The organism is Bradyrhizobium sp. 61 (genome assembly GCF_023073075.1).
GTDB classification, from domain to species: Bacteria; Pseudomonadota; Alphaproteobacteria; order Rhizobiales; family Xanthobacteraceae; genus Bradyrhizobium; species Bradyrhizobium barranii.
This window is the reverse complement of the sequence record NZ_JADPIU010000105.1, coordinates 1-56222: the sequence shown is the minus strand read 5'-3', so window position 1 is coordinate 56222 and position 56222 is coordinate 1. Positions and strand designations below refer to the sequence as shown.

The 56222-nt window shown below is 64.1% G+C and carries 53 protein-coding genes (1 of these 53 running past the window's edge); 12 read left to right on the top strand and 41 right to left on the bottom strand.

Annotated features, from left to right (window positions below; all coding sequences use genetic code 11):
- From IVB46_RS40820 to IVB46_RS40780, 9 genes are all read right to left on the bottom strand, one after another.
- Positions 1–1114: the 5' portion of a Gfo/Idh/MocA family oxidoreductase gene (locus IVB46_RS40820; protein ID WP_247303840.1), read on the bottom strand. It extends 56 nt beyond the left edge of the window; only the first 1114 of its 1170 coding nucleotides appear in the window; it begins with the start codon at positions 1112–1114; its stop codon lies beyond the left edge, outside the window.
- Positions 1115–1164: 50 nt separating this feature from the next.
- Entirely contained in the window at positions 1165–1479 is a 315-nt protein-coding gene (locus IVB46_RS40815; RefSeq protein ID WP_071910599.1) for a septal ring lytic transglycosylase RlpA family protein, read from the bottom strand.
- A gap of 102 nt (positions 1480–1581) precedes the next feature.
- Positions 1582–2427: a CmcJ/NvfI family oxidoreductase gene (locus IVB46_RS40810; protein WP_247303841.1), complete on the bottom strand. Its 846-nt coding sequence runs from the start codon at positions 2425–2427 to the stop codon at positions 1582–1584.
- A 225-nt stretch (positions 2428–2652) separates the two neighbouring features.
- The gene (locus IVB46_RS40805) at positions 2653–3591 is read right to left on the bottom strand and encodes an ABC transporter substrate-binding protein (protein WP_247303843.1); all 939 of its coding nucleotides are present in this window, start codon (positions 3589–3591) and stop codon (positions 2653–2655) included.
- Entirely contained in the window at positions 3588–4688 is a 1101-nt protein-coding gene (locus IVB46_RS40800) for an LLM class flavin-dependent oxidoreductase (protein WP_247303845.1), read from the bottom strand. Before IVB46_RS40800 ends, IVB46_RS40805 begins: the two co-directional genes overlap by 4 nt.
- Positions 4689–4717: 29 nt before the next feature.
- Positions 4718–5890: an acyl-CoA dehydrogenase family protein gene (locus IVB46_RS40795; protein WP_247303847.1), complete on the bottom strand. Its 1173-nt coding sequence runs from the start codon at positions 5888–5890 to the stop codon at positions 4718–4720.
- On the bottom strand, positions 5884–6684 hold the full coding sequence (locus IVB46_RS40790; protein WP_247303848.1) for an ABC transporter ATP-binding protein: 801 nt from the start codon (positions 6682–6684) through the stop codon (positions 5884–5886). The genes IVB46_RS40795 and IVB46_RS40790 overlap by 7 nt, the downstream gene beginning before the upstream one ends.
- On the bottom strand, positions 6678–7700 hold the full coding sequence (locus IVB46_RS40785) for an ABC transporter permease subunit (protein ID WP_063981662.1): 1023 nt from the start codon (positions 7698–7700) through the stop codon (positions 6678–6680). The genes IVB46_RS40790 and IVB46_RS40785 overlap by 7 nt, the downstream gene beginning before the upstream one ends.
- On the bottom strand, positions 7678–8781 hold the full coding sequence (locus IVB46_RS40780; RefSeq protein ID WP_247303850.1) for an ABC transporter substrate-binding protein: 1104 nt from the start codon (positions 8779–8781) through the stop codon (positions 7678–7680). The genes IVB46_RS40785 and IVB46_RS40780 overlap by 23 nt, the downstream gene beginning before the upstream one ends.
- A 475-nt stretch (positions 8782–9256) precedes the next feature.
- On the opposite strand from IVB46_RS40780, the gene IVB46_RS40775 reads away from it, so the two are divergent.
- The gene (locus tag IVB46_RS40775) at positions 9257–10237 is read left to right on the top strand and encodes an ABC transporter substrate-binding protein (RefSeq protein WP_247303851.1); all 981 of its coding nucleotides are present in this window, start codon (positions 9257–9259) and stop codon (positions 10235–10237) included.
- 128 nt (positions 10238–10365) lie between these two features.
- Here the strand turns inward: IVB46_RS40775 and IVB46_RS40770 are convergent, their stop codons facing one another.
- A complete protein-coding gene (locus IVB46_RS40770; protein ID WP_247303852.1) occupies positions 10366–10839 on the bottom strand; it encodes a hypothetical protein in 474 nt (157 codons plus the stop codon).
- A 338-nt stretch (positions 10840–11177) separates the two neighbouring features.
- Here IVB46_RS40770 and glgC point away from each other — a divergent pair, with 338 nt between their 5' ends.
- The 4 genes from glgC to IVB46_RS40750 all read left to right on the top strand — a co-directional run bounded on the left by glgC (position 11178) and on the right by IVB46_RS40750 (position 15188).
- Complete coding sequence (glgC, locus tag IVB46_RS40765; RefSeq protein WP_063981659.1) at positions 11178–12440, top strand: glucose-1-phosphate adenylyltransferase; 1263 nt, start codon at positions 11178–11180, stop codon at positions 12438–12440.
- Positions 12437–13900 (top strand): glycogen synthase GlgA, encoded by a 1464-nt coding sequence (glgA, locus tag IVB46_RS40760; RefSeq protein ID WP_247303853.1) that lies wholly within the window; start codon positions 12437–12439, stop codon positions 13898–13900. Before glgC ends, glgA begins: the two co-directional genes overlap by 4 nt.
- A gap of 30 nt (positions 13901–13930) precedes the next feature.
- Positions 13931–14191, top strand: coding sequence for a SemiSWEET transporter (locus IVB46_RS40755; RefSeq protein ID WP_028150382.1), 261 nt, complete (start codon positions 13931–13933; stop codon positions 14189–14191).
- Positions 14192–14504: 313 nt separating this feature from the next.
- On the top strand, positions 14505–15188 hold the full coding sequence (locus IVB46_RS40750; protein WP_208088093.1) for a nucleoside deaminase: 684 nt from the start codon (positions 14505–14507) through the stop codon (positions 15186–15188).
- 24 nt (positions 15189–15212) lie between these two features.
- Here IVB46_RS40750 and IVB46_RS40745 read toward each other — a convergent pair whose 3' ends face one another.
- Together IVB46_RS40745 and IVB46_RS40740 are read right to left on the bottom strand one after the other, a co-directional pair.
- Positions 15213–15983, bottom strand: a complete 771-nt coding sequence (locus IVB46_RS40745) for a phosphorylase (RefSeq protein WP_247303855.1) — start codon at positions 15981–15983, stop codon at positions 15213–15215.
- A 516-nt stretch (positions 15984–16499) separates the two neighbouring features.
- The gene (locus IVB46_RS40740; protein ID WP_247303859.1) at positions 16500–17294 is read right to left on the bottom strand and encodes a class III extradiol ring-cleavage dioxygenase; all 795 of its coding nucleotides are present in this window, start codon (positions 17292–17294) and stop codon (positions 16500–16502) included.
- A 160-nt stretch (positions 17295–17454) separates the two neighbouring features.
- Here IVB46_RS40740 and IVB46_RS40735 point away from each other — a divergent pair, with 160 nt between their 5' ends.
- The gene (locus tag IVB46_RS40735; protein WP_014493109.1) at positions 17455–17634 is read left to right on the top strand and encodes a hypothetical protein; all 180 of its coding nucleotides are present in this window, start codon (positions 17455–17457) and stop codon (positions 17632–17634) included.
- Between the two features lie 7 nt (positions 17635–17641).
- On the opposite strand, the gene IVB46_RS40730 is transcribed toward IVB46_RS40735, so the two are convergent.
- Positions 17642–19114, bottom strand: a complete 1473-nt coding sequence (locus IVB46_RS40730) for a carboxylesterase family protein (RefSeq protein WP_247303861.1) — start codon at positions 19112–19114, stop codon at positions 17642–17644.
- Between the two features lie 81 nt (positions 19115–19195).
- Positions 19196–19444, bottom strand: a complete 249-nt coding sequence (locus IVB46_RS40725; RefSeq protein WP_014493107.1) for a hypothetical protein — start codon at positions 19442–19444, stop codon at positions 19196–19198.
- Positions 19445–19634: 190 nt separating this feature from the next.
- Here IVB46_RS40725 and IVB46_RS40720 point away from each other — a divergent pair, with 190 nt between their 5' ends.
- From IVB46_RS40720 to IVB46_RS40710, 3 genes are all read left to right on the top strand, one after another.
- The gene (locus IVB46_RS40720) at positions 19635–22325 is read left to right on the top strand and encodes an alpha/beta hydrolase fold domain-containing protein (RefSeq protein WP_247303870.1); all 2691 of its coding nucleotides are present in this window, start codon (positions 19635–19637) and stop codon (positions 22323–22325) included.
- A gap of 130 nt (positions 22326–22455) precedes the next feature.
- Positions 22456–22728 (top strand): hypothetical protein, encoded by a 273-nt coding sequence (locus tag IVB46_RS45165; protein WP_063979744.1) that lies wholly within the window; start codon positions 22456–22458, stop codon positions 22726–22728.
- Between the two features lie 111 nt (positions 22729–22839).
- The gene (locus tag IVB46_RS40710; protein ID WP_063979745.1) at positions 22840–23145 is read left to right on the top strand and encodes a hypothetical protein; all 306 of its coding nucleotides are present in this window, start codon (positions 22840–22842) and stop codon (positions 23143–23145) included.
- Between the two features lie 322 nt (positions 23146–23467).
- On the opposite strand, the gene IVB46_RS40705 is transcribed toward IVB46_RS40710, so the two are convergent.
- From IVB46_RS40705 to IVB46_RS40670, 8 genes are all read right to left on the bottom strand, one after another.
- Complete coding sequence (locus tag IVB46_RS40705) at positions 23468–23623, bottom strand: hypothetical protein (protein WP_166343542.1); 156 nt, start codon at positions 23621–23623, stop codon at positions 23468–23470.
- A gap of 115 nt (positions 23624–23738) precedes the next feature.
- A complete protein-coding gene (locus IVB46_RS40700; protein WP_247303872.1) occupies positions 23739–24254 on the bottom strand; it encodes a septal ring lytic transglycosylase RlpA family protein in 516 nt (171 codons plus the stop codon).
- Positions 24255–24406: 152 nt separating this feature from the next.
- Complete coding sequence (locus IVB46_RS40695) at positions 24407–24574, bottom strand: hypothetical protein (RefSeq protein WP_166101541.1); 168 nt, start codon at positions 24572–24574, stop codon at positions 24407–24409.
- Between the two features lie 30 nt (positions 24575–24604).
- Entirely contained in the window at positions 24605–25855 is a 1251-nt protein-coding gene (locus IVB46_RS40690) for a DUF1501 domain-containing protein (protein ID WP_247345428.1), read from the bottom strand.
- Between the two features lie 2 nt (positions 25856–25857).
- Positions 25858–27345, bottom strand: a complete 1488-nt coding sequence (locus IVB46_RS40685) for a DUF1800 family protein (protein ID WP_247303875.1) — start codon at positions 27343–27345, stop codon at positions 25858–25860.
- 185 nt (positions 27346–27530) lie between these two features.
- Entirely contained in the window at positions 27531–29543 is a 2013-nt protein-coding gene (locus IVB46_RS40680) for a serine hydrolase domain-containing protein (protein WP_247303877.1), read from the bottom strand.
- 68 nt (positions 29544–29611) lie between these two features.
- Entirely contained in the window at positions 29612–32131 is a 2520-nt protein-coding gene (locus IVB46_RS40675) for a M56 family metallopeptidase (protein WP_247303879.1), read from the bottom strand.
- On the bottom strand, positions 32128–32520 hold the full coding sequence (locus tag IVB46_RS40670; RefSeq protein WP_014493096.1) for a BlaI/MecI/CopY family transcriptional regulator: 393 nt from the start codon (positions 32518–32520) through the stop codon (positions 32128–32130). Before IVB46_RS40670 ends, IVB46_RS40675 begins: the two co-directional genes overlap by 4 nt.
- Before the next feature lie 381 nt (positions 32521–32901).
- Between IVB46_RS40670 and IVB46_RS40665 the strand changes: the two genes are divergently transcribed.
- The gene (locus IVB46_RS40665) at positions 32902–34305 is read left to right on the top strand and encodes a hypothetical protein (protein WP_247303881.1); all 1404 of its coding nucleotides are present in this window, start codon (positions 32902–32904) and stop codon (positions 34303–34305) included.
- A gap of 235 nt (positions 34306–34540) precedes the next feature.
- Here IVB46_RS40665 and IVB46_RS40660 read toward each other — a convergent pair whose 3' ends face one another.
- The 3 genes from IVB46_RS40660 to IVB46_RS40650 all read right to left on the bottom strand — a co-directional run bounded on the left by IVB46_RS40660 (position 34541) and on the right by IVB46_RS40650 (position 39788).
- Positions 34541–36193: an NAD-dependent malic enzyme gene (locus IVB46_RS40660; protein WP_346016163.1), complete on the bottom strand. Its 1653-nt coding sequence runs from the start codon at positions 36191–36193 to the stop codon at positions 34541–34543.
- A 162-nt stretch (positions 36194–36355) separates the two neighbouring features.
- A complete protein-coding gene (locus tag IVB46_RS40655) occupies positions 36356–37354 on the bottom strand; it encodes a tripartite tricarboxylate transporter substrate-binding protein (protein ID WP_247303883.1) in 999 nt (332 codons plus the stop codon).
- A gap of 100 nt (positions 37355–37454) precedes the next feature.
- Positions 37455–39788 carry a mechanosensitive ion channel domain-containing protein gene (locus tag IVB46_RS40650; protein ID WP_135214130.1) on the bottom strand — a complete coding sequence of 778 codons (2334 nt, stop codon included), beginning with the start codon at positions 39786–39788 and terminating at the stop codon, positions 37455–37457.
- Between the two features lie 722 nt (positions 39789–40510).
- On the opposite strand from IVB46_RS40650, the gene IVB46_RS40645 reads away from it, so the two are divergent.
- Positions 40511–41395 carry an MBL fold metallo-hydrolase gene (locus IVB46_RS40645; protein ID WP_247345425.1) on the top strand — a complete coding sequence of 295 codons (885 nt, stop codon included), beginning with the start codon at positions 40511–40513 and terminating at the stop codon, positions 41393–41395.
- A gap of 143 nt (positions 41396–41538) precedes the next feature.
- On the opposite strand, the gene IVB46_RS40640 is transcribed toward IVB46_RS40645, so the two are convergent.
- The 10 genes from IVB46_RS40640 to IVB46_RS40595 form a co-directional block, all read right to left on the bottom strand.
- On the bottom strand, positions 41539–41793 hold the full coding sequence (locus IVB46_RS40640; protein WP_071910559.1) for a DUF3551 domain-containing protein: 255 nt from the start codon (positions 41791–41793) through the stop codon (positions 41539–41541).
- 13 nt (positions 41794–41806) lie between these two features.
- Positions 41807–42844 carry a patatin-like phospholipase family protein gene (locus tag IVB46_RS40635; RefSeq protein WP_247303886.1) on the bottom strand — a complete coding sequence of 346 codons (1038 nt, stop codon included), beginning with the start codon at positions 42842–42844 and terminating at the stop codon, positions 41807–41809.
- Complete coding sequence (locus IVB46_RS40630; protein WP_247303888.1) at positions 42841–43770, bottom strand: polyphosphate kinase 2 family protein; 930 nt, start codon at positions 43768–43770, stop codon at positions 42841–42843. The genes IVB46_RS40635 and IVB46_RS40630 overlap by 4 nt, the downstream gene beginning before the upstream one ends.
- Positions 43730–44749 carry a branched-chain amino acid ABC transporter permease gene (locus IVB46_RS40625; RefSeq protein WP_247303890.1) on the bottom strand — a complete coding sequence of 340 codons (1020 nt, stop codon included), beginning with the start codon at positions 44747–44749 and terminating at the stop codon, positions 43730–43732. The genes IVB46_RS40630 and IVB46_RS40625 overlap by 41 nt, the downstream gene beginning before the upstream one ends.
- Complete coding sequence (locus tag IVB46_RS40620) at positions 44746–45627, bottom strand: branched-chain amino acid ABC transporter permease (RefSeq protein ID WP_247303892.1); 882 nt, start codon at positions 45625–45627, stop codon at positions 44746–44748. Before IVB46_RS40620 ends, IVB46_RS40625 begins: the two co-directional genes overlap by 4 nt.
- A gap of 13 nt (positions 45628–45640) precedes the next feature.
- A complete protein-coding gene (locus tag IVB46_RS40615) occupies positions 45641–46345 on the bottom strand; it encodes an ABC transporter ATP-binding protein (protein WP_028150400.1) in 705 nt (234 codons plus the stop codon).
- 3 nt (positions 46346–46348) lie between these two features.
- On the bottom strand, positions 46349–47116 hold the full coding sequence (locus IVB46_RS40610; protein WP_028150401.1) for an ABC transporter ATP-binding protein: 768 nt from the start codon (positions 47114–47116) through the stop codon (positions 46349–46351).
- A gap of 15 nt (positions 47117–47131) precedes the next feature.
- Complete coding sequence (locus tag IVB46_RS40605; protein ID WP_247303902.1) at positions 47132–48442, bottom strand: ABC transporter substrate-binding protein; 1311 nt, start codon at positions 48440–48442, stop codon at positions 47132–47134.
- Between the two features lie 95 nt (positions 48443–48537).
- The gene (locus tag IVB46_RS40600; RefSeq protein ID WP_247303904.1) at positions 48538–49242 is read right to left on the bottom strand and encodes an NUDIX hydrolase; all 705 of its coding nucleotides are present in this window, start codon (positions 49240–49242) and stop codon (positions 48538–48540) included.
- A 29-nt stretch (positions 49243–49271) separates the two neighbouring features.
- Positions 49272–50297: an ABC transporter substrate-binding protein gene (locus IVB46_RS40595; protein WP_071910550.1), complete on the bottom strand. Its 1026-nt coding sequence runs from the start codon at positions 50295–50297 to the stop codon at positions 49272–49274.
- Between the two features lie 139 nt (positions 50298–50436).
- Here IVB46_RS40595 and IVB46_RS40590 point away from each other — a divergent pair, with 139 nt between their 5' ends.
- Complete coding sequence (locus tag IVB46_RS40590) at positions 50437–50886, top strand: cupin domain-containing protein (protein WP_015684397.1); 450 nt, start codon at positions 50437–50439, stop codon at positions 50884–50886.
- Between the two features lie 73 nt (positions 50887–50959).
- Here the strand turns inward: IVB46_RS40590 and IVB46_RS40585 are convergent, their stop codons facing one another.
- The 6 genes from IVB46_RS40585 to IVB46_RS40560 all read right to left on the bottom strand — a co-directional run bounded on the left by IVB46_RS40585 (position 50960) and on the right by IVB46_RS40560 (position 56009).
- Positions 50960–51733 (bottom strand): anti-sigma factor, encoded by a 774-nt coding sequence (locus IVB46_RS40585; RefSeq protein WP_247303906.1) that lies wholly within the window; start codon positions 51731–51733, stop codon positions 50960–50962.
- Positions 51730–52239 carry a sigma-70 family RNA polymerase sigma factor gene (locus IVB46_RS40580; protein ID WP_247304769.1) on the bottom strand — a complete coding sequence of 170 codons (510 nt, stop codon included), beginning with the start codon at positions 52237–52239 and terminating at the stop codon, positions 51730–51732. Before IVB46_RS40580 ends, IVB46_RS40585 begins: the two co-directional genes overlap by 4 nt.
- Before the next feature lie 49 nt (positions 52240–52288).
- A complete protein-coding gene (locus IVB46_RS40575; RefSeq protein WP_247345422.1) occupies positions 52289–53758 on the bottom strand; it encodes a YncE family protein in 1470 nt (489 codons plus the stop codon).
- Positions 53759–53767: 9 nt separating this feature from the next.
- Positions 53768–54304 (bottom strand): DUF305 domain-containing protein, encoded by a 537-nt coding sequence (locus IVB46_RS40570; protein ID WP_247303907.1) that lies wholly within the window; start codon positions 54302–54304, stop codon positions 53768–53770.
- A gap of 101 nt (positions 54305–54405) precedes the next feature.
- Positions 54406–55191, bottom strand: coding sequence for an ABC transporter permease (locus IVB46_RS40565; protein ID WP_014493076.1), 786 nt, complete (start codon positions 55189–55191; stop codon positions 54406–54408).
- Entirely contained in the window at positions 55191–56009 is an 819-nt protein-coding gene (locus IVB46_RS40560; protein ID WP_247303910.1) for an ABC transporter ATP-binding protein, read from the bottom strand. Before IVB46_RS40560 ends, IVB46_RS40565 begins: the two co-directional genes overlap by 1 nt.
- Between the last annotated feature and the right edge of the window lie 213 nt (positions 56010–56222).

The following is a 56222-nucleotide window of genomic DNA, read 5'->3' as shown; positions in this document are numbered from 1 at the left end:
TGATCGTCTCATACGCCAGCGCCAGGTCCGACAGCGGCTGCCTCCCGCTCACGGCGCATTCCATGAAATCCTGGATCTCCTGCAAGTACCCGCGTGTCCACTCCTCCTCGAGACAGACATATTGCCAGCCGGTTTTGCGGTCGACCTTCTCGGTGATGTAGACGCTGGCGAGCTTCTCCTCGCTGGTCTGGTAGCTCATCAGATGCGTGTTAGGGGTGATGTTGGCGAACAGCGAACCGCCGCTCGTGTAGGTTTCGATCAGATTGCGCACGCCGCCCATGATCATGTCGCCGGAAAACACGGTCGCCTTGGTGCCGTCGGAGAAGGTCGCCGTCAGCGTGCCCCAATCTTCGACATCGACCGGATTGGCCTTGATGTAAGTGCGCTCCTCGGGCTTCAGGACGGCCGTGACGTTGCCGACGTCGCCGGTGACGCTGGCGACGCGGATGGCTTCGCCGCGCGCCCTGGCCTCCACCTGCTTGAGATAAAGCACAGCCGAGAGCGGATGGCAGCCCATGCGGATCAGCGAACCGCCGCCGGTCATCGCCCATTGCGCGGCATGCGCCGCGTGCGAGCCGGAATGACTCTCCTCGCCCTTCATGAACAGGATCTTGTCTTTCGTCGCCCTGATGATCTCCGCGGTCTTGGTCACCGCGGGCGCGTAGACCCAATCCTCCGCATACATGAAGAGTTTTCCGGTGCGCTCGATCGCGGCGCGGGTCGCGTCCATCTCCTCCAGCACCCGCTCATACATCAGCGCCTTCGGCACATGCTTGCCGATCGGCTGCGCGTCGCCTGCCCGGCCGAAATAGCCGGCGAACGGCTTTTCGCAGATCACGTGCTTGCCGGCCTGCATGCTGGCGACAATCATGTCGGCATGGAGATTGGGCGGGGTGCAGATGTCGATGACATCGAGCTCGCGGTCCGCGATCAGTTCGGCGAAGCTGCGATAGACCCGCGGAATGCCATGGCGGCCGGCGAATTCAACGACATGATCGCCGCGCGCCGCGACCGCCGCGACCTCGACATCCACACCGTAGACGCGGCGGAACGCATACATGTGCAGCTCCGACACGAAGCCGCAGCCGACAAGCCCCACCCGAATCCTGGCCATAGCACCCCCCTTAGCCTTGCGTTGGGCGGCACTATAGCGCGACGGCCAGCCTATTCCACCGAGACCCGCACCACGCCGGCGCTCATCATGCCGAGCGCTTTGGCCGCCGGCACCGAGAGATCGACGATCCGGCCGCGGATAAACGGGCCGCGATCATTGACGCGGCACTGAATCGACCGGCCACCGTAGGACACCGTCAGCACGCTGCCGAACGCGCGCGTGCGGTGAGCGCAGGTCAGTTCGCCGCCCTTACCGGCTTTTCCGTAACCGTAGTATGAGGCAAGCCCGCTTTCGGCTTGCGCGACAGAAAATGCAGAAAGCGAAAAAGTGGCCAGACTGAAGAAAAGCGTCGTCTGCGTTCGCACGGCACCGCTCCCGGTTGCCCTGCCCGGCGCTGCAAACGTCGATTTGTTCCGGTAAGTTCCGGGAACACTGCCGCGCGCGCCCGGCAGTGCCATCACACATTGTTACTGTTTATGGAACACCAGCGTGCGGACCTCGATGCTTTCGCGCGGCGCCGCATCGGCCGGCGTGGTCGGATCGACGAAGGCCGTATGCGGCCCGAACCGGGTGCGGCCGTCGGTTGCGGAATCATAGCACTTGAGCAGCAGCGCCTCGTCCGGCGTCATCTCGGGGAAATAGAACCAGCGGTGGTTTGGATTGTATTTCACCGAATAGGTCTCGCCGCGGCGATTGGGATAGATCAGATCGGAGGCGACGAGATCGTCGGGCGCGATCGTCCTGCCGTCGGCCATCGCCAGCGGTGAATCGCGCAAGGGTCCGCGGATCGGCCGCCAGAGGTTGATCACCTGCACACGCCCCTTCAAAAGCGTGTCGGCTTCGTCGGGCAGATGCTCGCGCACGCGGTTGGCGCCGGAGACGGCGGTCTGGTCGACATGGACGCGCGTCGCAGGCTGGCGCGGGCCACCGTCGCGAATATCCGCCGCCCCCTCGACACGCCTGCGCACGGTATGATCGAAGATGACGACCCGGTCCGCCTTCAATGTCGCGCGCAGGAACGCCTCAACGGCGGGATAATAGACCGCCCGGATTTCCTCGTCGTTATAAAAATCCTTCACCTGCGTCGGGTGACGCACCAGCGCAAAGCCCTCGCGATCGAGCGAGAAATTATCCGCGATCAGGCGCGCATCGAAGATCGGGACCTGATGCGGCTCGGGCAACGACGTGCTCTTGGGCTCGCCCGGCGGCGGATCGAAAGCATAAGTACGCGGCTTGCCGGAAACCGGCGCGAGGTAGTTGAGTTCGGCAGTGACGAAGGGAAGCGATTCGATTTTTGTTTCTTGCAGGCCCATGGCCGGTCTCCGGATGTGGTCGTCTGTTTCATTTTTGACGGAGTGCGGCGTGCTGCAAGGGAGGCGGTGTAAATAGCAATGGGGCTGTTGTCGGGAGTTCGAAATGCAGAAGGAATGTTTCGAGGAAGGCGATTGCCCTGGAAACGTCCTCCTTTTCTCACGATCCCTTGAAGCGCCCGTGAGAGCGTTCTTCCTTCTCCCCGTGTGGGAGAGGGAAAGCGCGCGCTACAGCCCCGCCTTGGCGATCGCGTCCGCAAACGAACGGTCGACGATCTCGGCCGCATCGAGCTTCTGCTTGATCAGGCCCCAGCGGAAATAGAGGTCGATCGTGCTCTGCTCGTCCGCGACCACGCCGTCGTCGATCGGCGCGATGCGGATCTTTGCGCGCGACAGCCAGTTCTGCGGCACGGCGGTCGGGATGTTCATCAGCTTGCCCCAGGTCGCGGCATAGCTGTCGACGTTGCTCAGCGACCATGCCCGCGCCGCCGTGAGGCGGCGGATGAAGTCCGTCAGCTCCGCGCGCTTGTCGCGGATGGCGTCGGGCCGCGCAACCTGGAAGCTCAGCCCCGGCGTCAGGCCCTCCGAGGTGATGACGCGGCGCGATTTGAACAGCACCTCTTCCTGGCTGACATAGGGCTCCCACGTCGACCATGCATCGACCGAGCCTTGCGTGTAGGCGATCTTGGCATCAGACGGCGCCAGGAATGCGATCTGCACGTCGGACGCAGCCCAGCCGTTCTTCTCGAGCGCAGCGAGGATCAATTGATGACCGATCGAGCCGCGCCCCGTTGCGATCTTCTTGCCGCGCAAATCGGCGAAGCTCTTGATCGGCGAATTCTCCGGCACGAGGATCGCGAGCCCCTCGCGGGTCTGCCGGATCGCGGCGATCGCCTTCACCGGCGCGCCGGAGGCTGCGGCAAAGGTGAAGGGCGCATCACCGACGATACCGGTCTCGATCGCGCCGGCGCTGAGCGCCTCGAGCAGCGGGGCAGCCGCCGGAAACTCCTTCCACTCGATCTTGTACGGCACGTCCTTGAGCACGCCTGCCGCTTCCATCACGGCCTGCGAATTGCCCTTCTGGTCGCCGACGCGCAAAGTGGTTTGCGCCGCCACGAGCTCCAACGAGCCGAACAGCAGCGCGCCGGCCAGCATGAGGCGGATCATTCCGCCGCCTCGCCGCGAACGGCCTGGCGCTTGGCGACCAGCTCGCGCGTCAGCGGGATCAGCTCACGGCCATATTCAATGGCGTCGATCAGCGGATCGAAGCCGCGGATCAGGAAGTGGCTGATACCGAGATCGTAATAGTCGCCGAACACTTCGGCGACTTGCTCGGGCGTGCCGACCAGCGCGGTGGTGTTGCTGTTGGCACCCGTGAGCTTCGCGATCTCGGTCCAGAGCCGCTTGTCGATGCGGCTGCCCTGGTCGGCGAGCGCGAGCAGGCGCCGCGCGCCGGCCGTGGCATGGCCGTCGGCGGGCTTGCGGTAGCCGGTCTTGTCCTGGAGCGCGGTCGCGCGTGCCAGAATCTCTTCCGCCTTCTCCCAGGCCTGCTTCTCGGTCGGGGCAATGATCGGCCGCACCGAGAGGCTGAAACGCGGCGTCGGCCGTCCCTGACGAACCGCTGCGTTGTGGACGCGGGAAGTGACGTCGCGCACCTGCGCATAGGATTCACCCCACAGCGCAAAGGTGTCGGCATGCTTGCCGGCGACCTCGATCGCCGCATCCGAAGCGCCGCCGAAATAGATCCGGATGCCCTCGGGGCGATACGGCTTCACCTGCGAGAATGCGTTCTCGACCTGGTAGTGCCTGCCCTTGTAGGTGAACGGCTTGTCGCTGGTCCATTCGAGCTTGAGGACATCGAGGAACTCGGAGGTGCGGGCATAACGCTCGTCCTTGTCGTCGAGCGTGTTGCCGTCCTGCCGAAGCTCGGTCGCATTGCCGCCGGTGATGACATGCAGCGCGACCCTGCCGCGGGAAAACTGGTCGAGCACGGCGAACTGGCGCGCCAGCAGCGTCGGCGCGGTGAAGCCCGGCCGCTGCGCGATCAGCACATTGAGGCGGTCGGTGACGCCCAGCACGTGCTGGGCAATCTGGAGCGCGTCCGGCGTTGTCGAATGAAACGCCAGCAGCGCGCGGTCGAAGCCGGCATTCTCGTGCGCCTTCGCCACCGTCTCGATATGGGTGGGGTTGAGGATCGGCCCCTCGCGGACGACGGTTTCGGACGAATTGTTGTTGCTGATGAAGCCGATGAACTCGATCGACATGATCGTCTCCCTGTTTGTTTTCCTGAAAGCTAGAGGCCCAATGCGGCGCGGCCGAGGCCGGTGCGGGTGGCATCGTCCTGCGGCGTGTGCACGCGGCCGCACAAGACATCGCGATAGTGCCGCTCCAGCGGATTGGTACGGGACAGGCCGTGATTGCCGGTCAGAGACAAGGCATCCTCGACCACGGCGACGGCGTTGTTGGTCACCGTCAGCTTGATCACGTTGGACTCGCCGGTGGAGAGATCGACGCCGTCGTCGAAGTCGCGGGCGAACGTCTCGATCAGCCGTGCATTGACTGCGAGCCTGGCCTCGATGGCACCGAGAATCTCCTGCGCCCGTGGCAAGGTCGCAAGCGGCGCGCCGAGGCTGGCGGGAACGCGCTGCTTCAGGAACGAGACGAACCAGTCGCGCGCGGCGCGAGCAATGCCGTCATAGATCGCGGCGACGAACACCGTGTGCACGGTCGCCTGCGCAACGTCGGGCGTGCGCCACTCCGAAGGCCTTCGGACATCGACCTCGGCATCAAGCGGGATCACGACGTCGTCGAAGATGACATCATGGCTGCCGCTGGCGCGCAGGCCGTGATGATCCCAGGTCTCGACGATGCGGGTGCCCGGCAGTCCAGCCGGCACTAGGAACTGCCCGACGCGCGGTTCGGCTTCGTCGGTCCGCGCCCAGACCAGATACCATTTCAGGATCGGCGATCCCGTCGAATAGATCTTGTGACCCGTGAGGCGCCAACCGGTTTCGGTGCGGCGCGCGATCGTCGCCGGCAGGCCGCCGCGCGCGGGCGAGCCGAGTTCGGGCTCGACGCGGAGCGCGTTGACGAGCGCGAGGCCCTCGACGCTCTCACGCGCAAGCTTGCGCGAGAGCTTCGCCGGCCAGGTCGGGCTGCGCCCCATCACCAGATGGTTGATGTAGTGCATCGACAGCACCAGCGCGGTCGAGGAATCGGCCTTGCCGATGATACCGATGACCCGCGCGGCGTATCGTGCACCCGCCCCGGCGCCGCCATGAACGGCGGGCACCGTCAGCGACAGCAGGCCCGCCTCGGACAGCTCGCGAAAATTCTCGAAGGCGAAGCTGCCGGTGCGATCATGCTCCGCCGCACGCGCGGCAAAACCTTCGGCCAATGCCTCGGCGCGCGCAATGTAGTCTGGCTCACTATGGGCGGTGAGCCCTTTGGCTACAGAAGTCACCATGTGGCATCTAATCCCAAGAGACCTAAGATCTGGCGGCGCAGATCCGCCAGATATGGATCGCCGCGATGGCGCGGATAGGGCCGGTCGACACGGATGTCGGCCTTCACCCGCGCCGGGCGGTCGCTGAACACGATGACGCGGTTGGCGAGCACCAGCGCCTCCTCGGCGTCATGCGTCACCAGCAGCGTGGTAAAGCCCTTGCGCTGCCAGAGCGAGACGAGCTCGGCCTGCATGGTAATGCGGGTCAGCGAGTCGAGTTTGCCGAGCGGCTCGTCGAGGATCAGGATTTTTGGATCATTCACGAGCGCGCGGGCGAGCGCGACGCGCTGCGCCATGCCGCCGGAGAGCTGATGCGGATAGGCATTGCGGAACGACGACAGCCCAACGAGATCGAGCGCGTCATCGACACGCTGCCGCTGGCTCTTCAAAATGCCCTGGGCCTCGAGGCCCAGGGCGACGTTGTCCCAGACCGACCGCCAGGGAAACAGGGTCGGATCCTGGAACACGACGACGCGCGATGGATGCGGCCGGGTGATGCGCGCCTCGTCCTCGCGGAGCGTCCCGGCCTTGGGCTTGTCGAGACCGGCGACGAGCCGGAGCAAGGTCGACTTGCCGCAGCCGGAGGGGCCGAGCAGCGCGACGAACTCGCCCGGCTCCACGGAGATGCTGACGTCGCTGAGAACAGGCAGCTCAGTGCCATCGATGTCGAAGGCGTGGCTGACCTGCTCGATGTCGAGCGCGGCGCCGGCGGCCGGCGGGGTCGTGACCTCGGCCAGTGCGGTTGCGGCTACCATTTCACGGTCCCCTTCTGCCAGACCAGCAGGCGGTCGCGGATGGCGAACAGCAGCGTGATGGCGCCGGAGCAGAGCAGCGACATCACGATCAGCGCCGCATACATGTTGGCGTAGGCGGCCCAGCCCTGCGCCCATTGCAGGTACCAGCCGAGCCCGGCCTTGACGCCGATCATCTCGGCCACGACGAGCACGGCGAAGGACGAGCCGAGGCCCATGAACAGGCCGACGAAGACGTGCGGGAGTGCCGCAGGGATCGCGACCTTCAGCACCAGGAAGGACGGCTTTGCGCCGAGCGTGCGTGCGACGTCGTAATAGGCGTTGCTGACGCTCGCGACGCCGGACCAGGTCAAGACGGTGACCGGGAAGCCGGTCGCGAGCGCGATCAGGAAGGTCGAGGCGCTCCAGCTCGACGGGAACGTGAAGAAGGCGATCGGCAGCCAGGCGGTTGCCGGCAGCGGGCCGATGAAGCGTAGCACCGGATGCACCCAATAGCCGACCGCGCGCGACCAACCGATCGAGACGCCGGTCAGGAAGCCGACCGTGGCGCCGATCAGATAGCCGCCAAGCTGCAGCTTGACCGAGGCGAAGACGCTGTCGAGCAGCTTTGGCAGATCGTCGGTATAGACCTCGATGATCGACTGCGGCGGCGGGAAGAACGGCAGCGGCAGCCAGGCGAATTTTGCCGTGGCAACTTCCCACAGCGTCAAGAATGCGCCGAGCGCCACGAGCCAGGGCGCGCGCTGGCGCAAGGCCTTACCGGCGGAGCCGAGGTAGTCGGCGCCGACGGTGCCGAACAAGGCGATTGCGGCAACGATGAAGGCGGCGATGCCGAGCGAGTGCGTCCGCGACCAGTCGCCGACATCCTCCCACCACAGGCAGGACAGGCCGAACGCGATCCACGCGACGCTGGCGAGAATGCCGACGCCGGATTCCCGGACCCAGCTCGCAAGAACCGGCGCGCGCGAGAGGCGCGGCGCGCCGGAGGCGAGGCCGTCAGACAGCGAATACGTCGACATAGATGCGCTCCGCGAATTTGGCGGTATCGGTGCTTTGCTTGAAGACCTGGACGCTCTTCAGATCGTCGGCATAGGCCTTGAGCTCGCGCTTCAACACCTCACCCACGGGATGATGATGGTGGGTGTGGTAGCGCACCATGCCCTCGATATCGGCGAGCGACGCCGTCTTCGGCGCGTAAGGCTGGAACGATTTTGCCGTCACGACCGGATTCTGCGCGGTGAACATCGCGGCATCGAGCAGCGCCTGCGTCAGGGCACGCGCGACCTGCGGCTCCTCGCGCACCAGGCTGCCGCGCAGGCCGAGGATGCAGCAGCTCTTGTCGCGATATTCGCCGTCGAGGTTGGAAGCGACTTCCTTGTACTGGGTGTCCTTGAGCCAGAGATAGCCAAGCGGATCGGACGACAGGAAGGCCTGCACCTCGCCCTTCTCGACGGCGACGTTGAGCAGGTTGCCGGGATAGGCGCGCCAGTCGACATCCTTGACCGGGTCGATACCGAGCTTGGCGAGCTGAATGGAGAAGAAGTTCTTGTCGGGGCCACCGAGGTCGCCGACTGCGACGATCTTGCCCTTGAGGTCGGCGAGCTTGCTCACATTGGAGTCTGCGCGGGTCAGGACGCGCATGCAGCCGCCATGGGTGCCGGCGGCGATCTTGACGTCAAAGCCCTGCTCCAGCGGCTTCAGCCAACGCAGCGCCATGCCGAGCCCCGCATCGCTCTTTCCCGTCGCGATCGCCTCGAGCAGCTGATCGGTCGAGCCGGAATAGTTGATGAGCTCGATGTCGAGATTGTGCTTCTGGAAGAAGCCGTGCTCGATGGCGACGGGCACCGGGGCGAGACAGACCGCGCCGGCGTTCCAGGAGAGTTTCAGCTTGCGCGGCGCGCCGGTGAGGACGGGGCCATCCGCGGCCGTCCGGCACAGCGGAAACTCAGAGAGATCGACACCGGGCGCGATCGCCTGCGGCGCAAAGGCCTGTGCTGCACCAAAGGCACCAAGCGGCGCGGCAAACGCCGCCGCAAGCCCCGCCCGCAGCAAATGGCGCCGGTCGAGGCCAGATCCGCTGCGCTTGTTGTCGTTGCCCATCAGTCCCCGCTCCTGCGCTGGCACAGCTCCGCCATTCACGCAACGTCTCGCGTTGCGCATGTTCCATGTGGAGCCGCGTTGAGAGAATAATTTCGCCGGCGCTTCCCGCGCCGCTTTGATGCGATGCGCAAATCATGCGGCGCAGTCGCCGCATCGTCAATGAAATGGAATTTCGAATGTGGCGCGAAGCGAGGTCATTCTCTCCATCAGCGCATGGGACAGCGATGAAACGATTTTCGTTGCTGCATCATCCTGCAAGGATGCACCGCGACTCCGCAGCCTGCATCATTTTTGCGCATCACCCGCCGCGCACGCGGTGCGTTCTCGAAAGCGGCGCTGCGCTGAAACGTCATTGCCTGACGCATCTGCAATACGGATAGCCATTTCATTGACTGCGCATCGCGCCGTCATAGACTTGATCGTCTCGCTGCATCGCTCGCTCACGCGTCGTGAGCAAAGCAACACGACAGGCCACATGAGCATCAACTTCGACGACCATTCCATCACACGCCGGCTCGCAGCATCGCTGTTCGCCGCAGCTATCACCTTGTCGACCGCGGCCGCCTCGTTCGCGGCCGACACCGTCGTGCTGCGCGTCGGCGACCAGAAGGGCGGCAACCGTTCGCTGCTCGAAATCTCCGGCTATGCGAAGGATCTGCCCTACAAGATCGAATGGTCGGAATTCCCTGCCGCCGCTCCGATCCTGGAAGCGCTGAACGCCGGCGCGCTCGACGTCGGCTACACCGGCGATCTCTCGTTCCTCTCGGTCTATGCGGCCGGCGCGCCGATCAAGGCAATCGGCGGCACCAAGTCGGATGCGAAGACGCAAGCCATCCTCGTGCGCCAGGATTCGCCGATCAAGTCGGCCGCCGATCTCAAGGGAAAACGCCTCGCCGGCACGCGCGGCGGCTGGGGCCAGTTCCTGATCGACGCGACGCTGGAGAAAGCGCAGATCAAGCTGGAGGACGCGACCTTCGCGCCGCTCGGCCCGGTCGACGCCAAGATCGCACTCGTCGCCGGCTCGATCGATGCCTGGGCGGTGTGGGAGCCCTACGTCTCGTTCGCGACGCTGAAGGACAAGGCCCGCGTGATCGCCGACGGTGAAGGCCTGACACCCACCATCACCTTCATCGTGGCCTCCGACAACGCCATCGCCACCAAGCGCGCGGCGGTGCAGGACCTCGTGCAGCGGCTGAACAAGGCGCGGCTATGGTCGCTGGATCATCTTGGCGAATACGCCAAAAGCACGGCCGAACTAACAAAACTGCCGGAGGACGTGCTGCTGTCGGCCTACACCGCGCAGCGCACCAGCCCGATCGTGATCGACCAGAACGTGGTGAAGGAGGTGCAGGAAGCCTCCGACCGCTCGACGCGCTACGGCATCCTGCCGAAGACGCTCGATGTGAGCAAAGCCGTCGACCGCAGCTTTACGGCCGCGGCCGCGGGGTCAAACTAGCGCGGGGCGCGGCGGGATGCGCAAGTCTAGCCTCAAGGCCGGCCCGTTGCATCTCGCCGCGATCGTGCTCGCGCATCTCGCCTGCATGAGCCTGATCGTGTGGCTCTCGCTCTAGCCGCGCAGCGTCCTTACCAATATCCCCGATCATAGGCCCGGTACGGCCGGTAGTAGCCGTAGCGAGGGCCGTAGTATGGACGATAGGCTCGATAGCCGTAGTAGCTGGGACGCGCGTAGTAGCCGCCATACCCATAGCTCGGCCCGTAGCCGCCGTAATAGGCCGGCGCATAGCCATAGGACGGAGCGTAGCCATAGCCGTAGCCCGAGCCATAACCACCATAACCGCCGTAATACGGACCGCCGCCATAGTAACCATAGGGCGCGCTGCTCGCGATGGCGCCGCCGATGATTGCTCCGGCGAGGAGGCCTCCTGCGCCCCATCCCCAGCCACGGCCGCGCCAATACACCGGGGTGACATCGTCACCGACGGCGGCCTTCATGGTCGCGACGTTGGTCGGCAGCGGAGCCGCTGCCGCCTGCTCGATTTGGCCGGCCATCACCGCGCCCGCCAGCGAACAGGCAATTGCGGTTTTCCAGATACTCATCGTCTTGCTCCCTGTCTGACGTTTCGTTTGGAAAAGGATCGCAAGGCCATGATCGGGCATCCTTGCCCCAAGTCAAAGCCTCCGAAAGTCACAGCCTGCATTGCGTGCACCGCACAAGAATACCCGCGCATGCCTCGATTGTGGTCCGGCCAACGCCGGCGCCCGCACGGACATGACACCGGTGCGACGGAGCCGGAGGCCACAGCAAAGCATTAAGCTTCCCGTGCGTTCGCAACCAACAAGCACCTTCCCGATTTACTATTCGTACCGTTACTATCGGTTCCAATGTGCGCGGCCGGGAGGCTTCTCGCAAAGCGCCAGAGTTGTGGGAGGATGACATGAGTGCCGCGAGACCCGAGCCGCTTGCCCGTCAGGCGCTGGCGTTCGTCCTGGCCGGCGGACGCGGCAGCCGGCTCCTGGAACTGACCGACCGGCGCGCCAAGCCCGCGGTCTATTTCGGCGGCAAGTCCCGCATCATCGATTTCGCGCTGTCCAATGCGGTGAATTCCGGCATCCGCCGGATCGCGGTCGCGACCCAGTACAAGGCGCACAGCCTGATCCGGCACCTTCAGATGGGCTGGAACTTCTTCCGCCCCGAACGCAACGAGAGCTTTGACATCCTCCCGGCCAGTCAGCGCGTCTCGGAGAACATGTGGTATGTCGGCACGGCGGATGCGATCTATCAGAACATCGACATCATCGAGTCGCACAACGCACGCTTCATCGTCGTGCTCGCCGGCGATCACATCTACAAGATGGACTACGAGGTGATGCTGCGCCAGCATGTCGACAGCGGCGCCGACGTCACGGTCGGCTGCCTCGAAATGCCGCGCCAGGAATCTTCCGGCTTCGGCATCATGCATGTCGACGAGAACGGCTGGATCCAGCAGTTCCTCGAGAAGCCCAAGGATCCGCCGCCGATGCCGGGCAAACCAGACGTCTCGCTCGCCAGCATGGGCATCTACGTGTTCGATACGAAATTCCTGTTCGACCAGCTCAAGCGCGACGCCGAGGATACGAACTCCAGTCACGATTTCGGCAAGGACATCATCCCCTATATCGTCAAGAACGGCCGCGCCATCGCGCATCAATTCTCGACCTCGTGCGTACGCTCGGGCAGCGATCCCCGCGCCTACTGGCGCGATGCTGGCACGGTCGACGCCTATTGGGCCGCGAACATCGACCTCACCGACGTCGTGCCGGAGCTCGACCTGTTCGACCGCGCCTGGCCGATCTGGTCCTATGCGGAGATCACGCCGCCCGCCAAGTTCGTCCATGACGAGGAGAGCCGGCGCGGCCAGGCCGTGAGCTCGCTGGTCTCGGGCGGCTGCATCATCTCCGGCGCCTCGCTGCGCCGCTCGCTGCTGTTCACCGGCGTGCGCGTCAACTCCTACGCCACTGTCGAGAACGCCGTGATCATGCCCTACGTGAACGTCGCTCGCGGCGCTCGCTTGAAGAACGTCGTGATCGACCGCGGCGTCGAAATCCCCGAGGGGCTCGTCGTCGGCGAGGACCCGGAGCTCGACGCCAAGCGCTTCCGCACCACCGAGCAGGGCATCTCGCTCATCACCCAGACAATGCTCGACAGGCTCAATACATGACGCCTGTTCGCGTCCTCGCGGTCGCCTCCGAAGTCTACCCGATCGTCAAGACCGGCGGCCTCGCGGATGTCGCCGGCGCATTGCCGCTTGCGCTGAAGGCGCACGGCGTCGAGATGCGCACGCTGATGCCGGGCTATCCCGACGTGATGCGGATGCTGGGAGGAGCCGGCGAAATCCGGCGCTGGCCGGATTATTTCGGCGGCCCGGGCCGCCTGCTCGCGGGCTCGCATGACGGCCTCGACCTGTTCGTGCTCGACGTGCCGCATCTTTACGCGCGACCGGGCAATCCGTACGTCACCCCTGAGGGCGTCGACTGGCCGGACAACGGTGTGCGCTTCGCGGCACTGTCGCGTATCGCGGCCGATATCGGCCACGGCCTCGTGCCCGCGTTCGTGCCGGATGTCGTCCATGCCCATGACTGGCAGGCGGGGCTCGCGCCGGCCTATCTGCACTATGACGGCGGGCCGCGCCCCGGCACCGTGATGACCATCCACAACATGGCCTATCAGGGCAAGTTCGATCGCACGCTGACAAGCGCGATCGGCCTGCCCGCGGCGGCGGCGTTCGACGTTCACGGCCTCGAATATTTCGGCGGCATCAGCTTCCTCAAGGCGGGGCTTCAACTCGCCGATCGCATCACCACGGTCTCGCCGACCTATGCGCAGGAGATCCAGGGCGATGAAGGCGGCATGGGGCTCGGCGGCCTGCTGCGCGAACGCGCTGATGTGCTGAGCGGCATCCTCAACGGCATCGACACCGACGTGTGGAATCCGCAAACCGATCCGCACATCGCCTACCGCTTCGGCGCGGAGGACCTCACGTTCCGGGCCGCGAACAAGGCGGTGCTTCAGCAACAGTTCAATCTCGATTCCTCGGACGAGGCGCCGCTGCTCGGCGTCATCAGCCGCCTGTCCTGGCAGAAGGGGCTCGATCTCCTGCTCGAGGCCATCCCGACCATTTTGGGCGACGGCATGCAGCTCGCGCTGCTCGGCAGCGGCGATCGCGATCTCCAGGATCGCTATCAGGCCATCGCCCGCGCGAACCCCGGGCGGATCGGCGTCGTGATCGGCTATGACGAGATTCTGGCGCACCTGATCCAGGCCGGATCGGACGCGCTCATCGTGCCCTCGCGGTTCGAGCCGTGCGGCCTGACCCAGCTCTACGCGCTGCGCTATGGCGCAGTCCCGATCGTGTCGCGCGTCGGCGGCCTCGAAGACACCATTGTCGATATCGGCGAGGCCGACACATCGGACCGCGACGCGACCGGCTTCAAATTCGCGCCCGTCACCGTGGAGGCCCTCACCGGCACGCTGCGCAAGGCCAACACCGCCTTCCACAACAAGGCGACCTGGCGCCGGCTGCAATTGAGCGGCCTTGCGACCGATGTCTCTTGGCGCAACCGCGCCGGCGACTATGCCGTGCTCTATCGCGATCTCATGGCGGCGCGCCGGACCTCATGATCACCACCGAATCCATGCTATAGAGCCGGCATGGACCCTTTCGCGATCAAGCTGATCGGCTTTGCCGCCGCAACCTGCACCACCGTCGCCTACGCGCCGCAGTTCATCAAGGTCTGGAAGACCCGCTCGGCGCGCGACATTTCGCTCGGCATGTTCCTGGTCATGGTGCTGGGCCTGGCGCTCTGGCTCATCTACGGCCTGCTCTCTGGCGACGCCCCGCTGGTCGCGGCCAACGCCATCACCATGGTGCTCGCCGGCGGTATCCTGTTCATGAAGCTGAGGTATGGGTGAGGTTGAAGCTGCGTAGAGCGGATTGGCGCGTGTACCCATAAAATCCGGGATGTCTGTTTTCGAGGGGCCCCGGAGCGGACATGGACAATCGATCATCGTGTGGTCCGTGCGGTACCTGAAAGGTAACGGTCCTTGATCCAGATCAAGTCAGACTGTTTGTAGCCCGCTGCTTAATTGCCAATATGCCAGGCCGCAGGAGCCGCCTCCGTAGCGGCGCCGGAAACATTCTTCGTCGCTACGACGCCGCCGTAATATGAAGGGGCAGCGACAGACGCATTCTCAACACCGATCTCGCGTTCCCAAGGGGGCGCCTATGAGTAGATCAGAAGCTGACGTCCAAGATCTGCGAATGATGGAAAGATGCCTCGAACTCGCTCGGCAAGGGGTGAAGCAAGGAGAGCTGCCATTCGGCGCCGTAATCGCGTTTCGAGGACAGGTCATCGCAGAAGCGACCAACCACGTTTCATCGGAATGCGACGTGACCCGACACGCGGAACTCGTGGCTCTTTCAGAGGCGCAGAAGATTCTAAGACAAAAGCGTTTGCCGGATTGCACCTTGTATTCAATCGTCGAACCTTGCCCAATGTGTTCTTTCCCGGCACGGGAGGCGCGGATTGGTCGCGTGGTGTTCGCCATTTCATCTCCGATCATGGGCGGATTTTCGAGATGGGACGTTCTGTCGGACAACAATCTGTCGAGCAAATTGCCGGAGGTCTTCGGACCTGCGCCGGAAATCGTCTCTGGCTTGCTATCCCAAAGGGCCGAGCAGGTTTGGCGCGACTGGAACCCGCTCGCCTGGCGATTTATGAGACGACGAGGCTGCTTCGGACGAGCGGCCGAGCAGACTTCGTGCCACGCGGGCGCGCCTCGGCCAACGTTTTCCTGGAACGCGCTGGCGGATATTTTGGCCGCGCCGGCTCTTTCGGTGAGTAACGTCTTCCTGCGCCGGCGTGCAGATTCAAACACCATCTCGGACCTGGACAAGCCTGGAGTCTGAGATCGGGAGCGCGCTGCTGCAGGATCAGGCGCGTGTGGCTATCGTTTCAAGTGCACGCGTCGGAATGGGGACTCGGTCTCGTGAACACAGGTGCGGGAAACCAAAGTGAGCTCCGAGCCGTCGCTTGGCGCTGCGCAAAGCCATCACCGCCATGACGGAGTCAACGGCGAGCCGGCCAAGACCAGGGAGTTGCCCCGGGTCTTGAACAAGCGAACGTCCAATCTTGCGCAGTTCAGGCTTACCTGCTGGCCCGATATCTATGAGCGCTGCCCTCGGAAGTTTTCGATGAGCGGGGTTTAGAACAACACGACAGACGGCAAAGGGAATTCTGAGTTCGGAAGCAATTCGAGCGACGATCTGCGACTCCATATCGGCGGCAACCGCCCCGGTGATGCCATGGAAATCCCGTCTCTCTTCAAGACTTGTCATCGGGGAAGCGACACCAGCTATCGCAGAGTAGCTGGCACCCGGGATCATCCGAATGAGTTCCTCGGCCCAGGGGAGGTCAGCTGGATAAGCTTCATCTTTCGCGGCAAATACCGACGAGGCGATGACGATGTGACCTGGTCGGAGCTTCGGATCTAGCCCGCCGCACACCCCGAAACTTATAATGCCGCGCGCGCCATGTCTGATGGCGTCACGCAAGTAAAAGGCGGTCCGGTCACCTTCAGCGATCATCGCTGGCGCGCCGGCTATTCTGGCCTCGATCGCAAGTCCAACGACGGCGATGACCGCCTTCACGTCACAGCGGGGGGCGCCAGTCTGAGCGTCGTTGACCGTGACATGCAGCGTCATCAGAGGCGTCGATAATCCTGAAACCGAAGTATTTCCAGACTCGGACAATCAAGAGTAAGCCGGCACTAGCACTGTCCGTCTAGACAAAATCGACAGGCCTCCCGATTGGAAGCCAGTTGTTGGAGAACTGTGCCTCGGACACCACAGCTGCCGCCTGATCGCGGCGGAGACTCGCATCTTCAATGGCGCAACGAACCCAAAGCGGACTCCTCGCAAATACCGTGAATCGCTGTGCTTCAGCGAGAGCGGTGCCATGATCGAATTTTGCCGCTGTTTTGCCCGACGTGTCAAACCCGTCGAAATACCGCTCGCGTATCCTGCCCGGCAAAAGTACTCTGCTAAGCCATTCTATTTGCTGGGCCGTTCTACTGTGCATGGGGTTGTTTTCGACATTTTTAGTCGGAACCCCGTAGGGTGGATTAGCCCGCGGCTGCGCGAAGCGCAGTCCGCCAGCGTAATCCACCACCTTCATTGCGGCTCGATGGTGGATTACGCTGCGCTAATCCACCCTACGATTCATCCAAACACATACGACGCCATCGCGACGCTCGCGACCTCGTCGACGAAGACGCGCTTGCCAACGTCGCTGCCGGCGGCACCTGCCGCGACCATCAGCGGCAGCAGATGGTCCTCGCGGGGATGCGCGAGACGCGCGCTCGGCGCGTTCTCCCAGTCGACCAGCATCGCGTTGCGGCGCGCCGCATCCGGGTTGCTGATCGCCTCGTTCAGATAGGCCTCGAAATCATACGAGACCGGCTTCGACTCCGGCCGGTTGAAGCCGCGCATGTTGTGATAGGTGAGCCCGCTGCCGACGATCAGGATGCCTTCGTCGCGGAGTGATGCGATCGCCTGTCCGACCTTGATGTGCTCGGCCGCATCGTAGCTCGACTTCAGCGACAGCAGCACGATCGGCATGTCCGCGTTCGGATACATCAGCCCGAGCGGCACGAAGGTGCCGTGATCGAAACCCTGATTGGGATCCTCCCGGCAATCGAGGCCCGCGTGCTTGAGCAGCGCCCTCACCTCCGCGGCGAGCTCGGGCTTGCCCGGCGCTGGATATTTGAGGTGATAGGTATGCTCGGGGAAACCGTAATAGTCGTACACCATCGGCGGATGCGCCGAGGTCGACACGGTGAAGGCGTCGGCCTCCCAATGGCCGGTGATGACGAGCACGGCCTTGGGCCTCTCGGGAAGAAGCTGCGGCAGCCGGCCGAACTCCGCGGCCGTCTTGGCATATTGCACCCGCCGGTCCTCCATGAAGGGCCAGGGGCCGCCGCCATGCGACAGGAAGAGGGTTGGAAATCGCGTCATGGATGCCGGCTCGTCTCGTTGACAACATGCGCGTGCGAGCTGCCCGCGCGAACGGCGGCGAGCATAGGCAAACCCGTATGGTTAGCAAGTCGTTAACGATTTGCCGCCCACAATCCGGCCGTGGCCGAAGGAGTCGGCCTGAAGACAAGTGAGACGTGAGATGAAGAAGTTTGCGCTGGGGGACGTCGTCAACAGTGACAAGGGCCGCCGCGGCGTCGTTCGCGCCGCCTACAGGTCCAAGGACGGTCAGCAGTTCTACGCCGTCGAGAAGGACGGCGCGATGGACCATCTGGAAGAACACCGGCTGAGCCCCGCGCCGCGCGTCGAGCTCGCGGCCTAAGCCCAACTCATTTTCTGCTCTCACTTGCAAGCCGGTCCAGGCGATCCGACCAGGGGTCGTCTCCGCTCGCGATGCGATCGTTCGTGATCAGCAGCAGGCGATCGCGGTCTGCGGCCGCGTCCCAATGCGGCAGGTCCGGGCCGTTGGGATTGCCAGTCTTCGCAAAGTTGATCCAGTAACCGCGCATGCGGTTCGCGACCTCGCGATCCCCCCATGTGAGCGGTCCCGCGCCGGGCACGCCTTCCGGGCCGAAGATGAATTGCAACTCGCGCCCGTGCCCTTCGTCGGGATTTGTGCGCCGGGCCTCGGTCACGTAAGCGAAGCGATAGCGAAACGTTGGCGCACCGGTTGCCGCATGGAGGCGGGCAAGCAGCCTGACCGGCTCGGAGAAAACCTTGTCGGTATAGAATTTGGCTGCGCGCTCCGATGGCCTTGCGATATCAGGGTAGAGCTGGCGCAGCTCATCGCTGCTCTCGCCCGAGGCCGCCAGCGTCTCCTTGATCTCCCGCTCGCCGTCGAAACGCGTCTCGTCGTCATTCGAGCCGATCATGAGTGGAATGCGGCTTTCATGTCCTGCCGCAAATCCCGCGGCCACGTCTTCACGCACCAGGATTCCATCCATCGCGGGCGCGAAGCTGCGTTCGGATTTGGCGAGCAGTTTTTGTTCGGCCGCAAGCAGCCGCGCCGGCGCGGCGACGCGCAAATCCGCCTCCTGCCCAAGCGCCGCCACGAATTGCCGGCCCATGGCCTCCGCCTCCTGCACCGGGGGCAGGCGCGCGCGGCCGGGCGGCGATTGCAGAATGGCTTTCTGGAAGAGGTCGCGCGATTGCGCACACAGCATCAGCAGCGCGATCGACGTCGCGCCTGCGCCGCTGCCGAACAAGGTGACATTGTTCGGATCGCCGCCGAAGGCTGCGATGTTGTCGTGCACCCAATGCAGCGCCGCGATCTGGTCCATCAGGCCGTAATTTCCGGAGCCACCTTCCGACAGCGCGGGATGAGTGAGCCAGCCGAGCACGCCGAGACGATAATTCACGGTGACCACGATGAGGCCGGCTTGCGCGAGCTTTGCACCGTCGAACAGCGGATCGTTCGCGGTACCGCCGACGAAGCCGCCGTCATGAATGAAGACCATCACCGGCAGCGGGCCGTCGACCCCGAAGGGACGGAATACGTTGAGCGTGAGGCAGTCCTCGCTCGTATCAGGCAGCGAGGGCTGAAGACACGGCGCGCCGTACTCATAGGCGGTGCGCATCTCGGGGTTCTCGGCCGTTGCCTGCGGTGGGCGCCAGCGCAGTGCGCCGACCGGAGCCGCCGCGTAGGCCAGCCCCTTGAACGACGCCACCTCGCCCTCGACCGCGCCGAGCATCTGTCCTTCACGCGTCAGCGCGAACGGAAACTGCCCGACCGCCTGAGCGACGGCCGCACCGTCCCAGCAAAGGAGTGAAGACGCCACAACGATTGCAAACTGGAGTCGCATCCTGGGGGATCTCGATGCGCCAAAAGGTTCCCCGACAGGTTACGTCTGCGGCCCGCGATGAGGCAAGCTCGGCGGCGCCGGCTAGCCGCCCTTGGCGACGATCTCCGCCAGCGCGCGGCGTGCGACGATGCCGAGCTCACCAAGCGTGGAATGGCCCGATTGCGCCGCCTCGATCAGGCGCTCGGCGATGAACCTGCGGCTGTCGTGATCGCCGCCGTGCGGCAATTGGCGGCACGTCTGCTCCAGGACGACGTCCATGTTGGCTTTCGTCCGCTCGCTCAACTCTGTCATGACGTCCGGTCGGTACGCGTGGCTTGTAACCGCAAGCATACACAGAAGGATGTGGTCTGATTAGCCCGGACAATCCCGGCGGTTGTGCATCGCGGTGCGTGTATCGCCGCAACCTTCGCGCGGCCACGATGGCGCCGCAAACGACTACCGAAGATTGTACCTGTCCTGATGACAAGCCAAGCCTGCGGCGATAGCCTGCCGGCAAAACAAAAGACACGGGAGGAATACCATGCCAGACGCAATGGTCGCCGCACGTGAGTCCAAAGCGGCGAGTGGAACAGCCCAACAAGTCGACGTTGCCGTGGTCGGTGCCGGATTTGCCGGCCTTTATCTTCTCCATCGCCTGCGCAAGTCCGGCCTCACGGCGGTCGCCCTCGAGGAAGCCGGCGATGTCGGCGGCACCTGGTACTGGAACCGCTATCCCGGCGCCCGCTGCGATATCCAGACCATCGACTACAGCTACACTTTCGATCCTGAGCTCGATAACGCGTGGACCTGGTCGGAGAAATATGCGACCCAGCCCGAGATCCTGCGCTATCTCGGCTTCGTCGCCGATCGCTACGATTTGCGCCGCGACATCCGCTTCAAGACCAAGGTCACCGAAGCCAAATGGGACGAAGCGACTGAGCGCTGGCAGCTCACCACGAGCAGCGGCACGCCGGTCTCCTGCCGCCACTATATCATGGCCACAGGCTGCCTCTCCGCACCAAAGCCGCCGGAGATCGACGGCGTCAAGGATTTCGAGGGCAAAGTCTATTTCACCGGGCGCTGGCCGCATGACGGCGTCGATCTCGCCGGCAAGCGCGTCGCCGTGATCGGCACGGGCTCGTCAGCCATCCAGTCGATCCCGCTGATCGCCGAGCAGGCCGCTCATCTGACCGTGTTCCAGCGCACGCCAAACTTCGCGCTGCCGGCGCATAACGGCCCCTCGCCGTCCGATCGCATGGATATTTTCCAGAGCGACCGCGCGGCCTATCGCGAGCAAGCGCGACAGTCGATGACCGGCGTGCCCTATCCGCAGCAAACCGTCGTGAGCTGGCAATTGAGCGATGCCGAGCGTCGTGAGCGGTTCGAACGTGCCTGGGCAGCCGGCGACCTCGTCCACATCCTGACGCAGCTCTGGGCCGACCAGGGCGTCGACTTCAACGGCAATGCGCTGATCGGCGAGCTGATCCGCGAGAAGATCGGCGCTGCCGTGAAGGATCCGGAGACGGCGGCGGCGCTGATGCCGCACGACCATCCCTTCGGCGCAAAGCGCCCCTGCCTCGATACCAATTACTACGCGACCTACAACCGGCCGAATGTCACGCTGGTCAATCTGCGCCAGGAGCCGATCAAGGCGATCACCGCGAACAGCATCACGACGGCCAGGCGCAGCGTCGATGTCGACGTCATCGTGTTCGCGACCGGCTTCGACGCCATGACCGGCGCGATCCGCGCCGTGCATCCGATCACCGGACGCGGCGGCAAGTCGCTGACCGATGTCTGGGCGCAGGGGCCGCAGACCTATCTCGGGGTCACGGTCGAAGGGTTCCCCAACTTCTTCATGATCACCGGGCCCGGCAGCCCTTCGGTGCTGTCGAACATGGCGGTGTCGATCGAGCAGCATGTCGACTGGGTCGTCGACCGCATCGCTGCGCTGCGCGACGCCGGCTTCACCACGATCGAGCCGACCGAGACCGCGCAGGCCGGCTGGGGCCGGCACATGACGGACTGTTCGATGGTGACCCTGCACCGGCTCGCCAACACCTGGTACACGGGCGCCAACGTGCCCGGCAAGGTGCAGGGCCTGATGCCTTACACCGGCGGCGTCGGCCCCTATCGCAGCATTTGTGACGAGGTTACGAGCCGCGGCATGCTCGGCTTCAAGCTGACCGGCCCCAACGGCGCCGCGCAATGCAACGACGGCGAGGTGGTATGCTTGCAGCCGGATGTGCGGCTGGTGCTGAACCTGCTCGCATCGCTGAACCTGCCGCCGATCGAGTCGATGGGCGCGCTCGGCGCACGCGCCTTCGTCAACGAGTTCAACCAGGGCCGGCCCGCGGGACGGCCGATCGGCGACATCGTCGACGGCACGCTGCCCGGCACGGACGGCCCGCTGCCTTACCGGATCTACAAGCCGGCAACGCCGGGGCCCCATCCGGTCGTGGTCTATTTCCACGGCGGCGGCTGGGTGCTCGGCGACGAGCAATCGGACGAGCCGCTCTGCCGCGATCTGGTGCGGCGGACCGGCATGATGTTCGTCAGCGTCGGCTATCGCCACGCGCCCGAGCATCGTTTCCCGACCGCAGCCGAGGACGGCTATGCGGCAACGCGCTGGATCGCAGAGCATGCCGTCGAGCTTGGCGGCAAGCCCGGCCGGGTGCTGATCGCGGGCTGGAGCGCCGGCGGCAACGTCGCCGCCGTCACCTGCCAGCTTGCGCGCGATCGCGGCGGGCCTGAGATCGCCGGCCAGCTCCTGGTCTGCCCGGTCACCGACTGCACCTTCGACCGGCTCTCCTACAACGACAATGCGACCGGCTATTTCCTGACGCGCTCGCTGATGAACTGGTTCTGGGACCTCTACTGCTCACCGGCCGACCGCACCGATCCGCGCGTCTCGCCGCTGCGCGGCAACGTCGCCGGCCTGCCGCCGGCCTTGGTCGTCACCTGCGAATTCGACCCGTTGCGCGACGAGGGCATCGCCTATGCCGAGGCAATGGCGGCCGCCGGCGTCCCGGTCGAGCAGCTCAGGGCACGCGGCCATTTCCACTCGTCCTTTGCGATGGTCGACGTGGTGATCACCGGTGTAGCAGGCCGGGTGCAGATGGCCGAAGCCTTGCGGCGCTTCGCCGGACTTCCGCCGGAAGTCGGCCGCGGCGATGAGGATAGCCACGATCATGCCAGCCCGGGCCACAGAATCGCGGCGGCCGCGAGCTGATTTGCGACAAGGCGGCCGGGAACCTTTTCCCGGCTGCTGCGTTAAGCGCTTGGCATTAAGATGCAGTGATAGGTGTGGGCCCCGGCACGCAGATCCGCGTGTTGGGGCAATTTTTGTTGCGTGAGGGACGATGGGAGACGTGGTTGCGGATTCAAAGGTCGATTTCGGAGCGCCTGCAACCCTGCATAAATGGCCGTCGCTTGCGAACCAGCGCCGACCGGACAGGGATTCTTATCAGGTGAGCGAAGGTACGCTCGACCAGTGCATATCGGCCTTCATGGAGAAGCCGGCCACGACCAGGCATCTCTATGAGATTCACACGATTGCGCAGCCGCCGCTGGTCACCGATATCCTCTCGCCCGAGCACGTCATCGAGCTATCGCGGTTGAGAGAATTTCTCTGATTGCGTGCAGACGCGGAAGCTGCACGCGCGCGACAAGCTTTTCATGAGGCAGGAACCTTCTACCGGATTTTCCCGTTAACCGGGATCGGAAGTCGAGACGAGAGCCCCAAGATGCTTGAAGCCGGCGCACCATCCGCGGTCGTGCCCTATGGCGCAGACCAGACCCTGTTCGTGGTGATTGATCGCCGCGACAAGGCGACTGAAATCCGCATCGAACGAAGCGATCTTGAAGCCACGATCGGCGAGCTCGTCGCCGGCTGCTTCAACGATCCGATCAAGGTGATCTCGTTCAACACGCTCGAGCACTGGATGAAGGACATCTCGACCGAAATCGCCGGTGAGATCAAGGCGCGCTGCGACATCGATGGCGTCCGGCTTCCCGACTATCTCAGCGACTTCGTCGAGAGCCATAGCTGACCGCGCCTCGTCCTCGTTGATACGTTTCAAATCGCAGGCAAAAAAAAGCGCCGCTTCCGCGGCGCTTTTCGTGTGGCAACATCATTGTTTGATGCGTGATCTTATCGGAAAAACCACGTCACGCTTTCTGGATCATGCTCTAGTGGTGCCAGAACAATGCCAGCAGCAGAACGATCGGCAGCGGCACGCCAAGCAGCCAAAGCAAAGCACCTCGTCCAAAACCCATGACTTCCTCCTCCACATTCATCATTGACATGACGCCAGAGACGAACAGAAGTTCCGCGCCTCTCAGCGAGGGCGAATGCGTCCAGTGCACGGTTTATCAGGCGCGCCGGTACCTGCCGGCGATGACCTCGATTTCGCGGCGGCGTTCGCCGGCGAAGGTCAGGAGCTTTTCGATCGTCAACGTATCCGTGATCCGTTTGGCGAGCCGCTCGGCGCGCGCGGCCTGATCTTCGAGATACTGGATCGTGTTCAAACGCCGCCTCCCCCGAGGACCCCAAATTGGAGCCCCGACTTGTTTGGGCAGCCATGGTGCGTCAGGGCGACTAACACTCGGTTAAGCGGGGCGGCTCAAGTCAATGAATCGCGTTCTATCGCACCACGTCGAGCCGGACATTGGTGATGCCCTTGTCGACCATGCCGAGCGCCTCGGCCGCGGACGGCGAGATGTCGACCACGCGCCCGCGAACATAGGGCCCGCGGTCGTTGACCCTGACGGTCACGAAGCGGCCGGAGGAAACGTCCGTCACGCGCAGCTTTGTGCCGAACGGCAGGCTGGGATGCGCCGCCGTCAATTCGTTCTTGTCGAACCTCTCGCCGCTCGCGGTCTCCGTGTCCGAATAGAAGCTGGCAACGCCGTGCGAAGCGGTTTGCTTTGCGTCACGGTCGGGGACGCGCACCCGGCTGATCGGCCGCGGATGCAAGGCCGCTACCCTATGGGGCCGCTGGACCGCAGCCTGCCGATTGGTGCCAAGATCGGCCTTCTGGCGGCCGACCGGCGATTGCGCGCAGGCGGCGAGCGATGCGGCGCCGATGATGGCGAGCAGCAACCGGCAGGAGGTTGCGAGAGAAATTCGGGCAGTTTCGGCACTTGCAATGCGAGACATGATGCGCCCTCCGAACTGCCCGGAGTTTCGGCGGGCAATGAGGGCAGAACCTTGGCTGAAGGAAAGCAGGCTTAGGGCCACGACCGTTTCGCGCCGGCTGTGGCGATTCCACCACAGTGGCGTGTCCTAAGTCGAGCCAGACTCGCGAAAAACTAACCCGATACAACACGCCAGACGATCGGGCGCGTCTCCAGCTGCGCGTCGCTCGCCTCGGTGTCCCCCTTCAGGAGCCGCATCAGCTCGCGCCGATAGAGCCGCCGCCAGCCGGTTTTCAGACTGGCGAGAAAGTCGAGTTCCCGTTGCGTCAGTGTGCACATCATGGACCCGATCCGGTTGCGACGGCCGCGCCGTCAGCCGACGAGGCCTCCCATCGGCTTGACGTCAGCACTGCCGGGGAAGACCGCATCCGCCAGCACCTTCTCCTCGACACGCAGATGATCCCTGAGCAGGCCCTTCAGCACGGCGCGGAGATCGGTGGTCGGCTTGAGGTCGCGATCCTCGAACAGTTGCGCGGACTTCAGGCCCGGCCAGTCCGCGATCACGCGGCCGCCGGTGAGCGCGCCGCCAATGAGGAAGGCGACCGTGCCCGTGCCGTGATCCGTGCCCTGCGTGCCATTGATGCGCGCGGTGCGCCCGAACTCGGTGACGACGGCGACGACCGTCTCGCCCCACACCTCGCCCATGTTGCTCTCGATCGCGGCAAACGCACCGTCGAGCGCGCCGAGCAGATTGTAGAGCTGGCCTGACGCTGCGCCTTCCGCGATGTGCGTATCCCAGCCGACGAAGCCCATCGCGCCGACGCGCGGGCCGTCGGGCTTGGCGAGATAGCGCGCGGCGGTGCCGGCGGCTTCGGCGAAGTAGGCGCGCACGCGCGCGATGCCGGGCGGCATCAATGTCGGATCGTCCGACATCGGATCGCCCGTGCCGGGCGCGCCGCCAAGCGAGGCGAGCTTCATGCGCGCTTGAAGCACGGTCGCGAGCTTCGGATCGGTGTGCTGGTAGAGATCGAGCAGGCGGTTCTGCGTGTCCTCGCTCGCCGGTAACAGTTTTTGCGGCACCCACGTCATGACGGGCGCCGATCCGCGCACCACCAGCGGCGTCACCGAGCCGATGCCGAGCGCGCGGCTGCCGCGCGGATCGACGCGCCCACTCGACTCCATCGCGAGCAGCGCGCGGTTGAGCCATCCCGATGCGGTGGCACCGGGCTTGGTGAACCCGCTCTCCAGCACGTCCTGGCCGTCGAAATGCGAGCGCTCGCGGTAGGGCGTCGCGGTGGCGTGGACGATCGCCGCCTTGCCGCCCTTGTAGAGCCGGTGCAGGTTCGGCATCGCCGGGTTGAGCGCGAAGAAGGAATCGAGCGGCAATGCCGGCGGCTTGCCGTCCAGCACCAGCGCGCGATCGCCGCGCAAGCCGACCCAGTCGGGATCGCCGACCGGCGCGACCGCACCGAGACCGTCGAGCGCGCCACGCAGGACGACGACGAGAAGGCGCGGATCGCGCCCTTCGGCACGTGCGATCCGCGGCATCTGGCTCCACGCGAACAGCGCACCGGAGCCGACCAGAAGCTCGCGCCGCGTGGGCAAATGATTGTCGAAGCCCATGCTCACCTCCTCTGAAAATCTGCCGACATGAACAGCAGCGCCAGCGCCTGCTGGCGGCTCTCGGCGCGGCCGACCGCCTGCTTCACTTCGGGCGCGATCTGCGATGCGAAGACGTCCTCGATGATCCCCTGCGGATCAGCAGTGGCCGCCACGCGCTCGGCAAAATTGTTGGCGATGTCGAGCCGCCGGCCAATGCCGTCGATCCAGCTTGCCTCGTCATCCGGATAGCCCTTGGGCGCCGACGGCCGCCACAGCCCTTCGCCGAGCAGCTCCTGGCCCGCCGTGAAACGCGTGGGGTCGACGACCGTAATCCCCGTCGCGCGCACCATGCCAACGCCCCATTCGCTCGGACGCTTCAGTTTTGACGGCGACCCGCGCCACGCGTCGTCCGACGAGACCATCGTGATCGCGACCTGCTTGAGATCGCCCTCGGTGTCGCGGAACGTCTTCGCCATTTGTTCGACGAGTGGCGGAGGCGGCTCGTCGGCCACGAAATGCCGTACGAGCTTGGTTGCGACATGGGTCGCGGTGGCCGGATGCGCAGCGAGGTCGCGCAGCACGGCGCGGCCCTGCTCGGCGTCCTCCTGCTCGTAACGCTTGCCGAGCACGGTCTGCCCGCCGGGCTCGTGGAGCCGCGGGTTGAAGGTGAATTCGCCGCCGTGCTCCGGATTGTCTCCGGGCGGAACAAGCGTCCATCCCGTCAACACATTGGCGAAGCTGATCACGTCGTCCTGGGTGTAGCCGGTCCGCACACCCAGCGTGTGCAATTCCATGATCTCACGCGCAATGTTTTCGTTGAGGCCGCGGCTGCGGTTGATGCCGGCGATCGAGTTCGCGCCCATCGAGCCCAGATTGTCGAGATAGAACAGCATCGCCGGGTGGCCTTCGACCGCCAGCAGAAGATCGACGAAGTGGCCGAGCGCATTTGCGCGAATGGCCTCGCGCTCGTAAGCACCCGACATGCTCTGGATCTTGTAGGCCGAGATGCAGAAATGATTGGACCAGAACCACACCAGCCGCTCGGCGAAGCCGATGTCGGCGGCGAGCGCGGCTTCGATGCGCAGCTTGGCTTCCTGCAAGTAGATCGGACGGCCGGGATCGGGAACGGCGTCGGCCGCCTGCTTGGCCGCCATCTCGGCAGCATCCTTCTCCTGGCCCTGTGCTGGCGCTTGCCCCTCAGTCTGCGCCTGAGCCTGAGCCTGAGCCTGGTCACCCGGAGCAGTTGGCACCGCAGCCACCTGCAGCTTCTTGGCCTGTTGCTGCGCCTGCTTGGCGCGCGCGGCTCGCCGTGCATTGGCATCGGCCACTGTGCGATAGGCCTTCGCACTGGTGGGAAGGCTGGCGGCGGCGCTCAATGCGAGCGGCCGATCGAGCTCTGCGATCAACGCGCCGCGCGGGTCGGTCCCGACAGCCGCAAGTGATCCCGGTCGCGGCCCCATCCCGAACCGATGAAGCGCCAGCACCGCTTCAGCCTTTGCAGAATTGCTCATGGCGAACGCCCAATTCTCCGAGCCACCCGACGGCAGCGCGATGTTGCCGCGTGCGGACTACGAACCGTAATGCTACAGGCTGTAACACTAGAGATCGGCTTGCGCAAGCCGGGATTGAAAACGCCGCTGCACTATCTCGGTAGAACAAGCGCGCATCCGCTGCCCGGCGGACGCGCGTGAGAGGCCTAGAAATTCGGCCCGAGCGCGATCTTCGCCGCGTGCTGCTCCCAAGGCCCAGGATTCAAGATGAGCCAAGAGACTTTGCCCGCGGCGTCCCTGACGAAAGCGATCCGGGTACGATCTTCGTCGGCTGCGGTGAATTCGTTGCTTGATGTCGCCACGAACGGGGTCGCCTTGCCCTTCTCGAATTCGAGGACCGGCCAGACCCCCGTCGCTTCCGCGACGAGCTTGCCTTCCGCGACGCGAACCTGAAGCCGGACCGAATTGACACGGCGGTCGGCTCTCACGACACTGAGGTCGTTCACGCCGTCTTGCCCCTTGTGGACGAGCTTCATCTTGATCGTCGAGTTGGCTGGCCCTCGCAGCTTGGCCAGGACATCGGCGAGCGCGAGGCCTCTCAGCGGCGCGCCGTCAATTTCAGTGATGAGGTCACCCGCCGTCACACCGGCCTTGGTTGCAGGGCCGCCGCCAGGGTTCGGCTTGTTGATCCTCAGCCCCTCCTGCTCCATGGCGACGAAATTCCCGATTCCAAGCCATCCGGTTTTGCCATCGGCGAGGCCCTGCCTGTCACGCGAGCTCACCGTGGCGCCGAAGTCATAGGTCCCGGCATAGTCGGCGAGCGCTTCCGGGCTCAGGGTCACCGGCACAGCCGGCGGGACGGCGGTCGACTCGGGAATCGTCAATGCGCCATAGACGAGGTGATTGATCCCCGAATACAGCACCGCCTGGCGCCCTTTGCTGCCGGGCGTCGCCTGGACCATCTGTACGCCGATCAATTGCTCGGCCGGATCGATCCAAAAATACGTGCTCCAATGTCCAGCCCAGGAAAAGCTCCCGACCGCTCCCGGTATCCAGCTTTGGACCGGATCGGCGCGGATGGCGAAGCCAAGCCCGAAGGTTGTTCCGGCGCGGGCGCCAACCTCGTCACCTCCGAAGATGCTGACACCCGATGGCAGTGCGTTCGTCGTCATCTGCTTCACCGCATGCGGGCTGAGCACGCGCACGCCATCGAGCTCGCCGCCATTGAGCAGCATCTGGCAAAAGCGGAGATAGTCGGGCGCGGTCGATACGAGTCCGCCGTCGCCGGAAAACAACTTTGGCGGCGTCGTAACATCCCAGATCGGCGGCCGTTCCGGCATGGGAGAATCGACGAGCCGATCGAGCTTCTCCTTCGGCACAAAGAAGCCGGTGTCGACCATATGCAGCGGACCAAAGATGTGGCTCTCCAGGAACTGATCGAAGGGCTGACCGGACGCCACTTCAACGACCCGGCTCAGCACTTCGGCGCTCCAGCCATATTCATGGACCTCGCCGGGCTCGTGCGCGAGCGGCAGGTGGGCCAGGCTCGACACGAATTCCGCCAACGTCGTGTCGCGTCTCCGCACGGCCCTCAAGCCGTAGAGCCCATGGATCGTCCGGATCCCGAAGTCGGCGCTTGCGTCGGCAAGGCCCCGTTCCGGGTAGGCAAAATCGAGCTCCGGATAGATCAAGCCAGACGTATGGCGCAACAGATCGCGAACCGTCATCGCACGTTTTGCTGGTTTTGGCAGACCGAGCCCGTACTCCATTTCGCCTGTCGCCGGGTCCGCCTTCTGGAAAGCGACCCGCATGTTCGCAAGCTCCGGCAGATATTGCGAGACGGGCGCGTCGAGGTCGAGCTTGCCCTCATCCACCAGAATCATGGCGGCGACACTGGCCACCGGCTTGGACATCGAGGCGATCCAGAAGATGGAATTCGTCTTCATCGGGACGGTCTTGGCGCGGTCCTGAAATCCGATGGCCTGCAAATAGGCGAGCTTGCCGCCCCTCGCGATTGCGACGACGGCGCCGGGGAGAAGGCCGTCCGACGGCGAGAAAGAATCGAAACGCGCCTGATACCACGGCGCGATCCGCGCCAGACGCGCGGCCGAGAACCCCAGGCTTTTCGCATCGCCCGGCGTCGCGAGGTCATCGGCGAACGCCGTCCCCGACAGGCAAAGCACAACGGGAATCGCCCACATCGATGCGACGAGTCTCATTCCGCAGTCTCCGCAGAAGCAGAAGCACAACAAGTCTGAGCAGGCACTCCTGCGGCAGATGTGAACCGCTAGAAATTGGGTCCGAGCGCGATCTTCGTGATCGTGCCGTTCCTGACGCCGATGCGCCATTCCGCCGAGCCGTTGGCGAACTGGGCGACATAGATGTCGCTGTCGAGCGCGGTGACGCCACGGAACGAAACCGCGCGCAATGCGCCGAGCCGCGCCAGGATCGCCTGGTCGAACGGAAGCTGCTGACGCGTGATGTCGGCCACCTCCGACGTCATGCGCTCGTAGTCCGGCTGCCCCTTGCCGACGCCTTCGATATAGCGGCGCAGCATCTCCTCGCCATTGGCGATCGGAACGGCGCGGCGCGCTGCGCGCCCCGGCCGCGCGCCGATGTTCGACGCTTCGACATTGTGGAAGCGTGTCTGCCGCCCCGGCAGCAGGACCTCGAGGCACCGCCCAGACTTGTCGGCAATCACCCAGGGATTGTTCACGGTGGTCGTGGACGCCCAGGACACGTTGGGCCTGACGGTGCTCTGCATCCTGCGATTGCCATCGGCGTCGAGATTGAAGACCTGGATGTCGTCGCCCATCTCGTTATAGACCATGATCCTGATCGGCGAAGTGCCGGCGTGGCCACGCACGCGCGCTTCCTCCGAGCAAGGCACGATACCGCCGAGCTCGTCATTGCCGTCGGGCCGGAAGATGACGTCGCCGGCCTTGCCGTCGGGCTCGATCATCAGGCGGAATTCTGCCGTGCCGTTCTCGAACTTCGCGCCATAGATGTCATAGCCGCCGGGGCCGACGCCGCGGAAGAAGATCGATTCCACCACGCCGAGCGCCTGGAACGCCTCGCGCATTTCATTGAGCTGCCGGTGGACTTTGGCCGCGAGCGGCGCGCTCATGCGATCGTAGTTCGGCGTTCCGGCGCGCAGGTCTTCGATCCCACGCAAGATCATCTCCTTGCCGCCCGCGACCGGGACTTGCTCCCTGAACCTGTCAGGAACTTCCGCAAGGCGGCGCGTGAAGTCCGCCTCGACCGCCTGGGCCACCGCTGCATCGACGCGAGGCGCGAGGCGCGCGCCGAACATCGCGCTTTGCACCAGCACGCGTGCAACCTTCGACTGCTCGTCGCGCAGGAAGATCAAGAGATGGTCGCCGCGGAAGGAGAAGGCGTCAGCGCCCTCGGCGAGGACCTGCGTTGCGCCCTGTCCCGTCTCACGCAACCAGAGACGATCGCCGTCACGCCGCAGGGTGAGCACGCGGTTCGGCGCGATCCTGTACCAGCCGACATATTGATCGAGCGACGCGGGGTCGACGGTCGCCGTCGGCATCTCGGCGACGCGAACCGCGCGGATATCGCGGCCGTTCATGCGCAGCGTCAGCTCGGAGGAGCGGCGCTCCGCATCGAGCGGGAACGTGATCTCGCCGGACGAGGCCGCGTAGGCCGCGGTGCCGTCACTGCCGACGGTCAGACGCAGCCTGCGCTGTCCGGTGAGCTGGCCGTAGAGGTCGTCGCCCTCGCGGAAGATGGCGAACACCGAGGCAGGACCCATGGCGTAGAAATTGACGAAGGGGCGGTAATGCTGGGCCGGCACCTCGCCGGTATCCGCAGCGACGGGCGCGGGATCCGGGGTGCGATAGGCGATCATGCCGGCGGACACGATCACAGCCGGAATGATCGCGGCCGCGATCCACAGCCGCTTGCGCCAACCGACCGCGACGGGCATGGCGGCGGCCGCGATGATGCGCTCGACGCGGGCGCGCACGGTCGATACCCGCGCCATCGCGAGCTCCACCGGCCGCGGATTTACGCTGGTTGCAACATCGAGCAGGATTTCGGCATAGGACCACCGGTCGTCGATGACTTCGATCGCCTCGGCGTCGCTGATGATCTCGGCGAGCTCGGCCAGGCGCGCGAGCTGCCACCACGAGAACGGACTGAACCAGAACACTGCACGGTTGAGCGAGGCGAGCAGCAGGACGTAGAAATCGCGATTGGCGACGTGCGCGCCCTCATGCGCCAGCACCGCGAGGCGCTTCTTCGCATCCCAGCCGGAGAACTGCGGCGGCACCAGAATGGTCGAGCCGAACGTGACGGGACCGCCGACCTCGCGGCTGACCCGCACGTCGGCGTCGATCAGCTGCGGGCCGCTCATCGGCCTTGCCGCGCGTGCCAGACGCCAGGTCAGGCAGAGACCGATGGCCAGCCGCAGCAGCAATGCGCCGGCGACGCCGGCATAGACGATGGTGGCGACCAGCCACCAATTGATCGATACAACAGCTTTTGCCGGCGCCACGACAGCCGCGCCCGGCGGAATCGGCAGCGCGGGTTGCGGGGCCTCCAGCATCGAGATGTCGGTCGGCAGGAAATCATCCGGCACCGATACCGGCAGAGGCATCCGGGTGATCGTCAGCGTCGGCCAATGCATGACGAAGGGCATCGCCAGCGATGCCAGCAGCACGACGACCCACGCCGTCATGTGGACGTGCGGATTGCGCACACGAAACAGGTTGAGACCGAACCAGACGACGCCTCCCAGCACGAAGGAGCGTAGCGCCGCCTCAGCCAGAGTTGCGATCATTCTTTCTTCACTCCCCTCGCCTTCTTCGCCTTGGCCACCTGGTCGGCCAGTGTACGCAGCTGCTGCTGGTCGAGCATCGCATTGTCCACCATGCCGACGAGGACTTCCTCCATCGAGCCGTTGCAGAACCAGTCGACGATACGCTGCACCGCCTTGGCCGCGACCCGCGCGCGCTCTTCTGCAGCGTGGTAGACATAGGTGCGTCCGTCCACGGTGTGCCGAGCATAGCCCTTTTCTTCCAGCCGGCGCAGCACCGTGCGGACGGTCGATTCCTTCAGACGCCGCGACAGCCGCTCGCGCACGACCTCGGCCGTAACGGGACCATGGGCCCAAACCAATTGCATGACCTCGTGCTCGAGGTCGCCCAGTTCGGGCAAACGATCGTCCATGGCATCTGACCTTGCGGATTGAGTTTTCTTGTAACGCTACAGATCGTCGCACATGCGGCCGTGCCACGCAACGGCGATTCCACCGGGAATGGCGGTGGTGGGCTGACCTAATGGGGGCTCTGCGAGTCGGATGGACTTTGGCTCTGGCCAGGACGCGGACTCATTAAGGCGCGGCCATGACCTGATGACGCGGGTTGAACGTGAGGGAATGGGCAAGCAATTCAACCTATGATAGCGTACGCGCCGTTAGGCCAGTCAAGGGACTTCCCGTGACTTCATTGCGGCGTTGATACTCGTTGTCACTCGCCGAAGGAATTTGCCTCGGCAAGCGCCGCCGCCAACGTTTCACACCGTGATCAGGATACATTTCGGGAGGAAGGAATGTTCGTACGCACCACTATCCTCATGGCGTTTTTAACGTTGGGTTGCACGGCGGCCCTTGGTGCCGACCCTCGATGCGTCACCACTTCGTATAACCCGACCTTCGGAGTGCCTCCCGGACACACGGAGGACCAAGGCTTCAAGGGGCGCTTCGACTATCCCAGCACCGCAGGCGAATCGGTACCGGATTTCGTGTCGACGATTGATTTCCGGACCGATTGGCGCGCCTACATGAATGCGGTTCTGGATTACGCTTTCGACGGCAACGAGGACGGCACAGAGGCGGGGGTTTCTAATGCGTTCCGCATTCAAGACAACCGCAAGCGCAATTGGTACCACGGCCTCTGGATGGATCGGACAGCTACAGGACGGGAATTTCTGCATGGGCTCACGGCCGAGCGGCCCACCCTCAAAGATCAGCTTAAAAACGGCGTCGATGGCGGCGATCAGACGTGGGCAATCGGATTTTACAATGAGATCGGGGCAACAACATTTGCAAAGGTCTTCAAGGAACCATGCCAACCGGATCTAACCAACGTCTTGTTTCCGGTGGGCACCGTCTCATTCAAGCTCCTGTTCAGCACCGTGTCCGATGACAAGGTGCCATATCTAAAAGGTGCGCCAACCTGGGATGCTGACATTGATCGGGTGGTCGAGCATAAGACGACCCGTGTGAGTCAGAAAGTTCATCTCATCCAGCTCGATATTGCCGTTCGAGACCCGCGGGCGGGCACCAGCGGATGGGTATTTGGAACGTTCGTCTACGGCACGGATGCAATATCCAAGGACCCCTGGCGCAGGCTGATACCCGTTGGACTGATGTGGGGTAACGATGCCTACGCCGAGGCCGATCGGCCCGTTACGCAGAGCATGATCAATGCTGATCTGAAGGGCGTTACCTTCGGTTGGCCAAACCGTTTGGAGATGGGGTGGCATGGGCGCGTGAACGGGCCGCTCGACAACCTGAACTCTTCCTGTTTGAGCTGCCATGGTAGCGCACAGTTCCCACGTAGCCTCCTTCTTGGAAATGTTCCAAGCAGAGCTGTCGACCCCGATCCGAAGAACAGGACCGCTTATGGGGAGCGGCTCAGGACCTATTTCAGAGACATCGCGCCCGGTGAGGTGTTCGATTCCCGTACACGATTTTTCAACGACAACACGAACAGAACATTGGTCAACGCGATCAGCCTCGACTACTCGTTACAAATCCAGACAGGGCTGGAACATCTATGCCAATCGGCGAAAGATCGCGAGAAGCCGTTCGACGTCGTCGACGTGCCAACCGTGTGTGTTCCCTCATCGTGGACAACAACACCCTTGTTCAGGAACGTCGCGGATCAGGCGACACAGCGCAAGGAGCTGGAGAGCATCGATTGGCATGCGCTCAACGCTGCCATTCGGTGATAGAATGCGTAGGGCACACGTACGTTTAGGCTCGAGCGGCGCTGTCTCGGCTACAACACGACGCCCCGTCGGGACGCGATACACTCGACCTACGCTCTGAGCGAAGCGGACATCGCCGACGCCTTATGGGTACGCGCCTGGCGAGGCGCCCCTGCCCCTCCACCGGATTGCGAGCTTCGCTCGCGCTGAGAGGGTCGAGGTGAGGGGCTGCCTCCACAAGTTCGGATCGTGAGCCTCAATACTTCGGCTCGTACATCTGGGACTGGATCAGGCCCTTCACGTCGTTGGGTGCAGGTCCATCCGCCAGCCCGCGTTGATAGGCGACGTCCGCCACCGCAACGGCGATGCGGGCCGAAACCTCGCGAATGCGAGGGAGTGCCGGATAGAGGCTGCCCTGCGCGAGGTCCTCCTTGCCGACGCAATCGGCGAGCGTATGGGCGGCCGCCATGAACATCTCGTCCGTCACCAGGCGCGAGCAGCTCGCGATGACGCCGAGGCCGACGCCGGGGAAGATGTAGGAGTTGTTACCCTGGCGCGGCACGAAGGTGCGGCCGTTGAGCGTCACGGGATCATAGGGACTGCCGCAGGCGAACAGTGCGCGGCCCTCGGTATAGCGGTAGGCATCCTCGGCCGAGCATTCGGCCTTCGAGGTCGGGTTGGAGAGCGCGAACACGATCGGCTGCTCGTTGAGCGCGGCCATCGCCTTGAGCACCTCGGGCGTGAAGGCGCCGCCGACCGCGGCGACACCGATGATCGCCGTCGGCTTCAGCGTCTTGATCGCGGTGAGGAAATCGGCGATCGGCGCCTGGCCGGCATGGGCATAGCGCAGCTTATGGCCAGAGAGGCCGTCACGGCCGCCGACGACGAGGCCGCGGGAATCCACCAGCCAGTTGCGCCGGAGAGCTTCCGCCTCGGAAATTCCCTCCGCCATCATGGCGGAGACGACGAGATCGGCGATGCCGGTTGCGGCCTCGCCTGCACCGAGGAACAGGATGCGCTGATCCCTGAGCTTGCCGCCATTGACGCGCAGCGCCGAGAACAGGCCGGCGAGCGCCACGGCCGCGGTGCCCTGGATGTCGTCGTTGAAGACGCAGGCCTCGTCCCGATATTTGTGCAGCAGCTTGAACGCCGAGTGATTGGCGAAATCCTCGAACTGGATCAGCACGCCCGGAAACGTCTTTCGCGCGGCCTGCATGAACTCGTCAACGAAGCTGTCATAGGCCTCGCCGGTGAGCCGCCGCTCGCGCAGGCCGAGATAATAGGGATCGTTCAACAGCTCTTCGTTGTTGGTGCCGACGTCGAGCACGATCGGCAGGCAATGCTCGGGATGCACGCCGGCGCAGGCGGAATAGAGCGAGAGCTTTCCGACCGGGATGCCCATGCCATTGGCGCCGAGATCGCCCAGCCCGAGGATGCGTTCGCCATCGGTCACGACGATCAGCTTGGCCGGATAGGGCCAGTTCTCCAGGATCTCGGCGATCTGGCCGCGATCGCGCGATGAGATGAACATGCCGCGCGGCCGCTGGAAGATCAGGCCGTATTTCTGGCAGGCGAGCCCGACCGTCGGGGTGTAGATGATCGGCTGAATCTCGTCGATATTGTCGACGACGACGCGGAAGAACAGCGCCTCGTTGCGGTCATGCAGCGCATTCAGCGCGACGTATTTCTCCAGATCCGTCGGCAGCGTGCGCAGATTGGTCAGCACGCGCTCGACCTGGGTCTCCATCGTCAGCACGCAGGGCGGCAGCAGGCCGCGCAGGCCGAGCGCATCGCGCTCCGCTTCCGTGAAGGCGGTGCCCTTGTTGAGCAAGGGATCGCGCAGCAGCGTCATGCCGTGAGCGGGGTCGGATGATGTCGATTGGGCGCTGACCCGAGCAGGTCTATTCACGAAATCCCCCAGGGAGTTTCTTATTGAAGGGCAAACATTGTCGGCCAGCGCTCACCTGAGATCAAGGACGTAGAGACTCAAGGCTCGATTGTGATCTCGCACCGCAGCGAGATTTCGCGAAAAGCCGGCATTTGCGCGCGAGAAGAGGTTAACGTAGCAGGACTACTCGGGCTTGATGTCGGCGGCCTTCACGATCGGCCACCATTTCTCGGTCTCTGCCTTCTGGAATGCGCCGAGCGCCGAAGGCGATTGCTGGTCGGCCGGCGGAATCTCCTGCCCCAATTCGGCGAAACGCTGCTTGACAACGGGATCGGCAAGCACAGCGACGATGGCCGCGTTGAGCTTTGTGACGATCTCCTTCGGCGTGTTCTTCGGTGCCCAGATGCCGTGCCAGTAGGAGATGTAGAGACCGGGCAGGCCCGCCTCGTCGACGGTCGGGATATCAGGCGCGGAGGCGAGCCGCGTCGGCGACGTCACCGCGAACGCCTTGATCGCGCCGTTCTTGTATTGCGGCAGCGAGTTCGAGGCCTGGTCGAACATGATGTCGATCTGGCCTGCAACGAGATCGATCATGGCGGGTCCGGCGCCGCGATAAGGCACGAACTGGAAATCGGTGCCGGTCTTCTCCTTGAAGAAGACGCCTGCGACGTGCGCGCCCGTGCCGGCACCGGCCGTGCCAGCAGTCGCCTTGCCGGGGCTGGCCTTCAGCCACGCAATCATCTCTTTCAGATTGTTGGCCTCGAGCGACTTCCGGCCGACGATGAGCTGCGTTCCCATCGCGATCGTCGCGACCGGCTCGAAATCGGCGATCACATCATAGGGCAGCTTGAAGATCGCGCCGTTCAGCACATGCGTGCCCCAATGGCCGATCGTGATCGTCGTGCCGTCAGGCGTCGCGCGCGCGACGCGGGCGCCCGCAATGCTGCCGGAGGCACCGGCCACGTTCTCGACCACGACGGTCGTGTGCAGCTGAGCGGCGATCCGCTCGGACAGGATCCGCGCCAGCGTGTCGGTCGGGCCGCCCGCCGCGAACGGCACCACGAGGGTGATGGGGCGCGACGGGAACGGCTGGGCGCCGGCCGGCACGGCCCACGCCGCGGATCCGATCAATGCGCAAATGACGATCACATGACCGCGTAGTCCAGCCCACAGCCCCGGCATTCCATCCACCCTTTTTTCATCGCCCACATGTTGTCAGCGGGCTGGGGCCGGAGTGAACGCTGCCGGGCGGGCAGAGGCAAGCTGGAAATTATGCCGAGCGCTAACCAGCCGCCCGCCGCGGGGCCAGATTGGCGGCGCCATCAGCCGGCGGCGCGATCTGCATCAGGATGGTCTGGACCGGGGATGCGACCTCGATGCCGTTCTGCTGGAAGCGCAGCTTCATGCGGCGGTTGAATTCGCGCTGGACCGGCCAGCGGCCGGCCTCCGTGCAGCGGATCTGGCCGACGATCGACACCATGGCACCATCGACCTTGTCGATGCCCCACAGTTCGAGGTCGCCGCGAATTGCCGCGCGAAACTCCGGCTCGCGGCGCATCTCCTCGACGATGTCCTTGAGAATCTGGCCGGCGCGGTCGGTGTCTTCCTTGTAGGCGACATTGACGCTGACGGACGCATTGCCGGCGCCGCGGCTGGCATTGGTGATGGTCGTGACCGCGCTGAAAGGCACGATGTGCACCGCGCCGTCGCCGGCGCGCAGACGAATGGTGCGGATCGAGACGTTCTCGACCACGCCGGAGAGGCCGGAGACGCTGACGTTATCGCCGACCTGGACCGTGTTCTCCAGCAGCAGGAACAGGCCGGTGATGAGATCCTGCACCAGCTTCTGCGAGCCGAAGCCGATGGCGATGCCAACGATGCCGGCGCCGGCCAGCAGCGGCGCGACATTGACGCCGATCTCGCTCAGAGCGGTAAGGCCGACGACGGTGGCGATCAGGCAGAGCAGCGCCGTTCGCAGCATCGGCTGGAAGGTGCGCAGGCGCGCCGCGCGGGCGTAGTGCCCGTCGCGTGACAGCGTATTGATCTGGCGGTCCAGCAGCGCGTTGCTGGCTTCCCAGATGGCGGCAGCAATGAGCACGGCGATGCCGATGGTCGCCACCGCCGAAATCAGCCGGCCGCCGATCTGGCCTCCATAGAACCAGACGATGGCGTCGACGCCCCAGACTTCAAGCACGGCCACGAAACCGATGAACGCGATCACGCTGGATACGATCTTGCGCAGTAGCGGCAGATAGCGGTTGGCGCGGATCTCGAGGCCAGGAAAGCGCTGGAGGATCTCCGGCTTGATGCGGAAGCCGCGGTCGATCAGGCTCAGCGTCACCATGATGGCGACGCGCGTGATCAGCGCGACCACGACGGTGCCGACGAAATATTGCAGCAGCAGCGAATAGCCATTGCGGATGTTGAGCGCCCAGACCGCCCACAGCGCGAGGTCGAGCGCGATGGCGAGATAGTGCCAGCCGCCGGCAATGCGGTTGCGCAGGCGCGCCGCGATCCCCTGCCGCTCCGCCGGCGCGCGGATGGCTTCGGCGACCTGGCGGCGGCATTGCAGGATGATGACGACGACGAAGAGATGCACGACCAGCAACACCATGCGCAGCAGCGCGGCATAGCCGGCACGATGCAGGCCGAGCAGCAGCGCCACATTGGCGAAGGCGATGCCGGAGACGCCGACGCCGACGATGCGCCGCGCCCAGATCTCGATATAGGCCGCGGTTTCTGCCCGAACCGGAACCAGGCCAAACGGCCCCGCCAGCGCGCGGACGACGCAGATGAGCCCGCGCGAGAACGCATAGGCATTGACGACGGCGAGGATCACGAGGCGGACGGTTGCGGGATCGCCGATCTCCGTGCCGAGCAGTGCGGTTGCGACGCCGATGAAAACGAACACGGGGAGCAGCTCGAGCAGGAGACGCCCGAGCACGAAGGGCAACCGCAGCAGCAATTGCCAGACACGTGCGAGACTGTTGCGGCGCTTGTGCAGTTCGGGCGCAGGCGTGACATCGGCGACCGATGACGGCGGATCGGCGATGGGCAGCACCTGCGCCGGCAGGCGCGCGGTTTGCGGGACGCGTCCTTCCAGGAAAGCAACGGGCCGCCGGATCGCGCGGAAGATCACCCACTCCGCCGCAATGGCGCAGCCGAGCACCAGCGCGAGCTTCCACGCGATCTCGATCAGGAGGTTGTAGGCAACGGGATCGTTGGCGGTCCGTACGATCCAGTAATAGAAGGCGGGGAAATGCGTCAGCGTCCGCGCCACGTCGGCGATCTCGCGCGAGATCTCGCCGATCTCTTCCGACACCGTGAGCAGGAGCTGTGCGCCAAGGCCGTCGGCCGAGAGCGGGATCGGCGACTTCTGCTCGGGCGCGGCGGGCACCGGCTGCTGCTGACCGGGCACATTCGCGATCACGCGCAGCGTATCGATCATCTGCGCACGCTTTTTGTCGTCCTGGAGCGTCTCCAGCGCACGCTTGGCTTCCTCCGGCGACAGTGCGGCAGCCCTGTTGGCGGCCGGCGGCTCGGCGCGGACGGTGGAAAGAGATGAGATCGCGATGAAGAGAGCGGCGAGGAACGCCGGGGCAAGCTTGTGCGACACGAGGATTCCCTGAAAAAGTGCATGCGCCGGCGGCGTCGGGACTGTCGCCGCCGAAGCACTGCGTCATGTCGTATCGACGCTATTCGCCCCGGCGCTGTGTCGGAAGTTGGCCAGCGAGGCGACATTCTCTTGGCATTTGCCGCAGTGCAGGAACGGGAACCGTCGGCTCCGCGCGGTCGAACATCGACCGAGTGCGATGCGCACGACAAAACCCTCCCGTCATTCCGGGAGTCGGCCCGGAATGACGGCGAGGAGGAGGAGAAAGCAGGATGTCAAAGCGCCTGTCATGGCGGCCGCATCAGGGCCATCCGACACGATCGGTGTGATGCAAAATACAGCGCCGGGTAGGTAGGGGCTTTGCCTCACTGATGCAGCCCGCTAAACCTTTACCCGGCGTGCCGTTCGCGGTTTCTGCCGCTATGCGATAGTCCGAACGAGCTCCATCGCACTTAACGCGGCTGGATCTGCGGAGGTGGTGTCATAGACCTCCCCTTGCTCTTGAGGTGGACAACGCGTCGCTTGTTTGCGACCGAGACCATGCTCCTCCCGTGACATAAAACTGTCAAGCAGGATCAATGGCGCCGGTATCACATTTGAGGACGTGTTCCCTCCCACCTCGACAGATTGATCGCAGTGGATCAGGGAATAAATTCCCTCCCGCCGCGTTTGTGTCAGAGAGTCCATTCGCCTTCCGCATTCCATCCATTTCCAGAAAGCAAGACATGAAAGCATTACTTTGCATCGCCGCTGTTGCGGCCCTCCTGACTGGATCAGCCTTCGCGCAGACCCCGCCGCAGACCTCAACCAAGAAGGTCGACGGCACCGAGAACGTTTACGTCTTCCGCTATGGCGGTCATCAGTCGATGTTCGTCGTGACGCCGCAGGGCGTGATCGCGACCGACCCGATCTCATATTTGCGTCCGGCAAAGCCCTATATCGACGCCATCAAGGCCGTCACCGACAAGCCGATCAAATACGTCATCTACAGCCACCACCATTACGACCACATCGCCGGCGGTCAGCCCTTCAAGGACCTCGGTGCCACCTTCATTGCGCACCGGCGGACCAAGGAGCGCCTGCTCGAGCTGAAGAAGCAGAATTCGCTGCTCGCCGATGTCGTGATGCCGGACCAGGTGATCGGCGACAAGAAGAGCATCACGCTCGGCGGCACCACGCTGGAGCTGAACTATGTCGGCCGCAACCATTCCGACAATTCGCTGGTGATGCGGCTGCCGAAGGAGAAGATCGTCTTCGTCGTCGATTTCGCACCGATCGAGTCCGTGCAGTTCCGCAACATCCCAGATAACGCCTCGCCGATCGAGTATATCGCGTCGCTGAAGAAGCTCGCATCGCTCGACTGGGAGCGAATGATCCCCGGCCATCCCTATGCCGGCGGCCGCTTCGGCACCAAGAAGGACGTCGAGGACGACATCGCCTACATGGAAGATCTATCCGCAGAGGTGAAGAAGGCCGCCGATGCCGGCAAATGCTTCGACACCGCGATGAAGGAAGTGAAGCTGCCGAAATACGAGAAATGGGCGAATTACGAGACCGCCCTTCCCGCCAATGTCGAGCGCTTCTGCTACTGGTGGGGCCGCGGGTATTGAGGCTCGGCTTGCTCAGACGCGACGAGCTTCGCTCGCGCTGAGACCGTAGGGTGGGCAAAGGCGCTCTTGCGCCGTGCTCACCACCTCTCGCCGGATGAAGATTGGTGGGCACGCTTTGCTTTGCCCACCCTACGGGATCGTCGCTAGCGAACGCGCCGCCCTGTCCTCGCCGACGGCGCCTGCGCGAAATACGGATTCGTCAGACATGTCGCCGGACGCCCCTGCGCGCTTGCCTGGCACTGGGCGAACGAGGAGAAAATGCAGTCCATCCGCTCGCCCTCCAACTCGCCGAAGACGTGCAGGCAGACCGGCGCATCGCCCCCATAGGTCTGGGCGCGCGCGGAACCGGCGATCAAGAGCGCGGCGAACAGGGAAACGACGACAGCAGGCTTGTACACGACAACCTCGAAATCAGAGAAACATTTCAGTCAAATCAACCGTCGACGAGCTGCCGATACAGTCAAAGTTTTGCGTCAGCCAGATTCGCGCGGCCTCGCGCCCCTCGTCACGCAGGCGGCACAAGAGGCTCCATTCGGGATGGAACTGCGTGGCCGTTCCGAGCTGCGACATCAATTGGTCGTTTCCAATCCAGTGCATGAACATGCGGCTGTGCGTGTTGCGATCGAGCTCGCCATCATCGATCAGCCGGGTCGCGAAGGCAATCGCGCGCATCTCACGCATCAGTGACGAATTGAAGCTGATCTCGTTGATGCGATGGAGAACGTCGGCGGCGCTCGCCGGCAGTTCGTCACGCCGGATCGCGGTCACCTGCACGATGATGACGTCTTGGCTACCTTTTCGATAGATCAGCGGAAAGATCGCGGGATTTCCGAGATAGCCGCCATCCCAATAATGCTCGCCGTCGATCTCGACCGCCTGGAAATATGGCGGCAGACAGGCCGAGGCGAGCACGGTCTCCGCGCTGAGCAGCGGCGTCTGGAACACCTTGATCTTGCCGGTACGGACATTCGTGGCGTTGAGAAATAGCTGCGGTGCGTCCGGCGATGAATTGAGCCGATCGAAATCGACCACGCGTAGCAGCAACGACCGGAGCGGATTGAAGTGGAGGGGGTTGAGCAGGTTCGGCGGCACCGTGTGCGTCAGCGTGTGGATGAAAGCATGGACAGGGTGATATTCCGGCGGCAGCTTGAGGGCCTGGATCAACTGGTTGAGTGGCGAGAACAGGTCATAGACCTGATCCATCCGCGAGACCTCGTACCAGAACGCATGCAGGTTCTGCCGCGCCCCCTCGGCTCCGCCGATGGCCATGCCTGAGGCCAGCACCACCGCATTCATCGCGCCCGCGCTTGTAGCGCTGATCGCCTCGATGGCGAGCCTGCCGTCCTCGAGCACGTGGTCCAGCACGCCCCAGACGAAGGCGCCGTGCGCGCCGCCGCCCTGAAGCGCGAAGTTGACGTTCTTCTGGTTGCTGGTCTCACGGGCGGTCACTTTGCGGGCTTCCTGCCTCCCTTCCCCTCGCGCTCCAGCGCCTTGCGCACCTCGTCGAATTCGCCAAGCGAGGCCTTGTCGGCGCGGGGGAAACGCAGGTCCAGCTTTTCGAGCGCCGCGACGATCGCCGAGCCGATCACGACGCGCGCGAACCATTTGTGGTCGGCCGGCACGACATACCAGGGCGCGTGCGACGTTGCCGTATGCCGGACGATGTCCTGATAGACCGCCTGGTAGCGCGGCCACAGCGCGCGCTCCTTGATGTCGTCCATCGAGAACTTCCACTGCTTGGCCGGTTCCTCGAGCCGCTCAAGGAAGCGCTCGCGCTGCTCCTCCTTGGATAGATTGAGGAAGAATTTCAGAACCACCGTGCCGTTGCGGCTGAGGTGGCGCTCGAAGGCGGAGATGTCCTCGAACCGCTCCTTCCAGATGTTCTTGGTGACGAGCCTTTGCGGCAGCTTCTGCCTGGCAAGAATCTCCGGATGCACCCGCGTGACCAGGCACTCCTCGTAATGGGAGCGGTTGAAGATGCCGATATGGCCGCGCTCGGGCAGCGCGATCGCGTGGCGCCAGAGGAAATCGTGATCGAGCTCCTTGGTGCTCGGCGCCTTGAAAGCATGGACCTCGCAGCCCTGCGGGTTGATGCCCTCGAAGATCGCCTTGATCGCAGAATCCTTGCCGGCGGCGTCCATGGCCTGGAGCACGATCAGCACCGACCAGCGGTCCTGGGCGTAGAGCTTCTCCTGAAACTCGATCATCCGCTTCTTGTTGGCGTCGAGAATCTCCTGCGCCTTCTCCTTGTCGAGATCGCCCTTCTCGTTGGTCTTGTAATCCTTGAGGTGAAACTTGCCCGATCCGTCGTAACGGAACGGCGTGATGTAGCTGTCAAGTTCCTGGGCGAGCGATTTGGACGGCTTCTTGCTCATGAGCGCGGGGCACCTTGCGTTGCGGCTTCAATCGGTCGAGCAGGCTACCAAGGATGCCCTTGGGAAGGAATATGATGAAAAGGACCAGCAGCACGCCATAGACGAGGTTGTCCCAGCCGACCGCCTTGGTGCCGAAGCCGATACGCAGGGTTTCCGCCAGCAGAATGGTGATGACAGCGCCAAAGGTCGGGCCGAGCGAGACGAACAGGCCGCCGACGATGGCCGCGAACACCATCTGGAGCGACACCGCGATGCCGCTGACGGTGTCGGGGGTGATGAACATCTGGTACTGGCAGTAGATTGCGCCGGCGAGCGCCGTCATCACCGCACTGAGCAGCGTGATTTTCAGCTTCTCCGCGGTGACATCGACGCCGGCGGCGGCCGCGGCATCCTCGTCCTCCGAGATCGCCTCGAGCGCGTAGCGGGCCATGCTGCGGTCGACCCAGTGCCAGACCACGATGCCGAAAAGCCAGACCCCGAGCGCGATCAGATACCAGGTCGTCTTGTCGTCGAATTGCAGCGCCAGCAGCTTGTTGCCCGAGGCGCGATTTGGCGTATAGCCGAGCGAGCCGCCGGTATAGTCGCGCGTGGCCGTGATGACCTGGAGCACGATGCCTGACAGCGCCAGCGTCACCAGCACGAAATAATGTCCGGTGATGCGGAAGCGGAAGCAGGGGTAACCGACGATCAGCGCCAGCGCACCCGCCGCAACCATGCTGATGGGAATGCCGATCCAGGGCGACCAGCCCAGGTGATTCCACAGCAGCGCGGTGACATAGGCGCCGATCCCCATGAAGCCGCCATGGCCGAGCGAGACCAGGCCGAACCGTCCCATCATCGACCAGGACGTGTAGGCGAACGACCAGATCAGGATCAGCACCAGAATGTGCAGATGATAGGGGTCGCGATAGAGGAAGGGCAGCGCGATCAATGCTGCAAGCCCGATTGCCCACGCCACAAGCCGGCCCTGCCCCATCATCGGCGCCTCGCAAGCAGGCCCGCGGGCCGGATGAACATCATGACGATGAAGAAGGCGAAGGCGAGCACGTAGCCCCATTCGAGGTCGGAGAACAGGCCGCCGAGCGATATGATCTCGGCGAACACAAAGGCGGCGATGAAGCCGCCGATGAAATTGCCGAGCCCCCCGAGCACGCAGATCAGGAAGGTGATCGGTCCGAAGGAGAGGCCGACGAAGGGATGCACGTCATATTGCAGCACCAGCAGGCAAGCGGCGAGCCCAGCCAGCCCGCCGCCGAGCGCGGAGGTGATGAGATACATTCTCTTCGTGTCGACGCCCATCAGCGCCATGATCTGCCGATCCTGGGAGATGGCGCGGATCGCGGTGCCGGTGAAGGTGCGGGTCATGAACAGGTACACTGCGACCATGCCGACCAGCGCGGCCAGAAAGGATAGCAGCCGCGCGTAGCTGAAATTCATGTCGCCGAAGGCGAGCACCGGCAGGCGGATGCCGAGATTGCGGAAGTCGATGCCGAAGGCGACGGTGGCAAAGCTCTGGAGCACGAACAGCACCCCGCCTGTCGCAAGCAGCTGGTTGATCGGCGGCGCGGTGAGCAGCGGCGCGATCACGAGGTAGTGCAGCGCGGCGCCGAGGATCGCGACGAGCAAAATGGTGAACGGCGCTGCGATGAAGTAGCTGAGGCCGTAATACTGCACGATGAAATACATGGCGTACATGCCGATCATCACCAGCTCTGCGTAGCAGATCCAGGTCACGTCGATGACGCCAAAGATCAAATTGAGCCCGAGCGCGAGCAGTGCCAGCACGCCGCCGAGCAGGATGCCGTTGATCACGGCCTCCAGCAGATAGATGTCGAAAATGCCCAAAAAAGCTTGCATGCCTGCATGAACCTCATACCCCGAGATACGCTTCCTTGACCGTGTCGCTCGCCAGCATCTCGGCCGAGGTGCCGGACGCCCGGATCGTGCCCGCCTCGATCAGATAGGCGCGATCAACCACTTTCAGCACCTGCTGCACGTTTTGCTCGACGATCAGCACCGTCAGGCCACGGGCGCGGATCCGCTTCACCAGCTCGAACACCTGCTGCACCACGACTGGCGCCAGCCCCGCCGACGGCTCGTCGAGCAGCAGGAGTTTTGGATTCGACATCAGCGCGCGGCCGATCGCGCACATCTGCTGCTCGCCGCCGGACATGGTGCCGGCCATCTGGTGGCGGCGTTCCTTCAGGCGCGGAAACAGGTCGAACACGACATCCAGCCGCTCGGCATAGTGGCCGCGCGCTTCCTTCATGAAGGCGCCCATCTTGAGATTGTCGTCGACCGTGAGCTGCGGAAACAGCCGCCGGTTCTCCGGCACATGCGCGATCCCGAGGCTAACGATCTTGTGCGGCGGCGTCGCCACGACGTCGACGCCCTCCATCCTGATCGACCCGCGCGTGGGACGGATCAGGCCGGAGATGACGCGCATCAGCGTGGTCTTGCCGGCGCCGTTCGGACCGATGACGCCGACGGCCTCGCCCGCCTTCACATCGAGATTGACGTCGAACAGCGCCTGGAACGTGCCGTAACCCGCGCTGACCGAACGAAGCTCCAGCATCGTCTAGCCTCCCGAGCGGCGGCGCGCTTCCGCCGCCGCGGCCTGCGTGGTCTCGGCATCGGTGCCGAGATAGACCTCGATGACGCGCGGGTCGCCGGCAACCGCGCTCGGCAAGCCTTCCGAGATCTTCTCGCCGTGATCGAGCACCATGACGCGGTCGACGACGCGCATCAGCACGCCCATGATGTGCTCGACCCAGATGATCGTGATGCCGAGCTCGTCGCGGATGTTGCGCAGCATGTCCGCCGCCTGGTCCATCTCGGTCTCGTCGAGACCGCCGAGGCTCTCGTCGGCAAGCAGCAGTTTTGGCGCGGTGGCGAGCGCCTTCGCCAATTCGAGCTTCTTCAGGCCGGCTGCGCCCAGGCCATCGACGCTGGCATGGCGATCGGTCGGCAGGCCCACCATCGCGAGTGACCGCTCGGCCGCCTCCTCCGCCCTGGCACGACTGTGGCGGCCCTGGCCGTAGAAGCCGGCCAGCGCGACATTCTCGAAAATTGTCAGGCGGCGGAACGGCCGCGGAATCTGGAAGGTGCGGCCGATGCCGCTGTTGATGATCCGGTGCGGGGCGAGGCCCGCGATCTCGGCGCCGCCGAACAGGATCGAGCCGGATGTCGGCGCCAGCGTGCCGGAGAGCATGTTGAAGATCGTGCTCTTGCCCGAGCCGTTGGGGCCGATCAGGCCGAGGATCTCGCCCTGATCGACCCGAAACGACACGTTGTTGACGGCGGTGAAGCCACCAAACCGCTTCACCAGCCCGCTGACTTCCAGCACCGCCCTGCTCCGCCGCTACTGGTTGCTGTAGGTGGTGCCCTTCGGCAGCGGCAGCACAGCCTCGCGCTGCGCCTGACTCTTGGGCCACACCACAGAGGATTTGTCGTCGATGTACTGGATCACGACCGGGAACGAGCGCTCGTTCTGCCCGGCCATCGGCGTGCCCTCGCCGTAGAACTTGACGCCGAAGCCCAGCATGGTCCCGCCTTCGGGGATGTCGGTGTCGAGCGCGGCCTTGCGCAGCGCGTCGGGATCGACGCCGCCATACTTTTTGATCGCGCGCGGCAGCACATCACTCATGAACACGTAAGTGTTGGACGCGCCGATGCCGACATGCGCCGAGCGGATGACAACGCCGGGCCTGATCTTGTCGAACTCCTCGCCGACCATCTTGATCACGGGCGGGAGCTTGGGATCCATGGTCTTCTGGTTGGCGAGCCAGATCGAGATCGGGTCGGTGTTGAAGATGTAGGTGGCGTCAGCCCCCATCCCCTCTTTCAGCTTCTCGTAGACGCCGTAGCCGGCGCCATGGCCCATCAGCGCGCCGAACTTCAGCCCCTGCTCGCGGGCCTGGCGCAGCAACAGCGTGATGTCAGGGTTGTAGCCGGTGTGGAAAATGACATCGGGCTTGGCGCGCTTCAGCTTGGTCACCAACGCGGAGAGATCCGGCGCCGTCGCCGAATAGCCTTCCTTCATCACAACGTTGAAGCCCGCCTTCTTCGCGCCGGCCTCATTGCCCCTGGAGACGTCGACGCCATAGGCGCCATCCTCGTGGATGATGGCGACGCGCAGGTCCTTCGGCTCCTTGTCGAACTTCGCCTTGGCATTCTGCGCGATGAAATCCATCGTCATCATGCCGAACTGGTCGCCGCTCGCCTGCGGGCGGAAAACGTATTTGTAGCCCTTGTCGTTGAACACGGCCGACGAGATGCAGGTCGTCATCCACATGAACTTCTTGAGCTGCTCGACGCGGGCGGCCACCGGCACGCATTGCGCCGAGGAGAAGAAGCCGAGCACCATGTCCACCTTCTCCTGCTCGAGCAGGCGGACGGATTCGTTGATGGCGATGTCGGGCTTGCTCTGCGCGTCGGCATAGACCGCCTCGATCTTGTAGCCCTCGACGCCGGTCTTGGCGAAATGGTCGAGAATAATTTTTGCGCCGATATAGCCGAGCTCAGATCCACCGCCCGCGAGAGGCCCGGTCAGGTCGAAAACAACGCCGATCTTGATCTTCTTCTCTTGAGCCTGAGCCGAAGCCATCAAGCCCGTCGCTGATATCGCGACCAACAGCCCACGTACCAAGCGGGCAGCCATGCGCAGGCGCATCAAAACCTCCCTGGACGATTGTGCATTGCAGTCTTCTTGCTTTTGCTTTTTGGCCCATCACATGGGCTGGGGGCAGCGATGTCAAGCCTCGCGCTTCAGCGCGACGCGAACTGCTGCTCGATAAAGGCCGTGACAAATCGCGGCATGGTCGGCGTGAGATCACTCATCCCGCGCACGAGATGAATGGCCGACAGCTCCGGATCGTCCTCGCGGGCGAGGTTGGCTTCGATCCGGGCCCGGGCCACGTCACCCGGCATGTCCAGGTTGATAATTTGAATCATTGCAATCGACGGACCTGTGACGACACAGTGCCAGTCCGGCTGGACCCGGTAGTCGGCCGCGTTCAAGCCGGTCTCTTCCCCGAGTTCGCGGATGACACTGCCGGGAATGTCGAGCGCGCCGTCACTGACGTCGTCCAGATCAGGCGTGCCCGAGGGGAAATAGATGCGGCCTGCATTGGCGGTGTGCTGCGCCATCTCGCCCATGATGAAGGCGCCGTCGGAGGCGCGCAGCGCGCCCATGCCAAAACCGTTGAACACGGCCTTGTCGGGAAAGCCCCAGTCGCGCCAGGCAAGGAAGCTCGCGAAATCCGTCTCGAAATAGGTCGCGGCGAGATGGCCGTCCGTGAACACGGCATCGCGCCCGAGCAGGACGCGGCCGTTCCACATCTTCGGCCGCTCGCGCTGCTTCTCGGCGAAATGCGCCGCAATCTCGGCGCGGCGCTCTTCGGCGAACGGCCAGGCGATTGGCCGCACGGCAAGATCAAGCGTCGTGACGCGATGAATGACCAATGACGTCATGACAGCTGATTACAATGCCTTCGCGTCAGTTATTTGGCATTCCCCGTGGTCTTCTTGGCCTGATCGACATACTTGTTGGTAAAGGTCTTGCTGACGTCGATCTTGGCGGCGGCCACCTCGGGCGAGCCGACGCTGAACACCGCGAGCACGGCGTCTGCGCCCTTCGGGTCCATCTTGCCGGTTTCGGAGAACATCGGGATCGTGTTCTTCAGCGCAGCGAGATAAAGCTCCTTGTTCTTGCCGACCATCTCGTCCGGCATCTTCGCCATGATCTCCTCGGGCGAATGCGAATGGATCCAGCCGATCGTGGCCAGCATTGCGTTGGTGAGCGCCTGCGTTTCCTTCTCGTGGCCGTTGATCCAGGCCACGGTCGAGTACAGCGCGCCGCCCGGATATTCGCCGCCGAACGTCTCGAGCGTGTCCTTCTGGGTGCGGGTGTCGCTGAGGATGCGCAGATCCTTGTGGCTGCCCTGGAGCACGGTGACGGAGGGATCGAGCATCACGGCGGCGTCAATCTGCCCCTGCTCCATCGCGGCCACGGCGGTGGCGCCAAGGCCGACGCCGATCACGGCGGTGCCGGCGGGATCGAGCCCGTTCTTTTTCAGGAGATATTTGAGGAAGAAGTCGGTGGAGGAGCCGGGCGCGCTGACGCCGACCTTCTTGCCGGCGAGATCCTTGATCGACTTGATTTCGTTCGTGTGCGACGGCGAGACCACCAGCACGAGGCCGGGATAACGGTCATAGACCACGAAGGCCTGAAGCTCCTGCTTCTTGGCGGCGAGGTTGACGCAATGGTCGAAATAGCCGGAGACGACGTCGGCGCTGCCACCGAGCACGGCCTTGAGCGCGTCCGAGCCGCCCTTGAGGTCCACGAGCTCGACATTGAGGCCCGCCTTCTCGTATTCGCCGAGCTGCTTGGCCAGCACCGTCGGCAGATAGCACAGGCAGGCGCCGCCGCCGATCGCGATGGTGACCTTGCTTTGCGCCGCGGCAAGACCGGTGGTGAGCGTCAGCGCGAGCAGCGCACCGGCGAGCCTGGCAATTGTGTTCTTCATTGGTTTCCTCCGTTCGGCTGGCGGCACCATAGAGCAGCAGGATTGGCTTGAGAAGCACTGCCAAAGTGCGACTCGCCATCAGCCTTTCGGCGCAATAGCATGGGTCCACAAGAACAATTCTTGATGGGGAGGATCATCCATGAATCGCCTTGCAATCGGCCTGTCGATCGCCGCCGCCTTTGCCGCCGGATGCGGCGCGAACCAACTGCTCCGGCCGGCGCTGGCCGCAGAGAACGTCACCGCGCAGATCATCCACACCGGCGAGATGGAAGGCGACGCACTGGGCCCCGCCAACAATGTCGGCTACCGTTCCAAGATGTTCGCCAGCGCCGACGGCGCCACCATCTCGATCCAGGTCGGCAATGTGCCCAAGCACATGCATCCCAACACCAACGAGATCCAGTACATCCTGGACGGGACCGGGACGATCTGGCTCGGCGACAAGGAGGTGACGGTGAAACCCGGCGACCTCGTCATCATCCCCAAGGGCACCCCGCATGGCGGCACCAAGCCGATCAGCGGTCAGGTCAAGGCCATCGCGATCAAGACGCCTCCGCAGGCGCCCGATGACACCAAGCTGCTCGACTAGGCTGCCCGCAACTCGGGCCGGTTGAACGTTCGGGCTCGCACTGCCGTGCGGGCCCATTTCCACAGTTTCGAGGCTAGATCGGGCGCGTCTGCTTCCGGATCTCGTTCGCGATCGGCTTGAGGGTGTCTCCCGGAAGCTGGCCGACGAGCGTGTAACCCATGCCGCCATCCGCCCACACGAAGCCCGCGACATCGCCGGTCGATTGCGGCATCATCGGCGTATCCAGATTGCGGTTGCTCATCGGACGCGTCAGCACGACAAGCCGGTCGCCGCGATCGTCATCGTACATGAACATCGCGGCCGGGCCGTGCGACGTCGCAACCAGGCGACCGCCCATCAGCCGATAGCCGGATACAGAGAGATCCGGCACCTTGACCGGCTGTTTCAGCCGATTCGATACCCATCGCGTGAGCTCGGCACTGTCGGACGCGCGTATCTCGACCGGCCGCACGCGGTCCGGTGCGTAAACGCCATACGAATAGGCCGCCTCCTGTGCCAGCGCAGACAGTCCGTTCGAGCCCTCCTGCAAGACGCCGCGCATGGTCCACCCGCCGAGACCGCCGATGCCGAGAAGCAACATCGCAGCGATCGCCCACCACGTCCGCATGGGAGACCGCCTCCGGCTCTCGATGATGTGCGACAGATTCAGCTCGGCCGGCAACGGCTCGTCGGCGATCGACGCGAGCGCGCCGCGCAGCTGCTTGCGCTGGGTGGCGAAGGCCGCAACGCGCGCGGCGACATCCTGATGATCGTCCAGATAGGATGCGACCTCCGCGCGCCGCTCAGGCTCGAGCGCCTGGTCGACATAGGCGTGGAGATCATCCTCGGTGATCGGCCGCCGGTTCATTTCGCGCCCCGCAATGCCACGACGTTCCCTGGAGCCACGCCCTCCATCTCCTGCAATAGCCTCTCCCGCGCGCGCGACAGGCGTGACATCACGGTCCCGACCGGGATCTTCAGCACTCCCGCGGCGTCCGCGTAGGATAGATCCTCAACCGCAACAAGCAACAACACGGCACGCTGCTCTTCCGGCAGTCTCGCAAGCTTTTTCAGGACATCCTGATAGATCAGCCTGTGCTCCTGCGCGGCGGCACTGACAAGCTCACGCTCGCCTGCATCGTCGATCGGCATATGCCTGCCCCGCGCCGTCGCCTGGCGGAATTGCGTGACCGCCAGATTGTGGAGGATGCTGAACAGCCAGGCGCGCACGCTGCCGTCGCGCCGCTGATGCCAATGGCTGACGGCACGTTCCAGGCAATCCTGAACCAGATCATCGGCAGCCACGCGATCGCGCAAAAGCGCGCGCGCGTAGCGGCGGAGCGCGGGGATAAGCGGCTCGACCTGAACCAGCATGTCCTTCACGAGGCGCTCCACCTACCCTTTGCCGACGTCGGACGGCGCGTCATCGCGCCTCGATCTGGACCGCCTCACCAGGCATGGCCGCGTCACCGGCCGCAATCACCAGGTACCGCCTTGCTTCAGCGGCGGACTGGTCGACGATCTGCCGGATCGGACCGGCCACATTGACGATGGCAGATCCAGCCGGATTGGTCATGAACGCCGCCAACGGCTGCAACGGGCCACTGCCGTCGCCATGCTCCGCCAGGGCAAGCACATATTTCTGCTTGGGCTGAAGTCCGGTCACCGAAGCCTGCAAGATCTGAATCAGGCCTTGATCGAACAGCGACACGCTGGTCGGCGCCATGCCGTCCTTTGCACCGTCCTTCGACGCAAGCGTGAGATGAGCGACTTGGCCGGCAACGCCGAGGGCCTGCAAATTCTGGCGGTCATCAGGGTTAGGCGCAGCATTTGGAACATACGCGATTGCCTGCGGCGCCTGGCCGATCGGAACGTTCCCGACCACCTTATTGGTCGCCGTGTCGATGGCCGCGAGTGCGTCCGCGTTCTCCAGCCCCACATAGATGCGCGTGCCATCGCCGGACGGCCAGACGCCGTGCGGCAGATTGCCGACCGGGATCGTCGCGACCTGCGAGAAATCGTCGGTGCGAAACACTTTTACTTCGTTCAGGCCACCGATGGTGACGTAGGCGAACGTGCCCTTGGCAGTGTGTGCGAAATTGACGTGGTTGGTGATCGGCCCGGTATCGATCGTCTTGATCGCGTTGAACGGTGGCTTGGCGTTGAACACCTGTGTCCGGCCGACGTCCTTCAGCGTGAACCACACCTGGTTTCCATCCGGCGTCGCCGCGATGTTCGGGCAGAATGGGCTCTCCTGCTTCACCGTGGCGACGATCTTGTGCTCGGCCACCGCGACGACGTCGGTCTCGGGATTGAACGACGAGCAGATGTAGCCGTATTTGCCGTCGGGTGAGAAAATCTGCATGCCCGGCCCGTTCGGGGTCGTGATGCGGGTCTTCTCCTTGAAGCTGATCGGATCGATGACGGAGATGTAGTTCTCGCCGCGAACGGTGACCCACACTTCCTTGCCGTCCGGCGTGAAGAACGCCTCGTGCGGCGATCGTCCGACGTAAGTGATATGCTTGACCGCGTTGGTCGCGGTGTCGATGAAGCTCACCGAATTCGAGCCGATCGATACCACGGCGAGCGTCTTGTGATCGGGCGAGAAGCCCATGCCATGTACGAGCACCTGGCCCTTGTAGAGCGGGCTGAAATTGCCGGGCTGCGGGTCGCCCAGCCGGATCACGCCAAGCAGCTTATTGTCGACGGGATCGGTGACCGAGACCGTATTCGAGAACTGCTCTGCGGCGTAGACGCGGTCGTGATGGCTCACCGGAATATCGGGAGCGGACAGCGCGCCCGGCGCCTGCCCTGCCCACGCGACCGAACCCGTCGCAAGCATCGTGGCCGCCAGGAAAATGCTCTTCATCATAGTGCTTCGTGACGTGGTCATCTGCGACTCCTACTTCTTCATTCCCGTGGACATATCCATCTGCATGCCCGGATGATGATGAACGGTTGTGCTGGGAACAGAGGGCGGCTGGGTCGGGGCGGGCGTGGTGTCTGTCGCCGGCTCGCCGATCGCGAGCTTCATGGCCGCGATCTCCTGCATCTGGTCGACGATGATTCCCTGGGCGATGCGCCGCAGCTGCTCGTTCTTGCCATAGCGCAATTCGATGACCGCCATGTCGATCGCGCCCTGATGATGCGGGCTCATCATTGCGACGAAGTCGCGATCGATGTCGCCGGTCGGCTTGGCCGCCATGTCGTTCATCATCTTGGTCATCGCCGCTTCGTTTTCCTCCAAAAACGCACGCTCCTCCGTGCTCACCGCGGCCGGCGGGGCGGCCGGATGGGATTCATGCGCGAACACGAGTAGCGGGAGTGCGGACACGACCAGAATTGGCGCGGCAAGGAACGCCGTGCCGAGACCGGGCCTGGGCCATCGGCATCTGCTTGCGAACACCGCTACGGCGCGGCGAAACTGTGAGGGGAGCATCCTGAACTCCCATGCAGGTGGTTGCATGGGGGTATGACGTATGGCCGCGCGTTCTATTCCGGGCGGTCAATCACATAAACGTCAGCAGGCAAACGAGCGGCCTACCCCCGCCCGTCCACGGTCGGCCGCCAGACCAGCAGCCTGCGCTCAACCAGCGTCACCCCGAAGTCGATCAGGATGACGAAGGCCGACAGCACGAACATGCCGGCGAACACGCCGGCGACGTCGAAGATGCCTTCGGCCTGCTGGATCAGATAGCCGAGCCCCGCCGCCGATCCCAGATATTCGCCGACGACCGCGCCGACCACGGCGAAGCCGACCGAGGTGTGCAGCGACGAGAACATCCACGACAGCGCCGACGGCCAATAGACGTGCTGCATCAGCTGCCGCTCGCTCATGCCGAGCATGCGGCCATTGTCGAGCACGGTGCGGCTGACTTCCTTGACGCCCTGATAGACGTTGAAGAACACGATGAAGAACACCAGCGTCACGCCGAGCGCGACCTTGGACCAGATGCCGAGGCCCAGCCACAGCGCGAAGATCGGCGCAAGCACGACGCGGGGCAGCGCGTTGACCATCTTGACGTAAGGGTCGAACACCGCGGCAACCAGCGGCTGGCGCGCGAACCAGAAGCCGACCAGCACGCCGCCGAGCGATCCGATCACGAACGCCAGAATCGATTCCGTCAACGTGATGCCGAGATGCTTCCAGATCACGCCGGACGAGAACCATTTGACGATCTGGCTGAACACGTCGACCGGGTTGGAGAAGAAGAACGGCGGCAACAGGATTTTTCCGAACACCGGCACGGTCGCAAAGAGCTGCCACAGTACGAGGCAGACGACGGCGACCAGGACTTGCAGCGCAAGCAGCGTCACGCGCGACATCAGATCGCCTCCGCCGCTTGGGTCGATTGCGCGTAGCCCTTCATCACCTCGTCCTTGAGCACGCTCCAGATCTCGCGGTGGAGCGCATGGAACTCCTTGTCCAGCCGCACCTCGAAAATATCGCGCGGGCGCGGCAAGCTCACGCGCCAGTCGCCGATGATGCGCGAGGACGGCCCCGCCGACATGATCACGACGCGGTCGGCGAGCGCGATCGCCTCTTCGAGATCATGGGTCACGAACAGCACGGCCTTGCGGTCGGCGTTCCAGAGGTCGAGCAGCAGATTGCCCATGACCTGGCGGGTCTGCGCATCGAGCGGCCCGAACGGCTCGTCCATCAGGAGTATCTTTGGGTCGCGGATCAGCACCTGTGCCAGCGCCACGCGCTTGCGCTGGCCGCCGGAGAGCATGTGCGGATAGCGGTTGGCGAAGGCGCCGAGGCCGACGGAAGTCAGCCATTTTTGCGCGCGTTGCAGCGCCTCGGCGCGGGGCGTGCCCGCGATCTCGAGCCCGATCGCGACATTGTCGAGCGCGGTCTTCCAGGGGAACAGCGCATCGGCCTGGAACAGGTAGCCGGCGTCCCGGTTCAGCCCCGTGAGCGGCCGGTCAAATATCTTGATGCTGCCGGCGGCGGGCTTGAGCAGGCCGGCCGCGACGTTGAGCAGGGTCGATTTCCCGCAGCCGGTCGGGCCGACAATGGCGACGAACTCGCCCTGCGCGACCGAAAGATGGGCCTTCTCCACCGCCGTATAGACCCGGTCGTCCCCCAGCCGGAACGCGACTTTGGCGTCTTCCAGCGCCACTGCCGTGGGCGTCGTCATGTGTTCCCTCCGAACTTGGCCCGATGCCTTAGCCGCTCGCGCGGCCAAGTTCAATCGAGCCGCCAAGCGTGCTACGCATGGGGTCCGTCGCCTCCTTCACCCTCCCCTGGAGGGTGAGGGTCGGTGCGCATGAAGCGAAGCGGAATGCGGACCGGGGTGGGGTGACGGTCCCTCCACGTCCAACACCGCCCGTGTTGAGAGATCACCCCACCC

What these genes read in the sequence shown, in the direction of transcription:
- IVB46_RS40565 (WP_014493076.1), bottom strand. Translation starts at nt 55,191, where the DNA reads ATGTCGCGCGTGACGCTGCTTGCGCTGCAAGTCCTGGTCGCCGTCGTC.
- IVB46_RS40700 (WP_247303872.1), bottom strand. Translation starts at nt 24,254, where the DNA reads ATGTCTCGCATTGCAAGTGCCGAAACTGCCCGAATTTCTCTCGCAACC.
- IVB46_RS40605 (WP_247303902.1), bottom strand. Translation starts at nt 48,442, where the DNA reads ATGCGCCTGCGCATGGCTGCCCGCTTGGTACGTGGGCTGTTGGTCGCG.
- IVB46_RS40615 (WP_028150400.1), bottom strand. Translation starts at nt 46,345, where the DNA reads ATGCTGGAGCTTCGTTCGGTCAGCGCGGGTTACGGCACGTTCCAGGCG.
- IVB46_RS40790 (WP_247303848.1), bottom strand. Translation starts at nt 6,684, where the DNA reads ATGGTAGCCGCAACCGCACTGGCCGAGGTCACGACCCCGCCGGCCGCC.
- IVB46_RS40600 (WP_247303904.1), bottom strand. Translation starts at nt 49,242, where the DNA reads ATGACGTCATTGGTCATTCATCGCGTCACGACGCTTGATCTTGCCGTG.
- IVB46_RS40680 (WP_247303877.1), bottom strand. Translation starts at nt 29,543, where the DNA reads ATGAGACTCGTCGCATCGATGTGGGCGATTCCCGTTGTGCTTTGCCTG.
- IVB46_RS40690 (WP_247345428.1), bottom strand. Translation starts at nt 25,855, where the DNA reads ATGGGCTTCGACAATCATTTGCCCACGCGGCGCGAGCTTCTGGTCGGC.
- IVB46_RS40685 (WP_247303875.1), bottom strand. Translation starts at nt 27,345, where the DNA reads ATGAGCAATTCTGCAAAGGCTGAAGCGGTGCTGGCGCTTCATCGGTTC.
- IVB46_RS40670 (WP_014493096.1), bottom strand. Translation starts at nt 32,520, where the DNA reads ATGGACGATCGTTTGCCCGAACTGGGCGACCTCGAGCACGAGGTCATG.
- IVB46_RS40780 (WP_247303850.1), bottom strand. Translation starts at nt 8,781, where the DNA reads ATGGGCAACGACAACAAGCGCAGCGGATCTGGCCTCGACCGGCGCCAT.
- IVB46_RS40575 (WP_247345422.1), bottom strand. Translation starts at nt 53,758, where the DNA reads ATGACCACGTCACGAAGCACTATGATGAAGAGCATTTTCCTGGCGGCC.
- IVB46_RS40740 (WP_247303859.1), bottom strand. Translation starts at nt 17,294, where the DNA reads ATGACGCGATTTCCAACCCTCTTCCTGTCGCATGGCGGCGGCCCCTGG.
- IVB46_RS40630 (WP_247303888.1), bottom strand. Translation starts at nt 43,770, where the DNA reads ATGAGCAAGAAGCCGTCCAAATCGCTCGCCCAGGAACTTGACAGCTAC.
- glgA (WP_247303853.1), top strand. Translation starts at nt 12,437, where the DNA reads ATGACGCCTGTTCGCGTCCTCGCGGTCGCCTCCGAAGTCTACCCGATC.
- IVB46_RS40695 (WP_166101541.1), bottom strand. Translation starts at nt 24,574, where the DNA reads ATGATGTGCACACTGACGCAACGGGAACTCGACTTTCTCGCCAGTCTG.
- IVB46_RS40800 (WP_247303845.1), bottom strand. Translation starts at nt 4,688, where the DNA reads ATGTCGATCGAGTTCATCGGCTTCATCAGCAACAACAATTCGTCCGAA.
- IVB46_RS40755 (WP_028150382.1), top strand. Translation starts at nt 13,931, where the DNA reads ATGGACCCTTTCGCGATCAAGCTGATCGGCTTTGCCGCCGCAACCTGC.
- IVB46_RS40745 (WP_247303855.1), bottom strand. Translation starts at nt 15,983, where the DNA reads ATGACGCTGCATGTCACGGTCAACGACGCTCAGACTGGCGCCCCCCGC.
- IVB46_RS40590 (WP_015684397.1), top strand. Translation starts at nt 50,437, where the DNA reads ATGAATCGCCTTGCAATCGGCCTGTCGATCGCCGCCGCCTTTGCCGCC.
- IVB46_RS40785 (WP_063981662.1), bottom strand. Translation starts at nt 7,700, where the DNA reads ATGTCGACGTATTCGCTGTCTGACGGCCTCGCCTCCGGCGCGCCGCGC.
- IVB46_RS40730 (WP_247303861.1), bottom strand. Translation starts at nt 19,114, where the DNA reads ATGCGACTCCAGTTTGCAATCGTTGTGGCGTCTTCACTCCTTTGCTGG.
- IVB46_RS40805 (WP_247303843.1), bottom strand. Translation starts at nt 3,591, where the DNA reads ATGATCCGCCTCATGCTGGCCGGCGCGCTGCTGTTCGGCTCGTTGGAG.
- IVB46_RS40675 (WP_247303879.1), bottom strand. Translation starts at nt 32,131, where the DNA reads ATGATCGCAACTCTGGCTGAGGCGGCGCTACGCTCCTTCGTGCTGGGA.
- IVB46_RS40570 (WP_247303907.1), bottom strand. Translation starts at nt 54,304, where the DNA reads ATGCTCCCCTCACAGTTTCGCCGCGCCGTAGCGGTGTTCGCAAGCAGA.
- IVB46_RS40810 (WP_247303841.1), bottom strand. Translation starts at nt 2,427, where the DNA reads ATGGGCCTGCAAGAAACAAAAATCGAATCGCTTCCCTTCGTCACTGCC.
- IVB46_RS40580 (WP_247304769.1), bottom strand. Translation starts at nt 52,239, where the DNA reads ATGCTGGTTCAGGTCGAGCCGCTTATCCCCGCGCTCCGCCGCTACGCG.
- IVB46_RS40720 (WP_247303870.1), top strand. Translation starts at nt 19,635, where the DNA reads ATGCCAGACGCAATGGTCGCCGCACGTGAGTCCAAAGCGGCGAGTGGA.
- IVB46_RS40795 (WP_247303847.1), bottom strand. Translation starts at nt 5,890, where the DNA reads ATGGTGACTTCTGTAGCCAAAGGGCTCACCGCCCATAGTGAGCCAGAC.
- IVB46_RS40560 (WP_247303910.1), bottom strand. Translation starts at nt 56,009, where the DNA reads ATGACGACGCCCACGGCAGTGGCGCTGGAAGACGCCAAAGTCGCGTTC.
- IVB46_RS40620 (WP_247303892.1), bottom strand. Translation starts at nt 45,627, where the DNA reads ATGCAAGCTTTTTTGGGCATTTTCGACATCTATCTGCTGGAGGCCGTG.
- IVB46_RS40710 (WP_063979745.1), top strand. Translation starts at nt 22,840, where the DNA reads ATGCTTGAAGCCGGCGCACCATCCGCGGTCGTGCCCTATGGCGCAGAC.
- glgC (WP_063981659.1), top strand. Translation starts at nt 11,178, where the DNA reads ATGAGTGCCGCGAGACCCGAGCCGCTTGCCCGTCAGGCGCTGGCGTTC.
- IVB46_RS40725 (WP_014493107.1), bottom strand. Translation starts at nt 19,444, where the DNA reads ATGCTTGCGGTTACAAGCCACGCGTACCGACCGGACGTCATGACAGAG.
- IVB46_RS40645 (WP_247345425.1), top strand. Translation starts at nt 40,511, where the DNA reads ATGAAAGCATTACTTTGCATCGCCGCTGTTGCGGCCCTCCTGACTGGA.
- IVB46_RS40585 (WP_247303906.1), bottom strand. Translation starts at nt 51,733, where the DNA reads ATGAACCGGCGGCCGATCACCGAGGATGATCTCCACGCCTATGTCGAC.
- IVB46_RS40735 (WP_014493109.1), top strand. Translation starts at nt 17,455, where the DNA reads ATGAAGAAGTTTGCGCTGGGGGACGTCGTCAACAGTGACAAGGGCCGC.
- IVB46_RS40595 (WP_071910550.1), bottom strand. Translation starts at nt 50,297, where the DNA reads ATGAAGAACACAATTGCCAGGCTCGCCGGTGCGCTGCTCGCGCTGACG.
- IVB46_RS40655 (WP_247303883.1), bottom strand. Translation starts at nt 37,354, where the DNA reads ATGCCGGGGCTGTGGGCTGGACTACGCGGTCATGTGATCGTCATTTGC.
- IVB46_RS40750 (WP_208088093.1), top strand. Translation starts at nt 14,505, where the DNA reads ATGAGTAGATCAGAAGCTGACGTCCAAGATCTGCGAATGATGGAAAGA.
- IVB46_RS40770 (WP_247303852.1), bottom strand. Translation starts at nt 10,839, where the DNA reads ATGAGTATCTGGAAAACCGCAATTGCCTGTTCGCTGGCGGGCGCGGTG.
- IVB46_RS45165 (WP_063979744.1), top strand. Translation starts at nt 22,456, where the DNA reads ATGGGAGACGTGGTTGCGGATTCAAAGGTCGATTTCGGAGCGCCTGCA.
- IVB46_RS40625 (WP_247303890.1), bottom strand. Translation starts at nt 44,749, where the DNA reads ATGATGGGGCAGGGCCGGCTTGTGGCGTGGGCAATCGGGCTTGCAGCA.
- IVB46_RS40775 (WP_247303851.1), top strand. Translation starts at nt 9,257, where the DNA reads ATGAGCATCAACTTCGACGACCATTCCATCACACGCCGGCTCGCAGCA.
- IVB46_RS40665 (WP_247303881.1), top strand. Translation starts at nt 32,902, where the DNA reads ATGTTCGTACGCACCACTATCCTCATGGCGTTTTTAACGTTGGGTTGC.